This window comes from Mojavia sp. (assembly GCF_059505145.1).
Genome location: NZ_JCACKA010000073.1, coordinates 57,672 through 102,608, shown reverse-complemented (window position 1 = coordinate 102,608; position 44,937 = coordinate 57,672). Strand labels below are relative to the sequence as shown.

Annotated in this window: 36 protein-coding genes and 1 pseudogene (1 of these 37 cut by a window edge); 15 read left to right on the top strand and 22 right to left on the bottom strand. The window is 41.9% G+C overall.

Annotated features, from left to right (window positions below; translation table 11 throughout):
• From AC5JL8_RS18970 to AC5JL8_RS18950, 5 genes and pseudogenes are all read right to left on the bottom strand, one after another.
• Positions 1 to 4,050: nSTAND1 domain-containing NTPase (locus tag AC5JL8_RS18970; RefSeq protein WP_495881235.1), on the bottom strand; the 4,050-nt coding region annotated here is incomplete at its 3' end.
• Positions 4,051 to 4,105: 55 nt separating this feature from the next.
• Positions 4,106 to 4,492: a four helix bundle protein gene (locus AC5JL8_RS18965; RefSeq protein WP_495881234.1), complete on the bottom strand. Its 387-nt coding sequence runs from the start codon at positions 4,490 to 4,492 to the stop codon at positions 4,106 to 4,108.
• A 59-nt stretch (positions 4,493 to 4,551) separates the two neighbouring features.
• The gene (locus tag AC5JL8_RS18960; protein WP_495881233.1) at positions 4,552 to 5,904 is read right to left on the bottom strand and encodes a response regulator; all 1,353 of its coding nucleotides are present in this window, start codon (positions 5,902 to 5,904) and stop codon (positions 4,552 to 4,554) included.
• A 601-nt stretch (positions 5,905 to 6,505) separates the two neighbouring features.
• A complete protein-coding gene (locus AC5JL8_RS18955; protein ID WP_495881232.1) occupies positions 6,506 to 6,820 on the bottom strand; it encodes a type II toxin-antitoxin system Phd/YefM family antitoxin in 315 nt (104 codons plus the stop codon).
• A gap of 25 nt (positions 6,821 to 6,845) precedes the next feature.
• Positions 6,846 to 7,022, bottom strand: a pseudogene (locus AC5JL8_RS18950) (Txe/YoeB family addiction module toxin); the annotation flags it as partial.
• A 169-nt stretch (positions 7,023 to 7,191) separates the two neighbouring features.
• On the opposite strand from AC5JL8_RS18950, the gene leuC reads away from it, so the two are divergent.
• From leuC to AC5JL8_RS18935, 3 genes are all read left to right on the top strand, one after another.
• Entirely contained in the window at positions 7,192 to 8,595 is a 1,404-nt protein-coding gene (leuC, locus tag AC5JL8_RS18945; protein WP_495881231.1) for a 3-isopropylmalate dehydratase large subunit, read from the top strand.
• Between the two features lie 92 nt (positions 8,596 to 8,687).
• Positions 8,688 to 9,296 (top strand): 3-isopropylmalate dehydratase small subunit, encoded by a 609-nt coding sequence (gene leuD / locus AC5JL8_RS18940; RefSeq protein WP_495881230.1) that lies wholly within the window; start codon positions 8,688 to 8,690, stop codon positions 9,294 to 9,296.
• 528 nt (positions 9,297 to 9,824) lie between these two features.
• Entirely contained in the window at positions 9,825 to 10,058 is a 234-nt protein-coding gene (locus AC5JL8_RS18935; RefSeq protein ID WP_495881229.1) for a DUF3134 domain-containing protein, read from the top strand.
• A gap of 173 nt (positions 10,059 to 10,231) precedes the next feature.
• Here the strand turns inward: AC5JL8_RS18935 and AC5JL8_RS18930 are convergent, their stop codons facing one another.
• Positions 10,232 to 11,626, bottom strand: a complete 1,395-nt coding sequence (locus AC5JL8_RS18930) for a lysophospholipid acyltransferase family protein (protein WP_495881228.1) — start codon at positions 11,624 to 11,626, stop codon at positions 10,232 to 10,234.
• A gap of 104 nt (positions 11,627 to 11,730) precedes the next feature.
• The gene (locus tag AC5JL8_RS18925) at positions 11,731 to 12,420 is read right to left on the bottom strand and encodes a LuxR C-terminal-related transcriptional regulator (RefSeq protein ID WP_495881240.1); all 690 of its coding nucleotides are present in this window, start codon (positions 12,418 to 12,420) and stop codon (positions 11,731 to 11,733) included.
• 87 nt (positions 12,421 to 12,507) lie between these two features.
• Between AC5JL8_RS18925 and AC5JL8_RS18920 the strand changes: the two genes are divergently transcribed.
• The 3 genes from AC5JL8_RS18920 to AC5JL8_RS18910 all read left to right on the top strand — a co-directional run bounded on the left by AC5JL8_RS18920 (position 12,508) and on the right by AC5JL8_RS18910 (position 14,796).
• A complete protein-coding gene (locus AC5JL8_RS18920) occupies positions 12,508 to 13,344 on the top strand; it encodes a sulfurtransferase (protein ID WP_495881227.1) in 837 nt (278 codons plus the stop codon).
• A 461-nt stretch (positions 13,345 to 13,805) separates the two neighbouring features.
• Complete coding sequence (locus AC5JL8_RS18915) at positions 13,806 to 14,129, top strand: hypothetical protein (protein WP_495881226.1); 324 nt, start codon at positions 13,806 to 13,808, stop codon at positions 14,127 to 14,129.
• 19 nt (positions 14,130 to 14,148) lie between these two features.
• Positions 14,149 to 14,796 (top strand): pentapeptide repeat-containing protein, encoded by a 648-nt coding sequence (locus AC5JL8_RS18910; protein WP_495881225.1) that lies wholly within the window; start codon positions 14,149 to 14,151, stop codon positions 14,794 to 14,796.
• A gap of 263 nt (positions 14,797 to 15,059) precedes the next feature.
• Here the strand turns inward: AC5JL8_RS18910 and AC5JL8_RS18905 are convergent, their stop codons facing one another.
• Positions 15,060 to 16,133 carry a hypothetical protein gene (locus AC5JL8_RS18905; RefSeq protein WP_495881224.1) on the bottom strand — a complete coding sequence of 358 codons (1,074 nt, stop codon included), beginning with the start codon at positions 16,131 to 16,133 and terminating at the stop codon, positions 15,060 to 15,062.
• 502 nt (positions 16,134 to 16,635) lie between these two features.
• Between AC5JL8_RS18905 and AC5JL8_RS18900 the strand changes: the two genes are divergently transcribed.
• Positions 16,636 to 17,256, top strand: a complete 621-nt coding sequence (locus AC5JL8_RS18900) for a CP12 domain-containing protein (protein ID WP_495881223.1) — start codon at positions 16,636 to 16,638, stop codon at positions 17,254 to 17,256.
• A 76-nt stretch (positions 17,257 to 17,332) separates the two neighbouring features.
• Here the strand turns inward: AC5JL8_RS18900 and AC5JL8_RS18895 are convergent, their stop codons facing one another.
• The 6 genes from AC5JL8_RS18895 to AC5JL8_RS18870 all read right to left on the bottom strand — a co-directional run bounded on the left by AC5JL8_RS18895 (position 17,333) and on the right by AC5JL8_RS18870 (position 22,637).
• Positions 17,333 to 18,448: an LptF/LptG family permease gene (locus AC5JL8_RS18895; RefSeq protein ID WP_495881239.1), complete on the bottom strand. Its 1,116-nt coding sequence runs from the start codon at positions 18,446 to 18,448 to the stop codon at positions 17,333 to 17,335.
• 230 nt (positions 18,449 to 18,678) lie between these two features.
• On the bottom strand, positions 18,679 to 19,407 hold the full coding sequence (gene lptB / locus AC5JL8_RS18890; protein WP_495881222.1) for an LPS export ABC transporter ATP-binding protein: 729 nt from the start codon (positions 19,405 to 19,407) through the stop codon (positions 18,679 to 18,681).
• A 30-nt stretch (positions 19,408 to 19,437) separates the two neighbouring features.
• Complete coding sequence (locus AC5JL8_RS18885) at positions 19,438 to 19,935, bottom strand: LptA/OstA family protein (RefSeq protein ID WP_495881221.1); 498 nt, start codon at positions 19,933 to 19,935, stop codon at positions 19,438 to 19,440.
• 560 nt (positions 19,936 to 20,495) lie between these two features.
• Positions 20,496 to 20,906 carry a DUF309 domain-containing protein gene (locus AC5JL8_RS18880; RefSeq protein WP_495881220.1) on the bottom strand — a complete coding sequence of 137 codons (411 nt, stop codon included), beginning with the start codon at positions 20,904 to 20,906 and terminating at the stop codon, positions 20,496 to 20,498.
• The gene (locus AC5JL8_RS18875) at positions 20,903 to 21,268 is read right to left on the bottom strand and encodes a ferredoxin thioredoxin reductase catalytic beta subunit (RefSeq protein ID WP_495881238.1); all 366 of its coding nucleotides are present in this window, start codon (positions 21,266 to 21,268) and stop codon (positions 20,903 to 20,905) included. Before AC5JL8_RS18875 ends, AC5JL8_RS18880 begins: the two co-directional genes overlap by 4 nt.
• A gap of 217 nt (positions 21,269 to 21,485) precedes the next feature.
• Positions 21,486 to 22,637, bottom strand: a complete 1,152-nt coding sequence (locus AC5JL8_RS18870) for a DUF58 domain-containing protein (protein ID WP_495881219.1) — start codon at positions 22,635 to 22,637, stop codon at positions 21,486 to 21,488.
• A 246-nt stretch (positions 22,638 to 22,883) separates the two neighbouring features.
• On the opposite strand from AC5JL8_RS18870, the gene AC5JL8_RS18865 reads away from it, so the two are divergent.
• Positions 22,884 to 24,080 carry a type IV pilus twitching motility protein PilT gene (locus AC5JL8_RS18865; RefSeq protein WP_495881218.1) on the top strand — a complete coding sequence of 399 codons (1,197 nt, stop codon included), beginning with the start codon at positions 22,884 to 22,886 and terminating at the stop codon, positions 24,078 to 24,080.
• Positions 24,081 to 24,220: 140 nt separating this feature from the next.
• On the opposite strand, the gene AC5JL8_RS18860 is transcribed toward AC5JL8_RS18865, so the two are convergent.
• From AC5JL8_RS18860 to selD, 4 genes are all read right to left on the bottom strand, one after another.
• On the bottom strand, positions 24,221 to 24,808 hold the full coding sequence (locus AC5JL8_RS18860; protein ID WP_495881217.1) for a Uma2 family endonuclease: 588 nt from the start codon (positions 24,806 to 24,808) through the stop codon (positions 24,221 to 24,223).
• 247 nt (positions 24,809 to 25,055) lie between these two features.
• On the bottom strand, positions 25,056 to 25,907 hold the full coding sequence (locus AC5JL8_RS18855; RefSeq protein WP_495881216.1) for a GIY-YIG nuclease family protein: 852 nt from the start codon (positions 25,905 to 25,907) through the stop codon (positions 25,056 to 25,058).
• A 249-nt stretch (positions 25,908 to 26,156) separates the two neighbouring features.
• Positions 26,157 to 27,947 carry a translational GTPase TypA gene (gene typA / locus AC5JL8_RS18850; RefSeq protein ID WP_495881215.1) on the bottom strand — a complete coding sequence of 597 codons (1,791 nt, stop codon included), beginning with the start codon at positions 27,945 to 27,947 and terminating at the stop codon, positions 26,157 to 26,159.
• A gap of 299 nt (positions 27,948 to 28,246) precedes the next feature.
• Positions 28,247 to 30,541: a selenide, water dikinase SelD gene (gene selD / locus AC5JL8_RS18845; protein ID WP_495881214.1), complete on the bottom strand. Its 2,295-nt coding sequence runs from the start codon at positions 30,539 to 30,541 to the stop codon at positions 28,247 to 28,249.
• A 463-nt stretch (positions 30,542 to 31,004) separates the two neighbouring features.
• On the opposite strand from selD, the gene AC5JL8_RS18840 reads away from it, so the two are divergent.
• From AC5JL8_RS18840 to AC5JL8_RS18820, 5 genes are all read left to right on the top strand, one after another.
• Positions 31,005 to 31,715, top strand: coding sequence for a pentapeptide repeat-containing protein (locus AC5JL8_RS18840; RefSeq protein ID WP_495881213.1), 711 nt, complete (start codon positions 31,005 to 31,007; stop codon positions 31,713 to 31,715).
• Between the two features lie 211 nt (positions 31,716 to 31,926).
• The gene (locus AC5JL8_RS18835; RefSeq protein WP_495881212.1) at positions 31,927 to 33,396 is read left to right on the top strand and encodes a pentapeptide repeat-containing protein; all 1,470 of its coding nucleotides are present in this window, start codon (positions 31,927 to 31,929) and stop codon (positions 33,394 to 33,396) included.
• Between the two features lie 598 nt (positions 33,397 to 33,994).
• The gene (locus AC5JL8_RS18830; RefSeq protein WP_495881211.1) at positions 33,995 to 35,365 is read left to right on the top strand and encodes a pentapeptide repeat-containing protein; all 1,371 of its coding nucleotides are present in this window, start codon (positions 33,995 to 33,997) and stop codon (positions 35,363 to 35,365) included.
• 644 nt (positions 35,366 to 36,009) lie between these two features.
• Positions 36,010 to 36,612: a glutathione binding-like protein gene (locus AC5JL8_RS18825; RefSeq protein WP_495881210.1), complete on the top strand. Its 603-nt coding sequence runs from the start codon at positions 36,010 to 36,012 to the stop codon at positions 36,610 to 36,612.
• Between the two features lie 130 nt (positions 36,613 to 36,742).
• Positions 36,743 to 36,916: a hypothetical protein gene (locus AC5JL8_RS18820; protein ID WP_495881209.1), complete on the top strand. Its 174-nt coding sequence runs from the start codon at positions 36,743 to 36,745 to the stop codon at positions 36,914 to 36,916.
• A gap of 233 nt (positions 36,917 to 37,149) precedes the next feature.
• Here AC5JL8_RS18820 and AC5JL8_RS18815 read toward each other — a convergent pair whose 3' ends face one another.
• The 3 genes from AC5JL8_RS18815 to AC5JL8_RS18805 form a co-directional block, all read right to left on the bottom strand.
• On the bottom strand, positions 37,150 to 38,367 hold the full coding sequence (locus AC5JL8_RS18815) for a M20 metallopeptidase family protein (protein ID WP_495881208.1): 1,218 nt from the start codon (positions 38,365 to 38,367) through the stop codon (positions 37,150 to 37,152).
• A gap of 173 nt (positions 38,368 to 38,540) precedes the next feature.
• Complete coding sequence (gene bioD / locus AC5JL8_RS18810; protein WP_495881237.1) at positions 38,541 to 39,236, bottom strand: dethiobiotin synthase; 696 nt, start codon at positions 39,234 to 39,236, stop codon at positions 38,541 to 38,543.
• A gap of 186 nt (positions 39,237 to 39,422) precedes the next feature.
• The gene (locus tag AC5JL8_RS18805; protein ID WP_495881207.1) at positions 39,423 to 41,114 is read right to left on the bottom strand and encodes a protein kinase domain-containing protein; all 1,692 of its coding nucleotides are present in this window, start codon (positions 41,112 to 41,114) and stop codon (positions 39,423 to 39,425) included.
• Positions 41,115 to 41,818: 704 nt separating this feature from the next.
• Between AC5JL8_RS18805 and AC5JL8_RS18800 the strand changes: the two genes are divergently transcribed.
• The gene (locus AC5JL8_RS18800; protein ID WP_495881206.1) at positions 41,819 to 42,838 is read left to right on the top strand and encodes a ribose-phosphate pyrophosphokinase; all 1,020 of its coding nucleotides are present in this window, start codon (positions 41,819 to 41,821) and stop codon (positions 42,836 to 42,838) included.
• Between the two features lie 85 nt (positions 42,839 to 42,923).
• Here the strand turns inward: AC5JL8_RS18800 and AC5JL8_RS18795 are convergent, their stop codons facing one another.
• On the bottom strand, positions 42,924 to 43,493 hold the full coding sequence (locus AC5JL8_RS18795; RefSeq protein ID WP_495881205.1) for an HD domain-containing protein: 570 nt from the start codon (positions 43,491 to 43,493) through the stop codon (positions 42,924 to 42,926).
• A 1,012-nt stretch (positions 43,494 to 44,505) separates the two neighbouring features.
• Between AC5JL8_RS18795 and AC5JL8_RS18790 the strand changes: the two genes are divergently transcribed.
• Positions 44,506 to 44,937, top strand: the 5' portion of a protein-coding gene (locus tag AC5JL8_RS18790; RefSeq protein WP_495881204.1) for an ABC transporter substrate-binding protein. It continues 813 nt past the right edge of the window; the window shows 432 of its 1,245 coding nt (coding positions 1–432); the start codon lies at positions 44,506 to 44,508; its stop codon lies beyond the right edge, outside the window.

The window sequence follows — 44,937 nt, the reverse complement described above, 5'->3', positions numbered from 1 at the left end:
GTTGAGAGTTTTGAGGAGTTTGCCAGAGATGTCCCAGAGTTTGACTGTGCTGTCATCACTTGCAGTCGCTAGGGTCTTGCCGTCGGGACTGAAACTCACACTATAGACAGAACCGCTATGCCCGTTGAGAGTTTTGAGGAGTTTGCCAGAGATGTCCCAGAGTTTGACTGTCCTGTCATAACTTGCAGTGGCTATCGTCTTGCCGTCGGGACTGAAACTCACACCCCAGACAAAACCGCTATGCCCGTTGAGAGTTTTGAGGAGTTTGCCAGAAATGTCCCAGAGTTTGACTGTCCTGTCATAACTTGCAGTGGCTATCGTCTTGCCGTCGGGACTGAAACTCACACCCCAGACAAAACCGCTATGCCCGTTGAGAGTTTTGAGTAGTTTGCCAGAGATGTCCCAGAGTTTGACTGTGCTGTCAGAACTTGCTGTGGCTAGGGTCTTGCTGCCGTCGGGACTGAAACTCACACTATAGACACTACCGCTATGCCCTTCTAAAGTGTTACGTTCTCTGAATTTATTTTCATTTGGTTGTAAGTACACCGCCTGTCTTAATGCGGCAATTGTCTGTGTGCGGGTGCTTGGGGTTGCCAATTCTGCATTTTTTAGGTTTCCTGCTGCCTTTAAGCCTTCTATCAGGGCATCCCAAGGTTGCTCTGAGACAAAAAATGCCTCGCTAGAGTTAGTCAAAGCATTGATTTCACTAACATCGGCTTGTTTTTTTTGCTCTTCTGCCCTGCGTGCTGCATCCCAGGCGGTTACTGCTAACCCAGCCAATACCAATCCGGCTGCAACTGAACCCATCAGGGCGCGTTTGAGAAAGCCATTGAGTTTGGCTTCACTTAGCTTTCTTTGCTTTCTTTCTTCTTGCAGTTGCGCCATCAACTCTTTTAATTGTGGCTCTTTTTGCTGGCGGATAAAGGCGGCTAAATAGTCATGCACCAGTTGATAACGGTCTGCGGGGTTTTCTGGTAATAAAACCACCAAGCCAGATTTCACAAAAATTTGTAATACTAACTCCAATCTACTGGCATCTAAGACTTGATCTTTCGATCCCCCCGCCTGCGGCGACCCCCTTAATAAGGGGGTGGAAGGAGTGATATTATTATTGCCCCACTTGGGGATAAAAGAAGAAATATAGCCCCCCTTTTCAAGGGGGGTTGGGGGGATCTGCGAAGACTGAATATTGCTAAACGAGAAATATTGCTGCAAATCCCGTTTTAGTTCAGCGCGAGTCTTCAGGGGGCGAGTCCCTTTTTCATCGGTAAGCAAATACAGCAACAATTCCGCCGCTTGTTTATTCTCTACACCGCAGTCATCAACCACCTCTGCTAAGTAGCGCTTCACTAGTTCTTCTTTAGCGTTATCCCCAAATTCTTGATACTTCGCCAAAGTTGTAACGTTCTCGGTTTGCAGTTGCGCCCCCACCACCTGCAACTCAATTGGGCGCACTTCTCCCAGTTCGCCGGCTAAATCTGTAACTAGTTGGTCAATTAAAGCAGGTTCTAAATAAAAGCTAGTATTTTCAGTTAAACGCTGAATAATTAACTTGGTATCAGTGGGCGAAAAATTCCCTAACTCATAAAGGACATTATTGCTGAGAATATCATTACCAATAATCTTCAGACTCGATAGGCGATTGCACTCCAGCAAATAATGCAGATAATCCACCCGCAGTGACAAAATCACTTTTACAGAGAGGATATTTAGACATTCTCCCAAGAATTCAAAAAACTGCCGTCTTTGTTTTGCTTCTGGGTAAACAAAGAAAAATTCTTCAAACTGGTCAAAAATTAACACAGTTCGCAGGTTGCGCTGTTCGTTTTCTCGCAATTGGGTGAGGAGGGCGGGAGGGGAGATGGGGGGAGGGGGAGACACGGGGACGCGGAGAGGTTCTGAGGGAGATGAATGAGGTTCTGAGAGAGATGAATCAGTATCTGAGAGAGATGAATGAGGTTCTGAAGGAGATGAATCAGTATCTGAGAGAGATGAACGAGTATTTGAGAGAGATGAATCAGTATCTGAGGGAGATGAATCAGTATCTGAGGGAGATGAATGAGGTTCTGAGGGAGATGAACGAGTATCTGAGAGAGATGAACGAGTATCTGAGAGAGATGAACGAGTATCTGAGGGAGATGAATAAGGTTCTGAGGGAGATGAACGAGTATCTGAGAGAGATGAATGAGGTTCTGAGGGAGATGAATCAGTATCTGAGGGAGATGCTTCCAGTTCTAACTCTCCCCCTTCTCCTATCCCCCCGTCCCCTTGTCCCCTTGTCCCCTTGTCCCGCCTGTCCCCCAACACCCGCCCCAACTCCTCAACCCAATTGGTGTAGACGCGGATGGCGACAACCAAGTTATCTTGAATCCCGATGGCTTTCTTTTTTAAAGCCGGAATTAGTCCCGCATTCATTAAGGAGCTTTTACCTACACCCGATTGCCCATGAATTACGATTAATTTATAGTCAGGGCGACCGATGCGTTCAATTAACCGTTCTACATCCAATTGACGACCAGATGCGGCAATTTCTGGGGCGATATTATCATTATTATCAACTTGTAAAGGTGTGAGAACTTGCGTCCCTAGCTGTTTTGTAGCTTGTAATCTACCTGCACCAATAAACGCCCGTAAACCAAATTGCTGTTCGATAGAACGTGCTTCTAGTTTGGTATCATAAGCTGAAAGATATTGCTTTTGTTGAAAATAGAGCTTTTGCAAATTATCCAAAATCTCTAAATAAAGCTGCGGTTCGTTGCCAGTAACACCAATATTTTTAGCCGCTTCTGAATTTTCAATAGCTATTTCATATTGCGCCAAATTTTGTTGTGCTTGCGCCAAAGTTAATAAGCATTCTTGACGAATAGCCTGGTGATGAGAAACCGCAGTTACACGAACTAAGTTAGCCTGCACTGACTGTTCAGCCTCAGATAATATTGCTAATGCTCTTTGGGCTAATTGTTCTGCTTGTTGCCAATTATTTTTTACTAAAGCTACTTCAGCTAAAAAACCATAATCTTGAGCTATCTTAATTGTATTTTTTTCGGCTTGATGAACAATTAAAGCACGTTCTGCCAGAGCTTTTATTTGCTCCCAATCTTTTAAAAAACGGAGAATAATGCCAAATTTATCTAGAGAATTGGCAACTAAATCGGGACGTTGGGCGGCATCAAATGCTGTGATAGTTTGCTGGAGATAGTTATTAACTAAAATTTCTGGCAGTTTTAAATCGCTGCTATACAAACTCTTTCCACCTTCGCTGATTTTATTATTAACCAGTGGTTGAGTTTTATTATCTAACTTCGCTTTTTCGTAATAGCAAATTGTAATTTGAGTAAGTAACTTACCTTGACGCTCAAAATTTTTACTTGCACGCCAAAAAGCTAAACTTTGATTGTAATGTTCTATAGCTGCATCAAAATTTTTATTTATTGATTCAACTAGTCCTAGTAAAAAATCACAGTTGGCTTTTAACTCAGCTTCTATATCTTGCCCTGATTTTTGTAATTCTTGCCAAGCTGATTTAATTTCGGCAATAATTTCTAAATTTAAATTTAAATAATTATCAAATAATAGTGATGCTGTTTGGTGAATAAACTCAATTAATTCAGTAGTGCCAATATCAAAATCTTTCGTAGTTGCCCAACTTTCTAAATCCGGCGCTAGCTGCATCAGTTGTTTGTAAACTTCATCATTAACCCACAGCACTATCGGAAAAAGGAAACTTTTACGAAACTCCTCCCGCACCTGATTAGCCGAAATTAACATCTGAGACAAATCTTGCAATTTGTCTAACCCCACTATCATCAAAGCTTGGACATTATCCCCAAAATCTTCACGAATGGCGGTGTAAAGTGTCCTTTGAGATGGCTTGAGATATAAAACGCTAATTTTGACAGCACAGATTTCTTGTAGTTTGGCAATTAAGCGATCGCGCTGTTGGGCATAATTGCACTTTGCCAAAATCAGCTTAAACTGCCCTACAGAAGCTTGAATTGCCCAAGCTAGTTGTTGCAGTGCGCGATCGTTGTTGATTTGCTGTTCACTCATAATTTAAAGGGCAGGGGGCAGGGAGCAGGGAGCAGGGGGCAGGGAGCATTAGAAATTAGCGTTTTATGAGCCAAGGTGATGGATTGTTGATTATAGTTACTAGAATGGCTAAAACTCGGTTGTAAGCTGCATAAAGTTCTCTGCCTGTATCAACGTCTAAATAACTACATTTGACAGCAAATTTAAGCCAAGTCTGAGTTTCTGCTGCTTCGGCTTCGGAATCATTTAATTTTGCAATAAAAGCAGCTTCATAACGACGTTTTCTCCATGCCTCGGCTAAATTCGCACAAACAGAACGTGATGACCTACGAATTTGGTCAGTTAATGAATATCTTTCCTCTATAGGAAACTTCTTAGATAATTCAAAAATTTTCATGGCTACATCAAATGCCATTTTGTATACTTCTAAGTCTTCATGACTTTTGATTGGTTCTTTTTCCATTCCTCTGCTCCTTACTCGCTGCTTTTTCCCCTGCTCCCTGCCCCCTGCCCCCTGCCTACTCAGCCCTGCAACTCTCTGGCTTCTGCCAAGATCGGGTTAACATCAAACCAAGACTCGCCGCGATCGCGGTATTCAAATACAAAGCGACTGCGAATCAGTTTTTGATATCCTTGATCGTCGCTGACTCTTTTTCTATGCTTGACGTGACGTAATAATTGCCACTCATCATCAGAAATTGGCATGGTCATTTCATTCCGACGGGCGCGGATTACTTGTTCTAAGGTGTCACAAGATAAGGGAAGGGTCATTTCTTCCATAATCCAGGTATTCAACAGCCGCAGTAAGTCGCGCACATGACCACCACTCGCACTGCATAACCGTTCTAAGGCTGTTACATCATCAAAAATCTCTGGAATTTTGCTTAAGCGTTCCTCTGGTTGCAAGTCAGGAAAAGCCCTAGCCAAAACCATCTGCTGCATTAGCGCCATTCCCTGTTCATGGACGCTACCATCAGGCCACTGTACCGGAACCATCGGCAAAACTTTCGGATCTTCTGGGAATCGCTGGGTCAGCATTCCGTAATCATTGGAGAATTTCAGCGACAGAGGCATTGTATAAACTAAATGACAATTTAGTTTGGTCAAAAACTCTCCTTGATCCACAAACAGATATTCCTGTTGCGGACGACCCCAAGACTTGACACGATTATCAATGCGGTCAAGGTTATCGACAATTACTACTAAACCTTTTTTACCTTGCTGCTTGAGTTTGGCGATCGCAGGTTCTAGTAGTTCTCGGTTAATCGCTTCTAGCAATTGGGTTTTTTGCGGGCCGAGATACTGATTGAGTTTTTCCCGCAGTGTAGGGTCATTTTTCGCCTTCGTGGTGATTTCACCAATCCCAAACGCCAAAGACAGCTTTTCCTTTTCAGCCGAGTAACCCACATCTCCAACGTTTGGAACTTTGAGCTTGACTCCTGTGACCTCAGAGTTTAAGACCTTCCAAGCACCTTGGAGTAATTCATTTAATTTACTGGTTTCGGCTAAGGTAATTTTATCCAGAGTTTGGCTAACACGACGTGCGATCGCCAGCAACACATCGGCAATATCCACATCGGTCATTTCCAGGTCTTCACTAGACTCAAAATACACCACCTCAAAGCCTAGCTTTTCCAGTTCCACCTGTAACCGTAATAACTCCGTCGATTTCCCGCAACCAATATGTCCAGTAAATAAAGTACAGGTAGGCTCATTCGGCTTGAAGAATGTAATCTTATACTTCAGCTTGTTAATAATGTCGCCACCTCGCACCGCAGAAAAATCGATGTAATACTTTGCATCTACTGCATTTTTGATAAACAGAGTGCGGCTGGGGTCAGTAGCCTGAAAGAAATTCAATAAATCTATGGCCATAAAGCTAGTAATTTATTTATCTTGTATATCCTAGATATTCTTGATTACAAGAATAAAGTTAATTACAGCCATTAAAGAGAATATTTCAGAGAGATTTCAGTTTCGCCTTCTAGATTGCATTTTCACAAAGGCAGAAGGTAGACCCTGCGTTTAGTTCTTGTTATTACTCACATTTTTGTAACAGTTGACGCATCGCATTTACCATCATCCCGGCCTGAACTGAAGTTCAGAGGCTCAAAGGTTGTTTGAAAAGTGGTTATCTGTGATGTTAAGTACCTATTGATCCCCCCTAACCCCCCTTTTTAAGGGGGGAAACTTCTTAAAGTCCACGGCAGTTGCTACAACGGGGGGAACCCCCGCAACGCACTGCCCCCTTTCTAAGGGGGATTTAGGGGGATCTAAAACTTTTTGCTACCAACAAGAGAACTTTGAAAACATCCTCTCAGAGTTTTAGTCCACTCAAGTGGACTGAAATATACAGCTTAGTCAACTTTAGCAGAGTTGAGCTATTAGCAAGAGAATTGATTCTTTTGCGGGATGGCAACGAAGCGGGAAATTTAAAATATGTTCGTGCCTACCTACTTATAGCCTGTAGGTAATATTAGCTTGCAGCGGCAATTTCATTATCTGTATCATCCTCGTTTAAACCAAACTTATCATATAGTTCGTTAACATTTTGAGGTTCAATTGTTCCCGCTTTTGCACGTTCTAAAGCAGTTAATAAACGAGCAGAATTTGCAGGTGAGCGAAGCAAATTCAGAGTTTCTAATAAACTATTTAATTCAGTCTCAGCAATTAAGACAACGTTTTTACCATCTGCTTGGCTAATAACTACAGCTTCACCTGTCTCTAAAACTTGAGTGCAAAGTTTATCTAGATTTCCATTCGCTTCAGCAGATGTAACTTTTACTGGCATGATTATTTAACTCAAGATAGTATTTTTATTTGTAGTGATAGCAAGCTTGAAGAAAGTCAACTCGATCATCACTTACTAAATACACAAGCCGATGTTCTTGATTAATACGACGCGACCAGCACCCAGAATACTCATATTTTAGCGGCTCAGGCTTGCCGATGCCTTCAAATGGCTCTCGGAGAATTTCCTTTACCATTTTGAGTGTGTATCTTACTAATTCAGCAAGCGCTTAAGGTTAGTTACTACCCAATCCCCAATCCCCAGCCCCCAGTCCCCAATCCTTAATCCCCAGTTCAATAAACTTATCATCGCAACAGCCTGACAAATTTTGATACTATAAAAACTCTGACTCGTTAAATAACGATTTAAGTATGAGCAAAGGAACCCTGTTCGATAAAGTTTGGGACTTACACACCGTTGGGACACTTCCATCAGGACTGACGCAACTATTTATCGGGCTTCACCTTATCCATGAAGTCACCAGTCCCCAGGCCTTTGCTATGTTACGGGAACGAGGTTTAAAAGTACTGTTTCCTCAGCGCACTGTAGCCACGGTAGATCACATTGTACCTACAGAAAATCAAGCACGTCCCTTTGTCGATACGATGGCAGAGGAAATGATCCAAGCGCTAGAGCAAAACTGTAAAGAAAATAACATAACTTTTTACAATATTGGTTCTGGTAGTCAAGGTATTGTCCACGTCATCGCACCAGAACTAGGACTTACCCAGCCAGGAATGACCATTGCTTGCGGTGATAGCCACACTTCTAGTCATGGGGCATTTGGGGCGATCGCATTTGGTATTGGTACAAGCCAAGTACGTGATGTTCTGGCTTCCCAAACCCTCGCCCTCTCTAAATTAAAAGTCCGCAAAATCGAAGTTAACGGTACTCTCAAACCTGGTGTTTACGCCAAAGATGTCATCCTGCATATCATCCGTACACTCGGCGTCAAGGGTGGTGTAGGTTACGCCTATGAGTATGCAGGTACAACCTTTGAGCAAATGAATATGGAAGAGAGGATGACCGTCTGTAATATGGCGATCGAAGGCGGGGCCCGTTGTGGTTACGTCAATCCCGATCAAGTCACCTACGACTACCTCAAGGGTAGAGACTTTGCACCCAAAGGTGCAGACTGGGACAAAGCTGTGGCTTGGTGGGAATCTATTAAGAGTGATGCCAATGCTGAATATGACGATGTAGTAGTCTTCGACGCTGCGGAAATTCCTCCCACAGTCACCTGGGGAATCACCCCTGGTCAAGGTATTGGTGTCAACCAATTTATCCCCAAGCCCGACGAACTGCCCGAAGAAGACCGATTTGTAGCTGAAGAAGCCTACAACTACATGGATTTATTCCCCGGTCAACCGATCAAAGGCACTAAAGTTGATGTTTGCTTCATTGGTAGCTGTACCAACGGCAGAATCAGCGATCTGCGCGAAGCAGCCAAAATCGCCCAAGGTCGTCAAGTAGCCGCAGGAGTCAAAGCCTTTGTCGTCCCAGGTTCCGAAAGAGTCAAAAAAGAAGCAGAAGCCGAAGGATTAGACAAAATCTTTCAAGCAGCCGGATTTGAATGGCGCGAACCCGGATGTTCTATGTGCCTAGCCATGAACCCAGACAAACTACAAGGAAGACAAATCAGCGCCTCCTCCTCCAACCGCAACTTTAAAGGTCGACAAGGTTCAGCTTCTGGTCGCACACTGCTGATGAGTCCTGCAATGGTTGCAACTGCTGCAATTAAAGGCGAAGTTGCAGATGTACGCGAATTGCTGTAACCCCTAACAGGCTAACCTCAAGCCAAAACTCTTTTAAACTCTTATTTCTTTGTGTTCTTTGTGTCCTTCGTGGTTAGTTTTTTACTAAATTTATGGTGAGTGAAGTTAAAGCAGTATCCGGGCGCGGCGTACCCTTAGTAGGCAATGATATAGACACCGATCGCATCATTCCCGCCCGTTACTTAAAAGCCGTTACCTTTGATGGGTTAGGCGAAGGCGTGTTTATTGACGATCGCCAAGCACTCAAAGGTGAACATCCTTTCGATCAACCACAATACCAAGGGGCGAAAATCTTAATAGTTAACCGCAACTTTGGCTGTGGTTCATCACGAGAACACGCACCCCAAGCACTTGCTAAATGGGGAATTCAAGCTTTAATTGGTGAAAGCTTCGCGGAAATCTTTTTCGGTAACTGCGTTGCAATGGGCATACCTTGCGTTACCGCTGATAGTACCACCATTAAAAACCTGCAAGAATTAGTGACAGCTAATTCGCAAGTATCCGTCACGGTAAATCTAGAAACCTTGCAAGTACAAATCGAAGATTACACAACCCCAGTTTCTATCGGCGAAGGCACTAGAAGCACCTTCATTTCTGGAACTTGGGACGCTTGCGGTCAGTTAGTTGCCAACGCTGACCAAATTCGGGCAACTGCGGCAAAACTACCTTATGTGAGTTGGGGTAAATTAGTTGCAAGTTAAAATTCTTCCACTTTCTGGATCAGCCAGCGAATCCTCATTTTAATACTGTGCTGCCATTGCTGAAATACTAAATATCAGCTGCAACTTGCAACAATCACAAATTACTCTAGCCTGCAAGCTAGAGTTTTTTTGCGAAATTATTTAAGGTTAATCTAATATTTATAAATAAAAACTTTTATTTTATTAAAATCAACATTTTTTTGTCAATATAATTTATACTGAAAGTAAGATCTACTTGTCAGTTTATATTTCATGTAAGTTTTATTCAAGAAAGCAAATTTAAATGGAGATAAAATCTGACAAGAGTTTGCAGCCAACGGTATATAACTATATGCTTTAGGCAATTGATGCGCCGCAGAAATTATTGCTCTTGCTGCTCAAATACATTACTCTGTCACAAATGAACGCTGTAGTAGTGCTTGCTTAGGAAGTCCAAACTAGGCACGCGGCTGAGTTAAAACTTACAATCAGATGAATACCTAGACTTTTGGACATTCTATTTTTTCCTAATTCAATAGGAGTTTTTTTATGAATAACGGCCCTTTACGTGAAGAACCTCGTAACCAACGAGCCACTGTAATTCGTTCAAGTAATGAGTTTGTTCTTATAGAATGGCTAAAGTCAAATGGTCGCTTAATACAGCGTGAAAATGTAGATGCTGAGTTTCTAACTGAAGTAGAAGAAATCTCAGAGATGATAGATTTGGATGATCTTCCTTACGATCATGATGATGACGATAGCGATATAGATTTAGAGGACTAGTACTTCACCATATTGATTTTGGGTAATATTAGACAGCGCTTGTTGTTAGCGATTGGCGTCTTTTGTCGGAGACGCTACGCGGTAAGAGCAGCCATGTCCGCAGATCTTTACGCCAGTGCCGTAGGCACTGGCGTTATTTCCACTACGCTGTGCTAGCAGTAAATAAGCAAAATTTACTTGCCAATCAACTGTTCCAAAGCAATTTGTAAGTCCTGCGTCAACTCGCTAGCAGCTTGTCTGGATGCTTTGCGATCGGCTTGAGAATTTGCCCAACGTTCAGTTACTGAAATTGGTTCGCCTATCGTGATATGTGCCTCTCGCCAACCTAATCGGGGACGTGGAGGCATTTTTGCATCACTAATCCGAGAAAGCATATCAAAGATGATTAACAAGGTTTCAGCAAATCGTTCAGCAGTCGGCTGTTCCTGAATATAGGTAGCAGTAACTGCAACAAAACTTTCCACTAATCGCATGTGTCGCATCCGCAAATCAGCTTCTTCTGCAATCCAGTCTCCCAATCCGCGTTTTAGGGGTGATAAAGCATCAATCTCTGGCACATCTTCGCGGTAAATGTAACTCCAGCCAGCCTCTTCCAAACGACGACAGCGATCAATAAAATTGCCCTGCGACTGGAGACCAAAATATTGTTCCGCTACTTGTAAAGCGGTATCTAGCAGGCGATGAAGCTGGGGAATTATCTCTTGATTAGGGATATCTGGAAGATTTTGATGATAGAAACGGCGATAAAACTCTTCCATCTCAGAAATGATATGTTCAGCCAATCGGCAGAGGCGTTGATACAAAATCTCTTGTCGCCTATCAATGTCCAAATTCTCAACTGGTTCCACTGGTAAGCCACTATCGGCTTCCAACTTACTCAACAACTGCTCAAGTTTTGACCAAGGTGGGTTGACGTAGCGATACTGAATAGCGACTGGCACAATGAAAACAGTTTCAGAACGGTTAGCTTTTACCAAATCTTCCACACACCAGAAGCCCAGTTGGGAAACACCGGGTTCCAAGGGGCTAACAACACCACTATGACCATTAGTACCTCCTTCAGGTGCAACTGCGATCGGTATATTGCTATTGGCAAACAACTCCCGTGCTGTTTGGATAGCTTGCCTATCTAACCGCTTACCCCGACGAACTGGTACACCTCCTACCTGAGAGAAAAACCAACCAAGCCATTTCCCAGCCCATAAAGTCATCCCCCGGTCATAGAGAAAGTGAGAATGAGTCCGGTATTGCAACTTTATCCCTTGCTGACGCGCCACCTTTGGAACTATGCGGGAAACTAGATAAAACATACAGAGGGGATCATCTACCTCTGGATGCCGAAATGCTAATAAAAAGCGAATTTTGCCAGCTTGGAATTGTTGATAAAGCTCGGCTAATATCTCAGCATTTTTCGCTTCAATACGAACAATACCAGCTGGTAACCAAGGTCGAGTCCGAAACCTCAAAAAGAACGGCAGCAACCACCTAGCAATCTGGAGTACGATTGGGTTAAAGCTTGGCGGAATAAATTTTAGTGGTGGTTGAATTGATTGAATCGATTTAGGCAAGTTGCTCTCCAGATTTTGTCTTTAAGAATCGCCTATTTGATTTTGACACTTTTAAAAGTAAGCGATCGCAGCCTCGGAAGTTATCGGTAGGATTCAGCGTTAAGTTAGATTACTTTGTCGTTGCGTGAACACAAACTTGTACTTGCGAAAAGTTGTGCAATCATCTGAGTACGAGACGAAACCTCAAGTTTACGAAACATTCGCTTTAAGGCTTGCTTAACAGAATTCTCTGTAATCCAGAGTTCAGCGCCAATTTCTGCGTTTGTTTGTCCCTTGGCAACCAGTTCAGCAATTTGCATCTCACGAGTTGTGAGGCGATTAATCGTTAAGGATTGGCGTTGAGATCGCACCGTTGCTACCCAAGTTGATACGTGCAAACAAAGCGCACTCAAATCCATTAAATTTTGCGTGTTAAATGCTGGCATTCCTTGCTCACGGGTAAAGCCCACCCCACCTACTAACTGACCACTGCTAACAAGTGGCCCTGCCATAACATGCCAGTGATCAATACGAGGACAAATCAGCCTCCATACCTTGGGCGATACCACCAATTCTTCATGGACAGGTGCATGTCGTTCCACTACATAGCGCAAAACTGGGTTGTGTTCAGTGGATAGGGCTAATTGGAATGCTTTTTGAAAGTTGCTGTTAGCTATAGGAAATTGATCGTAAAAAAACAAACCCCACCGTTTGGCAGCAAAGTACTTACCGAATTCTGCCAACACTTGCGATCGCAATTCCTGTTCATCTTTGGCTTGTGGGATTGCCAGAAATAGAGCTTGTAAATTCGCCATGATTGCAAATTGTACTCGTTCGAGGACTAGGCGCAGAGAGGCAACCATCCTAATCTTAGCTTTAGCGCGGAAAGCAGGAGAAAACCTATGTCTCAGTATGCTCACCCTGAAGTTTTGGTAGATACACAATGGCTCTCGGAACACTTAAACGATCCGAATGTTCGTATAGTAGAAGTCGATACAAGTCCACACCCATATAAAGAAGCTCACATTCCCGGTGCAGTTTTCTGGAACATCTTTACTGATTTGCTACTTCCTGATTTGCAAATCAATTTTGATCCAGTCGCAATGGAAAAACTACTTTCTCGTTCTGGCATTACTAATGAGACAACTGTAGTTGCTTACGGTAGCTACCCTGGTACTGGAGCTTGGATTTTCTGGTTGTTGAAAGTGTTGGGACATAGCGACGTGCGTGTCCTCAACGGTGGACATCAAAAATGGATGGCGGAAGATCGTCAAGTAGCAACAGAGTTATCAAATTTTCAGCCAACTCAGTATCGTATGAAGGCTCTAGATGCTAGCTTAAGGGTATTTCAGGAAGAAGTTCAGGCATCTATAGGTAAACCAAATTGCGTACTATTGGATGTTCGTACACCTGAAGAGTACCGTGGTGAACTGTTTCTGAATAAGCCACCAGAAGGAATTGAACGCGCTGGGCATATTCCAGGCGCAGTGCATCTAGAGCATCTGCTGACCCTGAATGAAGATGGAACCTTCAAGTCGTTTGAAGAATTACAGGCACTCTACAGCAGCCAAGGGATCACAGCTGACAAGGAAATCATCCCTTACTGTGCAATTGGTGGGCGATCGGGATATACATGGTTTATCTTGAAGTATTTACTTGGCTACCCAAACGTCCGAAATTATGATGGTTCGTGGAATGAATGGAGCCGAACTGCTAATGTGGCGATCGAGAGATCATAATGCTTACAACGCAGATTGTAGCCGAGTGGAGCGATCGCTATTCCGAAAAGTTCATGGGCTTACTTTAATCATCAGAACTCAGCAATCTTTCGAGGCAGTCTCAATCAAACAATTTCATCACCATGTATAAAAAAAGAAACTGCGGACTACGGGCTAGTATTTTTACTCAAAACTCAAAACTTAAAACTCAGCACTCAGCACTCAGTACTCTTTCAAGACAGAGAAACAATTGCAGAGTTGATTGATGCTTTAAAAAAATGCAGGCTACAATTCCTGATCTGGTTATTGCTTGATCGTTATTTGTAACCGAAAGCTGATGCCTAATTCTACAGGTGTGTGTAACTCTAAATTAAGGTTATCATCTTTTGTAATATTTTCTGACACTTTTGTAGTACATATACTACCAATGTCAGCGAAGCTACAATTTGCCCCCATGTAACGATTGAAAAGCTAAAACATCCATGACCAAACCAATTTCTGAGAAGTTCGACGAACAGCAGCAACTAGCCGAAGAACCAGAACAGTTCTTTCCAACCCAACATCTCAAAGTCTTTCAAACCAGTGATTCGGGGCAGCTATTGATTTGCGAATGCCGAAACTGCTCAACTCCACTATCTATTGAAGTGGTTTTTATGACACCACAAAATTCAAAACCTCGACTAAAAGGCAAGGCTGACAGTAAGCAGGATGATAAATTGCAATGTCCCAATTGTGGACGAGTGCCAATATTTCTGGAAAGCTGTTCTGTGCAATCAATTGATCAACTACCTTCTTCACCTTGGTAATATAAAAGCTACCTTTGAGATGAAAAACTTACTACGCCAAATTGCTGGTTTAATTGTCGCGCAAGAGCCGGCACAATATATTCTTCTAGACTCAGTTCCTGCTGCTGGTGAAATTGCCTTTATGCTTGGCGGTGAGTGGGATGGCTGTAATGGTGTAGTAATGCCTAAAGTTGACGAGGTAGCTGTTAACACTGCTGTCAAACTACTGGAAACGGCATGGTGTTATCAAGGTGCTTCTGTTGCTGTTCTAAATCAATTAAAAACTGATGAATTTTTGCGTCGTTATGCACTAGGAGAAAGAAATTTTATCAATGCTAATTTAAGGTGTGCAGAGCTTTCTTTCCTTTCCTTGAGTGCAATTAATTTAAGCCGATCTAAATTAAGTTTAGCTAACCTTAGCGGGAGTAACTTAACTAAGGCAGACTTAACGGCGGCAGACATTCAAGATGCAAATTTGGCTGATACCAACTTAAGTCAATCACGATTGTTTAGGGCTAATTTGTCTAGGGCAAATCTGTTGCGAGCCAACCTAAAAGGGGCAGACTTAAGTCACGTTTGCTTGTGTGATGCCAATTTAAGCCAAGCAGATTTAAGAGGTGCAAATCTCTCACAGGCAGACTTGTCTGGGGCTGATTTGACTGGGGCATTTTTTGACGACACACTTTGAATGCGACTTAAACAAGATTTACATTGCTTTGTTGGGTTGCGCTTCGCTTTACCTATTTTTAAAGTTTGAAAACACGCCTTGTACCAATACGGTTCAGTTAAGCATTTTTTCTCTTTGTGCTCTTTGCGCCCTTTGCGGTTCGTTAAAAAAATTGAGTTCAACAAACAGTTATAGTCTTAAATGAACTGTATTGCGCCTTGTACCGCTGCGCGAAATTCAAAATTCGTCTTGCGGTACTAGTATTCTAGACGGCAAGTCAATTTTTAAGGATAAGTGTAGCCATTTATCTGAACCCCACCATACGGCCCTGGTGTTGGGCGAGGAAGTGAGGGTTTAGACTGCGGTAGTTGAGTTGGTTGCTGTTGCCAATAATTGCCATATTCTGCCGGGGTTGTGGGGGTGAGAACACCTTGGCTTGGAGTTTGTAAAGAGTAGGGCGTAATATTAGTGGTTGCGGCAGATGTAACGGGCGGTGTTACTGGAGCTGCTTGTATCCCTGTAGGTAATGCCTGACTGTTATTGAAGTTAGTGTAGGAATTTTGCGGTAGTCCAGTATTAGGCGGCAAAGTCTGACTGGATAATCCGTTGTTGGGTGGCGTTGGTGTTGCTGTGCCGTAGGAAGCAGACCCCATAATATTTGTTGGGCTGGAAGTCGCATTATTCAAGCCAGAAAAATTTGGGTATGGGGATTGATTGAGAGCAGCTTGCAAGGGGCTGATGGTGGCAGGATTTTGACTATTGCCGATTTGATTAGCTAATCCTACCCCTTGCGTAAATGAGGTGGTTGCAGTTGCTGTTGGTTCTGAGAATGCAGTCAAAGATTTAGTGTCTAACAAATACCCGTTAATATAACCCGACCCCATTTGCAATAAATTATTTGCTTGTAAAACAAATAGATTATTCTCTTTTGGTGTGGATGTAGTATTAACTATCCCTAAGCCTAAATTTGATTTGGTATCATTGCCAGAAGACTGTTGTTTACTAAGGACATCCTGGAATAAGCTTTGACTTTTGTTAGCTTGTGAGTTTTCCTCAGGGATACTTAAACTTGCTGCCAGGGCTGCTTGCTCAAATTCCTTAATCAGGATGGGTAAGTTATCAATGTCCGCAGCAATGGCTCGGTCTTCGACTGAAAGAGAAGATTCAGCTACATTGGGCGAAGCGACTTCGTGGTTCTGCTTGTGAGTAAAGATCTTTGGATTTGACCAATATTGCCAAATTCCCAGCCCAAACACAGATAAAAAAATTGCTGTACCCCAAAAGCCTGGTCGCCCTAAATTCCATAACCTGGCTTTGAGATAACGTAAGTAGGCAGGAGGATAATGGCGATTTGGCATAGGTTGGGTGTGGGAAATTTATTACATAACTGGCAAAAATTTGCAGAAGTTGAGGGCAATGGCTGACTTTGCCAGAACTTCCGACTTTAGACAAGATTTCAAAAATTTTAATGTTGATTTCATACTAACTTCTCAATCTTGATGAGTCATTAGCAATAAATATTTATTCGTTAAATATTTACTTTTTACTTGTTTGGGTTCTTTGGTAAGGCTTTCCCAGCCTAGCAAGATAGCAATTTTTGAGCGACGGTCACTTTGGATATCATCAGGAGTTGAAAGCTGGTCTAAGTTTATTGTTGTAGCTGGCTAAAACAGTGCTGAGTTAAAAGTGCTGAATGCTGAGTAATTCTCATAACTCAATACTCAGCAACGCCACTTGCTACAACGGGGGAAACCTTACCAAGAGCGCTAGTTCACAGCAACGCAGTGGCTCCTCAGGACTCATTACTTAGCACTACTGTGTGCGCTGCACGCCAGTACTATTTACCAGGAGACTACAGCAATGATGAAAGCTGAAGATATCATGACCACGAATGTAGTTACCATCCGCGGTTCAGCGACTGTTGCTGAAGCGGTAGGGTTGATGAAGGAAAAAGGATTACGTGCCTTGGTTGTGGATCGTCGCTATGACAATGATGCTTATGGCATTGTCACTGAAACGGATATTGTCTATAAGGTCACAGCCTACGGTAAAGATCCTAAGCAAGTGCGGGTTTATGAGATTATGAGCAAGCCCTGCATTGTTGTCAATCCTGAGTTGAGCGTGGAATATGTAGCGCGTTTGTTTGCTAATACCGGTATCCGCAGAGCGCCCGTGATTCAAGGTAAGCTGTTGGGTATTATCTCGATTACCGATATTCTGACAAAAAGCGATTTTGTGGAGACTCCAAAAGTGTTGCTGCTGGAGGAGAGAATTCAAAAAGCGATCGCGGAAGCTCGTGCTATTTGCACTGAAAACGGTGCTTATTCTAAAGCTTGTGCCGCCGCTTGGGATGAAGTTGAAGAACTCCAAGCAGAAGCCGCTCATCAAAAAGCTGAAGGTATGGAATCAGCCAAACTTTCTTTTGAAGAATACTGTAGAGATAACCCCAATGCGCCTGAATGCCGAAAGTATAATTCTTGATATTAACTGAGGAGATGAGGGGATGAGGAGAAATAATAATTGTTAGCTTGCTCCCTCTTCTTCCCCTGTTCCTTAGTTATCGTTGGGCAACTCGCATTAATAAAAGTGTTCCTACTCCAAAAAAAATAAAGTTGGGTAACCAAGCCCCCATAAAGGGAGAGAGAACACCTGCCTGTCCCATAGCACCACTAATAAAGAAAATTAAGTAGTACGAAAAAATAACTATGACACTAATCCCAAAACTTGTCCCTCGTCCAGTGCGCTGAGGTACGCTTCCCATAGCTGCACCTACCAAGCCAAAAACTACACAGACAAATGGTAAGGATATTTTTTGTTGAATCCGAACTTCAAGTTTACGAATTTTTTGGCGATCGCCACCAAGACGTTCTACAGCTAGTTGTTCTACCGCTTCCGCAATATTCATCTCGCCATAATCCCGGCTTTTTTCTGCCAGACTCAATGGTGTGCGGGGGAGCCGCAATTGTTGGTGTTCAAACCGCAAAATGTTGCGATAGGAGCGATCAGGAGATACTAAATAAATAGTCCCGTTATAAAAATCCCAAACGTTTTGTGTTGCGTTCCACTGGGCTGATTCTGCCACCACAATTTGATTAAGATTTGCTTCAGAACGGTCTATTATTGTCAGACCTTTCATGTTCTTACCATCAAACTGGTCAGCATAAAACAAGCGTGTCAGTATCCTATTTTTAGTACCGTCTTGTTCTTTTGTCTCTCGGTACTCAGGATAAAAAATATTTTGCTGCTTTAACTTTGGTTTGTCTGACTTAAGAGCTTGTTCTAACGTAGTAGCTGCTTGATAATTTGCTGCTGGCGCTATCTGCTCGTTAAACACAAATGTCATTCCTGTGACGATAAAACTCAACATCACAGCTGTCATTACCATGCGATAGACACTCACACCACAGCCACGCAGAGCAATTAGTTCACTCTCGCTAGAAAGACGACTATAAGTCATCAAAGTAGCTAGCAGAGTAGACATGGGAAAGGCTAAAACAATGAAGTTTGGCAGCTTTAATAAGAAAACCTGAATAGCGATGTCTACGGGTAGTCCAGATTCTACTATTTTCCTAACTAAATCAAATACGGCATCAATTGTTACACCAATTGATGAGAAAGCTCCCACCCCAAATAAAAATGGCGGTATCAATTCGCTGGTGAGATAGCGATCCATGATCGTAAAAGGCATCAGCGAATTGAGGGTGTAGAAAGATGTGAGCTTTTTTGAGATCATAGGTAAATTTTAGAATTTAATATCTATAACCTAGACATAGAAAAAGATTTATACCGCATTTAATATCTAGAACAACTTTCCAGTGGCTAATGCAATTAATACTCAGGATTGATATATCAGAAGCAAGGCTCAAGAATCCTCTGGAAAATTATGAATTCATAACTATTGTTTTAGACTTGAAAGTTATCACCCAAGTAATATTGCCGCACGAGCGGGTTATTGTAGAGTTCATTAGCATTACCAAAAGCAAGAATTTGCCCCTCGCGCATGATATAGGCGCGATCGGTGATAGCTAAGGTTTCGCGGACATTGTGATCTGTAATTAGAATACCCATACCGCGATCGCGTAGTCGTGCCACAATTTGCTGAATTTCAGCAACTGCAATTGGATCTACTCCAGCAAAAGGTTCATCCAAAAGTAGAAATTTTGGGCCTTCTCTACCAGCCGCTAAAGCTCTAGCTAATTCCGTCCGGCGTCGCTCACCACCAGAAAGTTGAATTCCTTTACTGTTAGCCACTTTTTCCAAACGAAACTCCCGTAGTAAATTTTGCATTCGCCCCGACCACTCCCAGTGTGGCACATTGGTTTGCTCAAGCACTAGAAGTATGTTGTCTTTTACCGAAAGCTGGCGAAAAACACTGGCTTCCTGGGCCAAATATCCAATACCCAACCGTGCCCGTTTGTGCATTGGCATACCAGTAATATCTAAATTATCTAGCCAGACTTTTCCTTGGTTGGGCTTTTCTAAACCTGTAGCAATGTAAAATGTCGTCGTTTTGCCAGCTCCATTGGGCCCTAATAAACCTACTATTTCTCCTTGGGCAACAGAAAGGCTGACCCGATTGACAATGAGCCGTTTGCCATAAGATTTGTGGATATTCTCTAAAATGATTTTCACGGCTAGTGCGTCCTTTCTTAGTAATTAATGCTAATTAGAACGCTTTAAAGGTGGCGTTTGAGGCGCAGGTTTAGCAGCTTGTCCACCAAGCTGGCCATCTTCTACCATATAAATAGACTCTACCTGACGATTAGATTGGGGTAAGGCCACAAATCGTCCCTCGTCAATGAGATATGTTACTCTCTCCGCCCGCATACTATTGCCACCCTGTTGCAAAATATAGACGTTGCCACTGAAATCAATTCGGCGTTCTTTACTAAAGTATTGTGCTTGGGCAGCTGTTGCCTGAATTTGGCGAGCAGGATACAACATTTGTACGTTGCCGCGAGCAGTTACTACTTGGCTTTTGGCGTCATATTCTTGCACATCAGAGCGGATGGTAAGAGGGCGATTTCCCCCAGAGGTTTGTGCGGTGGCGGTTTGTACTTGGGGAGGAAACGCCATTGCGCCCAAGAGTGTAACGGGTAGCATTAAGGCTAATACACAGCGGTGTATCTGTGAGCTGGGCAGTTGATAGCGCGGCATCATAGCAATTTGCAATTTAAAATTTCAGCTTGTATTCTAATTATCGCAAGTACTTTATCCAGAGGCGAAATATACCATCTGGACTAATTTCGGTTAAATCCTGACTGGCACTATTGACGCTTACCCCAACCTGAAGGTTTCGCTAACAGCCCTCTTTTGGTATTCAGCTTTCAAGAAAACTTGTAATAGTAGTTCTTACAGCATGAGGAGACCAAAGGATAGCCTTCGATTCTTACTGGCTATCTAAAACTGCTAGTTAAGCTTCTTACAGCTTGGTATTTTTTTCAGGGTTACGCAAAATATCTCTCAAACTCTTAATTTCTAGCCTAATCGTGTCAAAAAGGTGCAGGGGTAAGGGTCATCTGCAAGAACCCCTGCATCAGGCTAACCCTTTCGACATTGCAAGACTCACCGGAATGCCTCACCGCTGCGGATGTACGCGTAATTTTTTAGACGTTTCCAAAAATCTTTTATTGTGGGCTTTAAAAAAGTTTTTAGATAATAGTCTTATTTGCGTGTACTTGGTCATATTGCGATCGCCATAACTAGCTAATTGCCAATTTCTAATTCTCTGAGTTAAGTTCCTCATCAATTAGCACAATTCTAGGTAAGGGCAAGGTGTCAGCTTCACCCAGGTCATCATTAGCAATCTTGTCTGGGCCTGCTTTTTGCAATGCTTGCAACAAAGCCGTGCTTTGGTTGAATAATTCTGCTACATCGATGCCACCATAACTTGACGGGTAACTTCGTAGGCGATTGCTGCCTTCTCCCAGTAGAATTACGGAACCTCGCCAGTTATAGTTACTCAGATGATACAATGCCACAGCAATTTGCAGAATACCTTGGTAAAAGGTTTTTTCTGGTTCACTGGCTTCGATCCATAAAGCTTCTAAAGTATCATGACAGGCGTAGAACTGCCCAGAATTGAACTGTTCTACACCTTGCCAAAACTCTTGGGGCATGGTTTCACTCATGCCATACTATCTCGCACTTCTTTGATTGTTTCTAAAAGAATTTCTTGCTGTTCTCCGGCAAACTCATTGTCTGAGGTGAGGAACAACATACAATGACATTCTTTGCGTTCTCGCATAGGTACACAAGGACAGTTCCAATATGCAGCGTTAACCTCAGCTTCTTTGTCTTCGTAATGCCGACAGGGGCACAAAGGCGCACCAAGTTCGTCTTTATGCTTGGCTAGCCCTTCAATGACGACTGCGGTAACCGAGGGTTCAGAGCAGAAGTATGTTCCAGTACGCTTGGCGTATTGCTCGGAAAAATGCCGCATTGCCTCTAGGCTTTTATCGCTAGATTTTGTGTTAACTTCTTCTGATGAGATCATTAAATCAGCCGCTCATAATTTAAATATTTCTTTGCATTGTACATCAGCCTTACTGGGCTATTGCTGGGGATATTTCCCCAACCTTACCAACTAAACTTAACCTACATTTGCTCAAAGGCTTGTATGCCTTGGTTGCTGGGATCAAAAAAAATCTTGGTAATCACAGAAGCTTAACTTTTAATCATAGTGGCAAAATTTTGTATGGTATGCATCACTAATGCAATGATTTTTGTAGTTGGGGTTGGAGTTCTTGTTCGCTTTGCAAGATGATGCCAGAGTAATCTTGATTGACTACCATTTGTTCTGACGGTGAAGAATGCCACAAAACCCAGCGGCTACCTAAAGCAAGCGAAGAAAGACTTAGGGCGTTTTGTGTTAGCCAAATCAAGGGGTAGCCTTCAGGAATAGGTGTGCTAGCGTCTTCTTGGGCAGTAGTTGCTGCTAAGGCTTCTTGAACCACGCGATCGCCTTTAACTAAACCTGTAAGTGCTGTCCACAGTTGCACCTGCATCTGTTGGCGCTGGGCATAAAAATATAGTGATGCTGCGGCTATTACAGCTTGTTCAAAGTTCTCTTCTTCCCAATTAGCAGCGCTATCAAGAGCAATAATGATTTCTTGTCCACCTGTGACTATTTCTAACTCCCGTACTCTTAATTCGCCGTAGCGGGCGCTGGTGCGCCAGTGGATGAGGCGGATGGGATCTCCAAGACGGTAGGGACGTAGCGATCGCACAAGTCCTGTTGTCGCTGTTTGCAAGGGTCTAGCACGAGGATCGCTTCTAGTACTATCTTTTTGCCCCATTTCATCGACTAAGGGGCAGCGAGCCAGGGGTAATACTGTAGGATAGACAATTGCTGTTGCTGGACAGTGGCGCTGACGACGACACCAAAACAATCCCAAAGGCGCACCACTCACCAATTCTACTGTGTGCCAACGATAGACACCCCGGCGCTGGGTAGGATGATAGTATACCCAACGGTAATTTTCTTGAGGGGAAATTGTCTCTATTGCCTTGGTTACTGGTTTTCCCAAAATAAAGGGCAGTATATCCTCAACTTGCAGCAAGCTTACAGTCCGCTGTGTCTGGTTATAGATTTCTAATTCGACTGTCAGCTCATCTCCTGCTGTCACAGGTTCGATGGGGCGGCGTTTGACAACTAAACCTGAAAGCGATCGCGGTGGTAAGACGGCTGCTACGCCTAACAGCGCAAAACTGACTCCGCTGATCGCGTATAGCCAGCCTGCCATTGTATTAATAGCAGCCCCAAAAAAACAAATAGCTATTCCTGCTAGCACCCAACCGCTGTATGCAGGGGCACAAGCGCGGGTTTGTAACCAGTTGATGGCGGGTGTGATGATTTTCATAATTCCTTTCTAGCCCAACGATGCCTAAAATTCATAGTAATTCAGGGTTTTACTAAAGAATTTATGAAGACCATCTCTAAAACAAGACATTTACCTACGTAAACGGTAGATTAATCATCTAAGTAAGAGTACGGTTGACGTAAATAAAACCAGTTAACCTGATGCAGTGGTTTAACTGTGTATTTTTTATGTCAAGACTAAGTTTAAACGTTGCTTTTAACCTGATATCTGCCAAAGGAAGCGCTAATGGATGTCACATCACAGTTACCCATTCCTCTACCACCTCCTCCACTACCCCCACAGCGGCTACATAAAAAGATAGTTTCAATTCAGAAGATGGTACGCGATGCGTATAAGCAGCAAGCCTCTGATATCCATATTCGTGTAGGAGAGTTACCGCGATTTCGAGTTCGGGGTCAGATGGAGGTATATGAGTTAGCAGAGGTAGTAACACCAAAAATTTTTGAAGCGTACTTGAATGAGATTCTTACTCCTTCAGGACAACAACGATTTGCTAAAACCAAAGAACTTGATACGGCGATTGTTTATCCTGGGTTTTTGCGCTGTCGTGTCAACTGTTTTCAAACTCTAACTGGTGGTGCAATAGTTCTGCGGTTAATTACACTACACGTCCCAAGTATAGATAGCTTGGGGCTACCACCGATTCTCAAAGATATTATTAACAAAAAACAAGGATTAATTTTAGTTACAGGGCCAACTGGGTCGGGAAAGTCTACAACTATAGCGTCAATGATTCGCTATCTCAACGAGACAGTACAAAAACACATCATCACTATTGAAGACCCAATAGAATATGTTCACACTTCCCAAAATTGCTTGATTAGTCAACGGGAAGTAGGTTTGCATACCCATGACTTTCATGATGCTTTGCGAGGGGTATTACGGGAAGACCCAGATGTAATTTTAGTTGGAGAAGTGCGCGATCGCATTACTGTAGATACTGCCCTAAAAGCGGCACAAACGGGTCACTTAGTCTTAGGCACTCTCCATTCTAAAGATACTATTGGGGCAATTAATCGCTTACTCAACATCTATAACCCAGATGAACAAGCAGTAATGCGTATGCAAATTGTCGAGTCACTGGTTGCTGTTGTTGCCCAAAGGTTACTATCCACGACAGATGGTAGCCGCTGTGCAGCTATGGAAATTTTGCTCAATACGCCCACAATGCAAGATTACTTACTCAAGGGTGAAGAAGCAGAAGCTTATCAACTTATGGAAACTAGCAGCAAAGAAGGTATGAAAGTAATGAATGATGCCCTTTGCGAGTTGATGCTAAATGGTCAAATTACTTTTGAGGATGCTTACAATATCTCGCCGGATATCGGTGATTTGCGTCGTCGTGCCCGCAATGATGGTCTAGATCCATCTCGTTCTACACGACGTGATGCTTACACTGCTTATAGCTATAGCCCACGTTGAGGGAAGTGCTGAGTGGGTGCTGAAATTATCCCTCGGTCTTGAGAACGGGGGATTTCGTGGTCATAGGGAATAATATATTAAAAAAGCCCCAATAACTTCTTTTCCTATTTAAAGCTATCTAGAAAACTTAGGTAATGATGTCAATTTTTCCGCTGTAACCAAGCAAAAACTTCATCAACAGAGAGTGTCAATTTTAAATCTTTTAACACTGTTAATATATCTTTTCCTATTAACAAATCAGGCAAAGAATTAGGCTGATAAACTAAAATAGAGCGTTCACTTGGGTCAATTAACCATCCTAGCTGACTGCCATTTCTCAAACAGTGTAAAATATTGCCAGTTACTTTAGTTTGACTTTGAGCCGGGGAAAGAATTTCTATTACCCAATCGGGTGCAAAATCAATACCACTGCTAATAATTTCACCGCTTTCATCCAGTGGTAGTTTATTGCTGGAGATAACAACTACATCAGGAACTACTGAACGATTACCGCAGGTACAGCGCAATTCAGGAAAGGCTTCGTAGTTACTTCCCAACCCATCAATGACTGAAACTAAACGTTTTTGTAATAAACTGTGTTTAGCCCCTCCCATAGGTTTCTGAATTGCCTCTCCATTAATATATTCCCAAGCTGGTGACTCCTCAATGTATGGAAGTTTTAAGAACTCCTCTAAAGTGGTGCTTTTTGGAACTGTAGTTTTTCCTTGCGTCAACCCAATATTTTTCATAGTTTGGTTACAAGCAAAAGCAGGTTAGCCATTGGAACAAGTAGCATTTTGAGATCAACATTGTTCTAGTCTTCCCTTTCTAGTATAGGCTGAAGCTTTAACTAGTCTTGAGCGATCACCTCCTAACTTTAACTCCAGCCAATAACTTTTATTCTGTTTGTTGCACGGTAGTATCGGACTGCTGGCACTGGCAACTTAGATTAATAATCTAAATGCATCATTCAGCGCTTCATCGTTTGGAAAAGCATTATCTAGTTAAATTCAGTAGAGTTTCACAAAAATCTGATTTACTGCAATTGGTTAATCCAGTTCTTAAATACTTAATTGAAAATTCCTTAAAGCCTGGGTGCTCGTTTAAGAAAATACGGTAGAAAGTAGCCTGATTCCCAGAGAGAACATAATCTTCCATCCCACCCTGTCCAACATAGTTAATCCAACGTGCCTGAAACTTTACTTCTAAGAAATATAGTGTTGAGTATTGCTTCCACTCTGACTCAAGATTATTCTCATATTCATATAAAGCATCTTTCCAAGTACCACTAGAAATTATAAATGTTGGAGAATGATATTTAATAGCATTTTCAGCCATGTGGATTTTTTCAAGACTGAAGTAGAATCCTGACGTTCCATCTGAAGACTTTGGTACGTAATATTCACCTAACTTATTTAATTGGACATAGATAGGCCCATAATAAGTGCGATGTCTCGATTGAAATGGTGTCTTAGGTAGGGAATTTGCTGTGTAATTAAACCTTGTTTTTGAATTCTCTATTAAATAACTTTCGAGTTGAGACAGAAAAAGTACTAGCTCAGATTTAGGCATTAATGGTGCTTGCCAATAGCGGATTTTGACATCTTTTTGACCACACTCGTCAACAAGTTGCTCAAAGGCAGTTTTTCGATGATGTCCAATAAAACGAGTTTTTAAAGATCCGGCTTGACCTATATAAGCTGTAGGCTCTTGATCTGTACCTATAAAATAAATGCCTCCGCATGTGGGAAGCAATTTTTTATCAATGTATAAAATCCAGGGAAGTTTAGTTACGTTAATAGATTTAGCAGTGGCAATAATTTTAGAGGGGTATACTTTCTGTTTCATTGTTTGATGTACAGCTAGCTATATTGCAAAGGATTTCAATCAGCCATTACTATTTCTAGAATGCCCAAAATTTCCTTACGTATAACCCAACTCATTGCTAGACATTTGACAAAATTAATTTCTAAGCTAGATCCGGCTATGAAGTTCAGGTGTATGAAACGTTATCATTTAATCCCTTGAAAAATGGTGTCAATAACAAAATAAAAAGCCCGCAGATGCGGGCTTTTTAAATCAATTAAGTAATTTTGCTTACCGTTTCGCCAGTTTCTTCGACATCTTGCGTAAACGAATCGATTGGGGTGTAACTTCCACTAATTCATCTGGGCCGATGTACTCTAAAGCACGCTCTAGGCTCATTTCTACTGGTGCTTGCAACTGTACTAGTTCATCACCACCAGCAGCCCGGTGGTTGGTAAGCTGCTTAGTCTTACAGATATTCAGTTCTAAGTCTTGCGGACGATTGTGTTCTCCCACAATCATGCCTCTGTAAACTTTAGTACCTGGAGTAATAAAGAACACACCTCTATCTTCAGCGTTTCTCATGGCGTAGAAGGTAGAAACACCTTCTTCAAAGGAGATTAAAACACCTTTGTTCCGGGCTTCAATATCGCCACTGAGTTGTCGGTAATCTAGGAAACTGTGGTTCATGATACCTTCGCCACGAGTCATCCGCATAAATTCACCCCGGAAACCAATCAATCCACGGGCAGGGATGACAAACTCTAGCTGAGTGCGATCATTACTACCAGGTTGCATATCTTGCATTTCGCCCTTGCGTTGTCCCAAGCGTTCGATACAACTACCAACAGCGTCTGCGGGGATATCCAAAACTAGAAGTTCGTAAGGTTCACAAGGTTGCCCATTGACTTCGCGGTAAATTACCTGTGGCTGGGATACTTGAAACTCATAGCCTTCCCGACGCATGGTTTCGATTAAGATACCCAGGTGTAGTTCTCCACGACCAGAAACCAGGAATTTATCAGGAGAATCAGTTTCTTCAACACGCAAAGCGACGTTAGTTTCTAATTCTCGCAGTAGGCGATCGCGTATTTGCCGCGATGTTACCAACTTTCCTTCTTGACCAGCAAAAGGTGAATCATTCACCCAGAAGGTCATTTGCAAGGTTGGCTCATCGACCTTAATTAATGGTAAAGCTTGCGGTTCGTTGGGGTCTGTAATCGTTTCCCCGATATTGGCATCAGCAAAGCCAGCCACGGCGACAATATAACCTGCGGATGCTTCTTCCATGTCCACCCGCTTTAGCCCTTCAAAGCCCATCAATTTGGTAATTTTGGCTTTGACAATTGAGCCATTTTCTGTTATAAGTGCCGCTTGTTGCCCAGCACGGATGATACCGTTGTGAATTCTACCAATGACAATTCGTCCCAGATATTCAGAATAATCTAGGGTTGTGACTTGCAATTGCAGGGGCTTGTTGATATCACCTACTGGTGGTGGAACGTGTTGCAGAATCGCGTTAAACAGAGGCTGCATATCTACCGATTCTGCTTCCATGCTTTCCTTCGCATAACCTCCCATACCGGAGGCAAACAGATAGGTAAAATCACATTGGTCTTCATCTGCCCCTAATTCTAGAAACAGATCTAATACTTTATCAACAGCAACGTGGGGGTCAGCTTGGGCACGGTCAATTTTGTTGACAACAACGATGGGGCGCAGACCCTTTTCCAAAGCTTTTTTCAGTACAAAGCGTGTTTGGGGCATGGGGCCTTCGTTGGCATCGACAATCAGAAGACATCCGTCAACCATGCCAAGTACGCGTTCAACTTCACCGCCGAAGTCAGCGTGTCCAGGAGTATCGACAATATTGATTAAGGTATCTTTATACCTAACCGCTGTGTTTTTAGACAGAATTGTAATTCCTCGTTCACGTTCCAAGGCGTTGGAGTCCATGACGCAATCCGGAACGTCTTCACCTTCTCGGAAAATGCCGGATTGTTTGAGGAGTGCATCAACCAGGGTGGTCTTGCCGTGGTCAACGTGGGCAATAATGGCGACGTTGCGAATTGGGAGCGTCATAGAGGCTTTTGGTGAACTTTAGAGGGAGTTTTTAGATTTACATTAGTGAATGCTAGGCTTTTCTAACAGAACTGGGGATGATCAGCAAATTCTGTAAAGAAGCTTTAATAATTCTAGCGTAATCGTCACAATTCCGGGGCGTTTTGTAAACGCCGTCGAGCCAGGAAATGAGCAAGAAATGAGGCAGATTGTTGAACAAGTGTAAGGGTAGCACCTCTTGGGAGAATATACCTATTTAAGGACATCTTTTAATAGCTGTGCCAAAATTAACGCCAAGCTTATGTTTTAACGAATCTGAATTAGAAGATATAGACTAATTTTCCAATTTCGCTATCAAGTGCAACCGAGGGCGTGACACGACCAATAACACAGCTATGCTTATATCCCAAAGTTTGGAGTGCGGCTAAACAGCTATTAGCTTGTTCCTTGGAAAGGGAGGCTAAAAGACCGCCAGATGTTTGCGGGTCAAATAATAGCGGATAATTAGGGTGAGACTGAACTGACACCAAATTATGAATATAATTCGCAGCCTGCAAGTTATCTGGATGCAGTGAGCTAAAAATTCCTTGTTGTATAGTCTCCCTTGCACCTTCTAAAATCGGTATAGCGTCAAGTTGCAATTCTACAGCGACACCAGAAGCTTGCACCATTTCCATCAAGTGTCCCAGCAAGCCAAAGCCTGTGACATCAGTACAAGCGGTGACTCCATGTTGTAACAAACAATCAGCAGCAGCTTGATTTGATAACAGCATTGATTCCACAGCACGATCAATCCAACGTCCTTTAGCTTGGCGACGCATATCAGCAGCAAATAATGTCCCGGTTCCCAGTGCTTTGGTTAAAATTAGCACCTGTTTGGGTTGCATCCCAGCTTTGCGTAATAGCTTGTCGGGATGAACAACACCGTTACAAGATAATCCAAAAGCTAATTTTGCACCTTCACTAGTATGTCCGCCAATTAAGGGTGCGTTTGCTTGGTTGAGTACCTTCACAGCACCAGATAATAATTGATAAAAAGTTTCTGCAACTTTAGCTGGTGCAGCGTAGGGAATGGTGGCGATCGCTAATGTACTATGAGCTACAGCCCCCATTGCAAAAATATCACTCAAGCAATGATTGGCGCTAATTTGCCCAAAAATATAAGGGTCATTAATTAAAGTAGGAAAAAAATCAATCGTCTGCACCATCAACTGATCGGTTGGTATCTGCACTGCCGCTGCGTCATCAGGTGTATTTAAACCAATAATTATATCTTTTCTATCTTCCCCAACTCGCTGTTCGTGCTGGATACGATACAAAACTCGTTCTAAAACTGTACTGCCAACTTTAGAACCACATCCAGCGCAACGCATCGCTAGGGATTGCGTATTTGTTTGAGAGTCAAAATCTTTTCCTAACCCCCAGTCCCCAATTCCCAATCCCCTACTAAAGCGTTCCATAAAGCGGCGGTCAATCCAATCTTTCCAACGCCACAAGAGTTTGTGAGGTGGTAAAGTAAATGCACCTTTTGTTGCGATCGCCTGTCCATCTCCTGTACCAATTAAACTTAGATATTCTTTCTGTGGTTTATAAGGTTTGAGAGGCTTATCTAATAAAAACCGCTGTAAGTTCTCAAACAAAGGCTTACCTTGTCGCACAGCAAATACCCCAGCTTTCGGACGGGGATGATTTACCATTGTGGCAATGTCACCCGTTGCAAATACATAAGGGTGCGTTAGCGATTGTAAAGCATCGTTTACCAAAATAAAGCCTTGTTCATCAGTGCCTAGTCCAGTTGTTTCTAACCACTGGGGTGCAGATGCTTGTGTTACCCAGAAAACTTTGTTGCACTCTATAGTTAACCCAGATTGGCATTTAACTTTTAATGCTTCTTGATTTTCCTTGTTTTCGCAAGGTTCAACTTTACAGACGGTTTCCGCCAGATGTAGCGAGATACCGCGCTTGATTAAAATTTGCTTAACTTGATGCCGCACTGACTGATGATACTTCGGCATCAGTTCCTGATCGCGTTGGAATAAATGAATGTCTACAGTTCCCAACTGATGCACAATTCGGTGTAAATGTGCTTGCATTGACAGCGCTAATTCTACACCGCCTGCACCTCCACCTGCGATCGCAATGCCAATTGGTTCTTCGGGATTTTCCGCAACGCTTTCCAGTAGCTGATACCAATGTTCTAGCAGTTGCGACACTGGTTTAGCTGGAATCACATATTCTGCTGCACCTGATACAGATATTGTGGCTGGAGTGCTGCCAATATCAACAGACAACAAATCAAAATTTACAGGTGGACGGTTAGCACAAATTACTTTGTTATTTTCCAAATCCAAACCAACTACTTCGTCAATATACAATTGCGCTTGGGCAAAGTTGGCTAATGGTCGTAAATCAATATGGCATTCGTTATGGCTATAAAATCCAGCAATATGTCCTGGCAACATCCCCGAATAAGGTGTATCTGAGGCTGTAGTAATCAAAGTTAAACGAACACCCGGTAACGGTTTCATGCCAAACATCCTTAGTACAATGGCATGGCTGTGTCCGCCACCAATCAGCACTAAGTCTTTCAATATTGGCTGTAAATCTTGCTGCATTTCAATATTTCAGCAATTGCTTTTACTTTGTCTGCTGTGTGCTAATGAATTATTTTTAAAAGCAAGTATTACTATTAAAAACCAACTATTTATAGATAGAAGTTTTCTATAATAATTTCTAATTAAAAGTATTTTTTTACTATTAATAAATCAAAAACATATTATGAGATACTTACATTAAATTCACCAGTCTTTTCCGAAAAGCCTTTAAATTTAGACCAAACAGATGAATTCAAAAGCTGTATTATCCGTGATGAATCAAAGATATCATAAGAATTACAGCGCTTATTAGGAGTGAGTGTTAACTGTACTGTAAGTATATACCATTTTTTGTAAATTTTGTCTACTTGCTTAGAATTTATACAGTAAATTTTTGCTGATTTTCTCGAAATTATGAAAAATAATTTTGGTTATGTTGATATTAATTATAAATGCCCATCGCAAAGTCAAAAACTTTTTAAGTATGCATAAAGAATTAATAGTAAATTTCTACCGTAAGGTAGTTGCCAACCAGCAACAAGCAAAATATCTTGCAAGACACTTACCAAAACGACGCTTAAAGTTAGCAATTGAACAGCTGGCTCATCAAAACAGAGAAGTTCGTTTGGCTGTAATTCATGATTTAGAGCAAATTGCTCAGGATTATCCAAAATTACGTTGGCAAGTTATTGAAAGCCTCAGTAATTTTGTGCGTAATCATGCTGCTTACAGACCTGAAGCAGTAGTCAGGGGCAACTTATTATCAACAATAAGTGCAGAGATTCAAACTGCCCTAACTGTTTTGGGTAGAAGATATACCAATCAATATCCAGACGATGAGCAACTAGATTTAAGTTGTACAGACCTTAGAGGCGCTAACCTTTGTGGCGCTAACCTACAACAAGCAAACCTCTATCAAGTTAATCTTTCACAAGCTAACCTCTGTGGGGCTAACCTTTCTGGAGTAATTTTAAGTGCAGCCAATTTACAAGGAGCTAACCTTGCTGGAGCTAACCTCCAGGAGGCAATTCTGAGTGCAGCTAACTTAGAAGGAGCTAACCTAACTGGGGCAAACTTACATCGAGCAAACCTTTATTTAGCCAAGCTGCACAGGGCAAATATTAAGGATGCGATACTTAGCGAGGCGAACTTGAGAGAAGCAGAATTTCCGGGGATAGATACACTAAGCATGTGACATCCTCTATTGAATTTGGGCTGCTCTGGTCAATAAGTTTGCAAATGCAAGTGACAATTGCATAATTGGTCTACTAAACAATATTAAATCCTTTGAGAGGCTGTAGAATCATTTAAGTCTTCTAGAACATATGCAAATATTAAGCTAAATGCTATACTAGTTTTCCCCATAGTCTAAGTAATAATCCTGACCTATGAGGAATATTTCTGCTATGTCTGCTAACAAGACAGGCGTACTCTCGAAATGGTTGATAGCTACAACAGTTATATTTGCTTTGTCATTGACTTTAATTTTCTTTGCATTGTCCAGTATTCGGGAATTGTCAATTCAACAACAAATTCAATATGGGATTCAAGCATTAACAACTGCTGCAATAATTTTTTTAGGATTGGCAGTAATAATTAATGCTTATTATGGAGCGCAGTGTGCCCAAGCTTTGCATAAAAGTGCGATCGCTGCCGAGAAAAACATTGAAATTGGCATTCAAAATACAAAAATATCTCAAGATAAGCTGATTGCAGAACGTTTTATGAGCGCGATCGCACAGCTTGGGCATGAGAAAATTGAAACCCGCGCAGGTGCAATTTATGCATTAGAGCGAGTCTCGCAGGATTTTCCTGAAGAACACTGGACAATCATGGAAATCCTCACTGCTTTTGTGCGCGAGAATACTTCCATCAAAGAAAAAGAGCAATCAAGGCATGAAGATTCGGCGCTGGCACAGTTTGACAAACACAAAGCTGAGACTTATCGTACACAGCAGCCAGACCTGAATTTTCATCCAGAATCAACAAAAATTCGCACAGATATTCAAGTCGCTCTGACAGTCATCACTAGGCGTAATTCACTGCAAGACCGAGAAAATCAGAAACTGGATTTACGTAATACAGACATCAGAGGAGCAGACTTGCTAGAAGCAAACTTAGAAGGGTTAGATTTGCGTGGTTCTAACCTGTCTGGCGCAGATTTACGTGGTTGCAACTTGATTGGTGCAGACCTTGATGGAGCTAAACTCACTGCTTCTATCCTTTATGAAGCTAACTTGCGGGGAGCAAACCTGCGCGGAGCTAACCTTTGTTGGGCCAACCTCAATCGAGCGAACCTTACAGGAGCAAACCTGCGGGGAGCGAACCTCACGGGAGCAAGTCTGCGTGCAGCCAATTTCCAAGGAGCAAACCTCTATAAAGCCAACTTACAACAGGCAATTTTGAAACTAGCCAACCTCTCTGGAGCAAAGTTATTTTTAGCTAACTTACAAGGAGCAAAGCTTGGTAAAGCCAACTTACAACATACAGGTTTGATTGGAGCTAACCTAAATGGAGCAAATTTGAATGGTGCTAATCTATGTGGCGCTAACTTGAATGCAGCTAAACTCCAGCAGACAGAGGTATATTTTGCCAACCTCTCAGAAGCCAGCTTGACGGAAGCTAATTTATATCGAGCTAACCTCATAGGAGCTAACCTTTCTAGAGCAATCCTTGATCAAGCCAATCTACATGAGGCAAATCTCATGGGAGCTAATCTTTCTGGGGCAAACCTCTGTGATGTCAAATTAGAAGGGGCAATTCTCACAGGAGCCAAAAATCTAGAATTACATCAGATTACAGTAGCACTCGGCGATCGCACAACTCGCCTGCCGGATTATGTCGAAGTACCAACACATTGGCGACAATCCAGCTAAGTTAACATCGCATCAATTAGTTATCTGGGTGCATCTTCCAATTTTGAGATAAGTGCTAGAGTTTTTACCAAAAATATCCATACTAAACTAAATTCAAGAGATAAAAAATAATCTCACAGTAATTTTCAAATGTATTAACATCATTTTGACCTGATGTATAAACTTGCGATCATTAGCATATTTCACTTTAACATCGCTATAAATAAGCAGCAGGGAAGCAGGGCAGAATAATTTGTAGTGGTAAAACAAAGAATTACTATCAATTTACTTATAGCGGATTTCAAGTTAGTAAAGTACACAATTAATTCTCAAAGCCAGGTATTAAGCCTGTTGTAATTCAGAATTATGCTGTGTGTCTGATAGCAAACAGACGCGTTTATAAAGTGATTAGTAAGTGTCTGAGCGAAAGTTGGCATTAAATTCAAAGTAGTAGCTATTAAAATTTGGATAATTATAGTTTGTTCTATTACTTATAAGTAAATATATATAGATTTTAAAGCTGTTAAATTAATGAGGTTAGCAAGTCAGTATTTTCACTGTACTAAAATACTACAACAAATCATACTATGGCATAATCTAATTTACCAAGGAGCCAGAGATGAAGACTAATGATATGTCTTTGATCAAGACAAATGAACTCACTAGTTTGTCTTTGGGGATCACAGTTATATTTATTGTGTCATTAACTCTAATTTTCCTATCCTTTTCAAGTGTTCAGGGGCTAGCAACTGAGCAAAAAATTGAAACTCTAACTAAAGTAATCACAACAATTGCCATATTTGCTTGGGGATTGGCAATTAGCATTAATGCTTACTATACTTCAAGGCTCTCTCTAGCTATAGATCAAAGTGCATTAGCACAAATATCTTCAGGATTAATAGCGTGGGAAAAGCAGAAAGAAGTTAACATTAATTACACAGAAACAAATTCAGAAGATTTTATTAGAGAACGCTTTTCTCAAGCAATAGAACATTTAGGACATGAAAAAATTGAAACGCGATTTGCTGCAATATATGCATTAGAAAGGATTGCCAGAGAATCTTCCAAAGATCATTGGACAATTATGGAAATTCTTGCTGCTTATATCCGAGAACATGCCCCAGTACGCCGGGAAGCTGAGGCTGATTTACAAGAAGTATCAAAAATTCCTACTGATATTCAAATAGCGCTTACAGTCCTTGGCAGACGCAATTCATTACAAGATTTAGCAAATCAAAAGCTAGATTTACGTGATATAGATATCAGTGGCGCAGACCTCATGGAAGCCAACCTTTCTGGAGCTATCCTGATAGGAGCTAATCTGCAATGGGTAAATCTTATAGGAGCCAATCTTTCTGAGGCAAACCTAACGGAAGCCAATCTCTGTGGAGCAGTTCTTTATGAAGCCAACTTAGAAAAGGCAACTCTCCCGGAAGCCAATCTTCAAGAAGCAGTTCTTAGAAAAGTGAATCTATCTAAAGCCGTACTTTATGAAGCTGATTTGGCAGGGGCAATTCTTTATGATGCCAATCTACAAGGAGCAAGTCTTTATAACGCTAACTTGGAAGACGCAATCCTGTGTGACGCCAACTTAGAAGGAGCTAACTTGGAGGGAAGCAACCTTATAGGGGCAAACCTGATTGGAAGTAATTTACAAGGAGCAAAACTGATTGGAGCAAACTTAGAAGGTGTATTACTTAGTACAGCCAATCTACAACAGGCAAATTTATATGAAGCTAACCTACAACAAGCAAACTTTTATGAAGCTAACCTACAACAGGCAATTTTAATTGGAGCTAACTTAGAACAAGCAATCCTCCAGAAAGCCAAAATTTTTGGAGCAGATATGACCAGATCAGAAAACTTAGAACTACAACAACTTGAATTGGCGATTGGCGATCGCACAACCATTCTGCCACAAAATCTTCAACTACCTGAACATTGGTGCCAACAAACAGCTGACCTTTCAACCTCAGAAGCTGAAACTTAAATTAATAGATGTTAAAGGCAATACTTGCAGTTTCTTTGTTGGTAATGGTTAGGGGTTAATTGCTACTCACACATCACTCATTACTGCTTACCTAGTAACCAATGCAAAATACCATCAAAGTTATTGCCTATCCTAGTAGTATGCTTGCCATCAGAACAAAGGATCGTGTTTATCATCCCAACATTTATCATTACGCCAAGTTCTAGCACTGTTTTCACATTGAAATTGATCATCAATCCCAGGAATTGAAGTAGGGTAGCTCTTGGTAAAATTGAAATTTACATCGATATAAGAGATTAGTATTAAAACTGTATAAAATCCAACACTTAGCAGCACAACGGCAAATGGAGCAAATAGTATAATTTTGCACAGTTTTTTGTAATTGAACTTGCTTGTTTCTACATCTAGGCGATCGCACATAACCCTTTTAGATTTTCCAATAGCAGCAATAACAACTTTAAAAAATTGAAATTAAAAAATATTTGCCATTATTCTTGCATTTAAAATAACTTATTTTGGCTATTTTGCCATGTAATACTAATTCAAATTTAGAACTTGAATGTATTTGTAAAATATCCTAAATTACTTGCCATTTTTAAGGTACACTACCCTCGGATATAACGAATAGTCCAGGGTATTATCAGATGATTGACCTTTACACCTTCACCACACCTAACGGGCGTAAGGCTTCGATTATGTTGGAGGAAGTCAAACTGCCCTACAATGTCCACAAAATTGACATTACCAAACAAGAGCAATTTACACCTGAATATATAGCAATTAATCCTAATAGCAAAATTCCGGCGATTATCGACCAAGAAACTGATATCAGAGTTTTTGAATCCGGTGCTATTCTAATTTACTTGGCCGAAAAAACAGGTAAATTATTACCAACAGACCAAAAAGGTCGCTTTCAAGTACTTGAGTGGTTAATGTTCCAAATGGCAGGTGTAGGGCCAATGTTCGGGCAACTCAATCACTTTAAAAAATTTGCGCCAGAAAAGATTGCCTACGCCATTGAACGATATGAAAAGGAAACTTTACGAATTTATGGCGTATTAGATCAACAACTGGCGAACAATGAATTTATCTGCGGTGACTATTCTATTGCCGACGTTGCAACTTATCCTTGGGTAGCAATTTACAATATGCAAGGTTTGACGCTGGACAATCATCCAAATTTGAAACGATGGGTTGAGACTGTAGGTGATCGTCCAGCAGTACAGCGCGGGATGCATATCCCCTAGCGAATCACAGAAATATGGGGAAAGGGGAAGATTAATACCCCAATCCCCCAAATCTTCAGACCCGGTTATAGTTGCAAGTGCGATGTTGATAAATGTCAAAAAGTATTATTGATCGCTTAAATAAAAAATTATGAAACGCCGACAGGTTTTGAACACAGCTGCTTTCGCCACAGCAACTGCTACTACCCTAGCTTCTGGTACTCGAACTGATACAGCCCCTAGTGTTCAAGCTGGCGCCCAACAACATTCCATACGCCCTAATCCCCGAAGGTTACAGTGCATTTCAACATCCTTTAGCTATTAGCCCAAACTTTAGTTCAGTCCGGATAGACAACGCAAAACTAGGGTTTCAATGGTAAGGTGTTTTACCCCTTGCACATTGTCCAACAGTCGTCATGAACTGCGTACACCAGCATGAAAATACTTTTCTTTCCCTTCTGCCCTCCGCCCTCTGCCTTCTGCCTTATTTACAAGTCAGTATCATTCCATTCGCTAGGGCTTCAGTTAACATCTACGAAAGCCGCATATTTCACTCAATTAATTTAAAAACTTTTCTACGCTACGCACAAATATTTCTACACCGATCGCCAAAGCAGTTTCATCAAAATCAAACCGGGGGTGGTGATGGGGATAAGCCAAGTCTTTTGCAGGATTGGCAGAACCTAAAAAGAAATAGCAACCAGGAACGGCTTCTAAAAAGAATGACATATCTTCAGCTGCCATAGTTTGGCATTCGGGCACAATTCCTAAAGGAGTTTCGATGACTTCTTCTGCCACCGATCGCACTAATTCCGCCATACCTGCATCATTAATTACTGGTGAGTAAAGTGACCAATATTCTAAGTCATACTTAGCACCATAGCTCTGGCAAATTCCCGCAATAATCTGCTCGATACGCTGGTAAAAAAAGCCTTTATAAGCAGGGTTAAAGTACCTGACAGTACCACTCATTCTAGCTGTATCAGCAATTACATTCCGCTTGCTACCGGCATGAAGTTCACCCACTGTCACGACTGCCGAATCGATGGGATTGACATTACGCGCCACAATGCTTTGCAAGGCATTAATAACTTGGGCAGAAACTACAACGGCATCAATTGTTTGATGAGGGATGGCCCCATGCCCGCCTTTGCCCAAAATCTTGCAGTTAAAGGACTCTACCGCAGCCATTAATGCTCCACTACGAACACCCACGGTTCCCAATGGCAAATTATTCCATAGGTGTAACCCAATAATCGCATCAACATCAGGGTTTTTTAGTACCCCGGCTTCAATCATTGGCTTTGCGCCGCCGGGCCCTTCTTCCGCAGGCTGAAAAATAATTTTGACAGTGCCGCCAAAATCTTCACGATGCTGACTGAGATAGTAAGCTGTACCTAAGGCGATCGCTGTATGTCCATCATGTCCGCAAGCGTGCATAACTCCATCATGCTGCGAACAGTAGGGCACTTGATTTAGTTCTTGAATTGGCAAAGCATCCATATCTGCCCGAATTGCCAGCACTTTTTCGCTGCCGAGTTTGTTACCTTTAATGATGGCAACAATGCCGGTTTGGGCAATACCAGTTTGATGCTCAATTCCCCATTCTTGTAACTTCTGTGAGATCAACTCAGCTGTTAGTTTTTCTTGAAAACCCAATTCAGGTTGTTGATGCAGTCGCCGCCGCCATTCTACCAGTTGAGGTTGTAGTGAACGGATGGAGAGTCGGACGCCAGATAGGTCAACAGAAGAGGGGTTTGGGAAGGTGGAAACCATTATGCAGAAAAGCTACTTAAACACAGCTAACTTAGGTTATTTTCCCAGTGTGACATCCTCCCCCACTAACCGCAAGCGCACTAGGGAATGTCTTTCCCTCTTCACACAAGGGTGCTTCTACTTGTCTGTGTAGTGAGGGTTCAATCTGATTTGCTTTGATCCGCTTATTTACGCTAGCAGGGGAAAACAGATATTTCCCGAATAATTCCTAAATCTAAATCTGATGCTACTTGAGCCAGTTTATCCAAATCACCAAGGTGATCTAGATAAGGTAAGCAGCCTAAAACAGGGGTATTGGTGAGTGATTGAATCAACTCTGGTGGCGTTAAGTCGGCTATTTCTGCATCCGAACAAGGTTTTAGGCAGTTGAGAACAATACCTTTGAGATTCACCCGCGATTGTTTCGCTAATGCTACATTAGCCACGGCTTGAGCGATCGCACCTAATTTCACTGGCACTACCAAAAGTGTTGGTAAACGCCATTCTCCTGCCAAATCTGCTACTGTTAATTCCTCAGTTACGGGGGAACCTAAGCCGCCTAAAGCTTCTACAAGGACAAAATCACGGCGCGATCGCAAGTTAGACAAAGTTTGCCAGACTACAGCTAAATCTACTTGACGATTTTCCTTGGCGGCTGCGATCGGAGGCGCTAGAGGTGCTTGAAAGTACAACGGTGTAATTTCTTCGGGAGATTGATCCAAAGAAAATAGCTTTTGATACCATTCGCGATCGCCTACTCCCGATTGAATCGGTTTCATGATTCCCCAGCTGCGTTGAGAACAATATTTTTGCCAATAAGCTGCCAAAGCCGTTGTTAAAACAGTTTTGCCAGCATCTGTATCAGTTCCAGTAATCAGTAGTGTGTTCAACAATCTATTTTACAAAAGTGATTATTTTGTTCAGTAAAAGAGCATCAATATCAGTTGATGCTATTAAAAATCATTCAGTCGTCAGTCAAAAGTAATCAATATTTTTGGTGCATTAATTTACCTGTAAATCAGTCTCATACTACTCTGCACTTCTAGCACGACATTAGGCATTTTTTGAATCTAATTTTAACTTCTTGGGTTAAAAAGTGGATTTACCTGTTCGTCGCTAGGTGGGTTATTGAGTTCTTCGTCAGAAGTAGGTGTTGGGGTTGGAGTGGGAGTTTCTGTGGGAATTTCTGTAGGAGTTAGAGTTGGAGTTAGAGTTGGAGTTGGTATGGGAGTCTCTGTAGGAGTTAGAGTTGGAGTTGGTGTAGAAGTTGGTGTGGGCGTCTGCTGGACTGGATTTTCTAATGCAACAGAGAGGGTATAATCACTTTCGGCAATGTCTGGATCTAAGCTTAACTGAATAGTGTAACTACCAGTGCGTGGTAATATTCCTGTGTAGTATATTACTTTATCAGCGCTACTTTCAATTGGTTGTTGATTGGGGCCTAAGACTGTTAGTGAAATACCACTTCCTTGCTCAATATCTGCCGATAATTTAAAACCTTCTGTTCCCAAAAACGTGTACTGAATTAATTGATTTGCTTTTAGAGTATTTTCTACTGTAGTGGTATTAGAAGCTCCCAAATTAAGGCGCTTACTATATATAACAGGTTCATTGCTAGTGGGTGTGGGTGTAGGTGTCAATGTAGTACCACCAGAAATAACTGGTGAAGGAAAAGTTTGTACAGGTGTTTCTGGTGGTGCTTTTGACTGGCTGCGGATAGAACTTACCAAAGCCCAAGAACCGAATCCCGCTAGGATGACTACAGCACTACCAATAGCTCCAATTGCCAGAGGATTATCTAAGATGGAGTTATGATTGTTGGGTGGAATCACAGGCGCAGGTCTGTTGGGTGAAGCTGGGCGTACTGGGTCGGGACGATGACCAACAGCAATTGTCTGTGCATTAGTCAAATTGGGAGCAGGAGTTGGTTGATCGACAGATTGTAATGCTTGGATGACATCAGCTGCACTTTGATAGCGATCGCCTGGTATGTAATTCAACATCCGATTAATAACTTGGGCGAATCGTGGATTAACTCTCGTCCACTGTTGCCAATTCCAAGTAAGTTGGGTTTCATCAAATAAATCAGAGGTTTCTCTACCAGTCAGCAAGACTATGGCTGTGACTGCGAGTGCATACAAATCACTACTAGGATAAGCCCGCCCTGTTTGCATTTGCTCACTGGGAGCGTAGCCTAATTTTCCCACAGTAGTGACTGGCGCTGTGCTAGTTGGGGATTCTAATCTAGTTGCGAGTTCTTTGACCACCCCAAAGTCAATTAATACTGGTTTGGTATCACTATCTCTTAAAATAATATTTTCTGGTGATATATCCCGGTGAATAATTCCTCGACTGTGAATGTGCCCTAACACAGGTAGCAACGAGCGCATCAACTGTAATATTTCTGACTCTGTGAATGTTTGACCAACAGCTTGGCGTTCAGAGAGCATAGTTCGGTAGGTTTTACCTGCAACGTAGTCTTCTACTAAAAACAAGCGCTGGTCTTGCTCAAATCTTTCGCGGAATTTCGGGATTTGCGGATGCTCGATTTGATACAAAATAGCCGCTTCTCGTTGGAAAAGTTCTTGTGTCTTCTCCCAAACAGAAGTTCCTATTGTTGCTGGAATTAATTCTTTAATCGCACAAAGTTCATTAAAGCGCCTCTGGTCTTCTGCTAGATAAGTTCTACCAAATCCTCCCTGTCCGAGAATTTGAATTATGCGATAACGGTTTTGCAGGACAGTGCCAACTGTAATGGGTGGTTGCATAATTGATGAGTTAAGTGTTATGGCAACTTAAAATAAAGTCACCCACAAAGATAAGTCCAAACGGCGACAGACAGTTACTTGCAGCGTTAATTCTACCCTACCCCATACATACGCCCTCGGTTGAGGGTTCTTGGGCAGTCGCGCTCCATACATTTTGTGCAAACTTGGCAAACCCTAAAAGCTTGACTCAGCAATATTGCCTGGCTGGGGCACGGTGCGTAGTTAACTATCGTCTGCAACCCTCACATAAGTGAAGGTTTAAACTCCGTGTGAATGCGTGCAAAGCAAGCCTGATTAAAACTTGCTCAACCCTATTTTTACATTCAGTCCTCAGTACGTAGATATCAAATATAAGAATAAATCACAAATTAACTGTTTCTTTTTCAGTGTTCGACTATATAATATCCCGGAGTAATTTTGCTGAAACTACAAAAATTTTGTTCTTAGCCATAAAATAGGTACGTAGAAGCAGCAATTACCACGCCAAACCAGTGAGATAGAAGGTTTTTTAGCTCAACCTAAAAAATCTGAACAATAAGTCTATCAACTAGACTTGTTGTTCAGTTAAGCTATCAATAGTTTGGTTACTAAAAGTAATCAAAAAATATCAAAGTATAATTAAAAGGAGAAATGTTTTAACTTTTACAGATATTTTTTTACACTATTTCGGTTAAATTTGCTAAATTGCTGATGTTAAGATTGCCATGAATGCACATCGAGGATCTGCTGTGCTCAGTTCTGCAACTTTATCTAAAGTGCAGCCAGTTGCAACAGGGCTGAATGAAAATCATCGCCTGCGGCTGTTTTCTGGCTCTGCCAATGTACAACTGTCTCAAGAAGTCGCTCGTTACCTGGGTATGGACTTAGGGCCAATGATCCGTAAAAGATTTGCGGACGGCGAACTCTATGTTCAAATCCAAGAATCAATTCGCGGCTGTGATGTCTATTTAATCCAGCCATCTTGCCAACCCGTCAATGATCATTTAATGGAATTACTGATTATGGTTGATGCCTGTCGTCGGGCTTCTGCACGACAGGTAACCGCAGTAATTCCTTACTATGGCTATGCTCGCGCTGACCGGAAAACAGCAGGACGAGAGTCAATCACCGCCAAGCTGGTTGCTAACCTGATCACTCAAGCAGGTGCTAACCGCGTTCTGGCAATGGATTTGCACTCGGCCCAAATTCAGGGTTATTTCGACATACCTTTTGATCATGTTTACGGTTCGCCAGTTTTACTAGATTATCTAGCGAGCAAACAACTGCATGACCTTGTAGTTGTTTCCCCCGATGTCGGTGGTGTAGCACGGGCTAGGGCTTTTGCAAAGAAGCTGGACGATGCTCCACTGGCAATTATTGACAAACGCCGTCAAGCTCATAATGTCGCTGAAGTTTTGAACGTCATTGGCGATGTTAAAGGCAAAACGGCAGTTTTGGTGGACGACATGATCGACACTGGTGGCACAATTGCTGCGGGAGCGCGACTGTTGCGTGAAGAAGGAGCACGTCAGGTCTATGCCTGTGCAACTCATGCAGTATTCTCTCCACCTGCGATTGAGCGTTTGTCAAGCGGCTTGTTTGAGGAAGTTATTGTTACCAATACTATTCCCATACCAGAAAGCGATCGCTTTTCGCAACTAGTAGTACTTTCAGTAGCTAATATACTCGGAGAAACCATCTGGCGGATTCACGAAGATAGTTCAGTAAGTAGTATGTTCCGCTAGCAAAAAAAGGACTGTTAGCGCCGTTACAGTTCTGTGTAAACAAGTATGAAGAATGAAGTATGAACTTTTTCAGCTTCATTCTTTATTATTTCTGAGATGCCAACATCTCAACCTCTGAAACTACCCGTTCTAATTCTTCTACAATCGCAGTTGGTCTTGTTTTATTGAATGTCTCGATTAGTGCCCGATAATACCAAAGAGTACCTTCTTTACCCCCCTGGAAGCGCTCCCAAAGTGATTCGCCTAAGACGCGATAATCTTTGAGAATAGACCGGGCGTTGTAGAGTTTATCAGCAGCTGACACAAGCAGCACTGATGATGAGGCAGTGGGAATATGGGCAATATAAGCTTCTTTGCGCTGTCGCCAAGGCGGTTTAGGTGTAGTGTCAGAGTCAGTACACCCATCTACAATAGCAGTCACATTGTCCCCAAAACGCCGACGAATTTCTTCCCTAGTCGCAGCGCCACCTTGGTCTTCTATCGCATCGTGTAACAGGGCCCCTATAGCTTCATCTTCATTCGCTCCATATTCCAAAGCTATACTAGCTACGCCTAATAAGTGAGCAATGTAAGGGACACCAGAACCTTTACGCACTTGCTGGGCGTGGAGTTCGGTGGCGTAGGTTAGAGCTGCGGTAAAGCGATCAGAAAGCATTGTATTTAAATAATCATCTTAATAATCGCACTCTAGCGGAAAATTGAGGCGATCGCATCAAGCAAACCGCCAAGTTGCTGAGGATGCCGCGCGCGTAGGAGATTCAGCTTAGAATTGAAGTGTCTATCAAGCTTGCCCTAGCATTATGAACAGCGAAAATATTTGCACAAGCCCCTTGCATAGCTTAATGAACTGAATTTCGTCCTCACTGAATTACATATACACTCTTTTTTACAGAATGAAGTTAACGGTCAAAGCTCCTTGAACGTTATACTAGTATTTTTGAACTAGCCTGAAGAATAACACACCTTAAGCTGAGAGTCATACAAGTGTAGAACTACATCTATCTTGGCTCTTGTAATTAATATTCTGGCTTTGTGGTAAGAAAGCACTTTCAATTCAAAATGAAAATTTTTCTGTTTTGGATAACCTTTACACTTCCAACAACAGAAATGTTTTATTGTCTAATTAGAAAGCGACCAGATATTAAACTCCAGCAATGCATTTGCAGATATTAGTAAAAACTGGACATTAATATTTTATTTCTTTTGAATATAGATTAATAATTTTATACAATTCTCCATGAAGATGCGCTTAATATTACAAAGCGAACCGCCAAGAACGCAAAGAGCGCCAAGGAACAGAGGAACCTCATTTAGTGTAAGTTTATATAAGAGCAGTATTAATCTAATCCATACATAAAAACCATTCTTCATATTATATAAGTTTATTTGAAAATATTGAAATCAGAAGGTTTTTGGGGATGAGTCTCAATAGCTTTATTTCAGCGTGTTTTAGCTATTATAATTTACATTAAATGTTGCAGTTGGATCTCTATAAACTCGAAAATAAAAAATAATTGACACTTTGGCTTTACCAGTGGCGGTAGAAAACTCAATTTCATAGTTTTTGAGCTTACTACCATTAGCAAAAATCAAATATGCTTGAAACCTTTGCCTTTGCATGGTCAAATGAATATGATTCCATAACTAGATTAGATTCTCGTTAACCTATGAAAAAACCTGTTGCGCTGACAACGACATTTTTCGCCACTTGTACTATGCTGCTAACGGCGTGTGGTGGAGCTAACACGAATACGAATTCTGTAAGTAATACCTCAAATCAGGCTACAACTAACGCCACTGCAACCACGACTACATCTAGTACAATTCCTATCGGTATTGCTGTTGCTCAAACTAGCAACGTAGCCTTACTCGGACAAGAACAAGTTGCTGGAGCTAAAATTGCCGAAAAATATTTTAATGACAAGGGTGGTATTAACGGTACTCCGATTAAATTGGTGTTTCAAGATACTAGTGGTGATGAAGCCGGAGCAATTAACGCCTTTCAAAGTTTAATTAATAAAGATAAGGTGATTGGTATTGTTGGCCCCACTTTGTCACAGCAAGCTTTTAGTGCTGATCCCGTTGCTGAACGTGCAAAA

Coding starts and splice junctions, on each gene's coding strand:
- AC5JL8_RS18965 (WP_495881234.1), bottom strand. CDS start 4,492: ATGGAAAAAGAACCAATCAAAAGTCATGAAGACTTAGAAGTATACAAA.
- AC5JL8_RS18960 (WP_495881233.1), bottom strand. CDS start 5,904: ATGGCCATAGATTTATTGAATTTCTTTCAGGCTACTGACCCCAGCCGC.
- AC5JL8_RS18955 (WP_495881232.1), bottom strand. CDS start 6,820: ATGCCAGTAAAAGTTACATCTGCTGAAGCGAATGGAAATCTAGATAAA.
- leuC (WP_495881231.1), top strand. CDS start 7,192: ATGAGCAAAGGAACCCTGTTCGATAAAGTTTGGGACTTACACACCGTT.
- leuD (WP_495881230.1), top strand. CDS start 8,688: ATGGTGAGTGAAGTTAAAGCAGTATCCGGGCGCGGCGTACCCTTAGTA.
- AC5JL8_RS18935 (WP_495881229.1), top strand. CDS start 9,825: ATGAATAACGGCCCTTTACGTGAAGAACCTCGTAACCAACGAGCCACT.
- AC5JL8_RS18925 (WP_495881240.1), bottom strand. CDS start 12,420: ATGGCGAATTTACAAGCTCTATTTCTGGCAATCCCACAAGCCAAAGAT.
- AC5JL8_RS18920 (WP_495881227.1), top strand. CDS start 12,508: ATGTCTCAGTATGCTCACCCTGAAGTTTTGGTAGATACACAATGGCTC.
- AC5JL8_RS18915 (WP_495881226.1), top strand. CDS start 13,806: ATGACCAAACCAATTTCTGAGAAGTTCGACGAACAGCAGCAACTAGCC.
- AC5JL8_RS18910 (WP_495881225.1), top strand. CDS start 14,149: ATGAAAAACTTACTACGCCAAATTGCTGGTTTAATTGTCGCGCAAGAG.
- AC5JL8_RS18905 (WP_495881224.1), bottom strand. CDS start 16,133: ATGCCAAATCGCCATTATCCTCCTGCCTACTTACGTTATCTCAAAGCC.
- AC5JL8_RS18900 (WP_495881223.1), top strand. CDS start 16,636: ATGATGAAAGCTGAAGATATCATGACCACGAATGTAGTTACCATCCGC.
- AC5JL8_RS18895 (WP_495881239.1), bottom strand. CDS start 18,448: ATGGATCGCTATCTCACCAGCGAATTGATACCGCCATTTTTATTTGGG.
- AC5JL8_RS18885 (WP_495881221.1), bottom strand. CDS start 19,935: ATGATGCCGCGCTATCAACTGCCCAGCTCACAGATACACCGCTGTGTA.
- AC5JL8_RS18880 (WP_495881220.1), bottom strand. CDS start 20,906: ATGAGTGAAACCATGCCCCAAGAGTTTTGGCAAGGTGTAGAACAGTTC.
- AC5JL8_RS18870 (WP_495881219.1), bottom strand. CDS start 22,637: ATGAAAATCATCACACCCGCCATCAACTGGTTACAAACCCGCGCTTGT.
- AC5JL8_RS18865 (WP_495881218.1), top strand. CDS start 22,884: ATGGATGTCACATCACAGTTACCCATTCCTCTACCACCTCCTCCACTA.
- AC5JL8_RS18860 (WP_495881217.1), bottom strand. CDS start 24,808: ATGAAAAATATTGGGTTGACGCAAGGAAAAACTACAGTTCCAAAAAGC.
- AC5JL8_RS18855 (WP_495881216.1), bottom strand. CDS start 25,907: ATGAAACAGAAAGTATACCCCTCTAAAATTATTGCCACTGCTAAATCT.
- typA (WP_495881215.1), bottom strand. CDS start 27,947: ATGACGCTCCCAATTCGCAACGTCGCCATTATTGCCCACGTTGACCAC.
- selD (WP_495881214.1), bottom strand. CDS start 30,541: ATGCAGCAAGATTTACAGCCAATATTGAAAGACTTAGTGCTGATTGGT.
- AC5JL8_RS18840 (WP_495881213.1), top strand. CDS start 31,005: ATGCATAAAGAATTAATAGTAAATTTCTACCGTAAGGTAGTTGCCAAC.
- AC5JL8_RS18835 (WP_495881212.1), top strand. CDS start 31,927: ATGTCTGCTAACAAGACAGGCGTACTCTCGAAATGGTTGATAGCTACA.
- AC5JL8_RS18830 (WP_495881211.1), top strand. CDS start 33,995: ATGAAGACTAATGATATGTCTTTGATCAAGACAAATGAACTCACTAGT.
- AC5JL8_RS18825 (WP_495881210.1), top strand. CDS start 36,010: ATGATTGACCTTTACACCTTCACCACACCTAACGGGCGTAAGGCTTCG.
- AC5JL8_RS18820 (WP_495881209.1), top strand. CDS start 36,743: ATGAAACGCCGACAGGTTTTGAACACAGCTGCTTTCGCCACAGCAACT.
- AC5JL8_RS18815 (WP_495881208.1), bottom strand. CDS start 38,367: ATGGTTTCCACCTTCCCAAACCCCTCTTCTGTTGACCTATCTGGCGTC.
- AC5JL8_RS18805 (WP_495881207.1), bottom strand. CDS start 41,114: ATGCAACCACCCATTACAGTTGGCACTGTCCTGCAAAACCGTTATCGC.
- AC5JL8_RS18800 (WP_495881206.1), top strand. CDS start 41,819: ATGAATGCACATCGAGGATCTGCTGTGCTCAGTTCTGCAACTTTATCT.
- AC5JL8_RS18795 (WP_495881205.1), bottom strand. CDS start 43,493: ATGCTTTCTGATCGCTTTACCGCAGCTCTAACCTACGCCACCGAACTC.